General features: G+C 72.8%; 44 protein-coding genes (1 of these 44 running past the window's edge). 10 read left to right on the top strand and 34 right to left on the bottom strand.

Features of this window, described 5'->3' with window-relative positions; all coding sequences use genetic code 11:
- On the top strand, positions 1–2933 hold the 3' portion of the coding sequence (locus ABZW17_RS22045; protein WP_354817011.1) for an amino acid adenylation domain-containing protein. It extends 82 nt beyond the left edge of the window; only the last 2933 of its 3015 coding nucleotides appear in the window; the start codon falls outside the window, past its left edge; it ends in the stop codon at positions 2931–2933.
- Positions 2930–4111, top strand: coding sequence for a cytochrome P450 (locus ABZW17_RS22040; protein ID WP_354817008.1), 1182 nt, complete (start codon positions 2930–2932; stop codon positions 4109–4111). The genes ABZW17_RS22045 and ABZW17_RS22040 overlap by 4 nt, the downstream gene beginning before the upstream one ends.
- A gap of 1 nt (position 4112) precedes the next feature.
- Here ABZW17_RS22040 and ABZW17_RS22035 read toward each other — a convergent pair whose 3' ends face one another.
- The 7 genes from ABZW17_RS22035 to ABZW17_RS22005 all read right to left on the bottom strand — a co-directional run bounded on the left by ABZW17_RS22035 (position 4113) and on the right by ABZW17_RS22005 (position 12302).
- On the bottom strand, positions 4113–4982 hold the full coding sequence (locus ABZW17_RS22035; RefSeq protein WP_354817005.1) for a GNAT family N-acetyltransferase: 870 nt from the start codon (positions 4980–4982) through the stop codon (positions 4113–4115).
- On the bottom strand, positions 4979–6286 hold the full coding sequence (locus ABZW17_RS22030; RefSeq protein WP_354817002.1) for an MFS transporter: 1308 nt from the start codon (positions 6284–6286) through the stop codon (positions 4979–4981). The genes ABZW17_RS22035 and ABZW17_RS22030 overlap by 4 nt, the downstream gene beginning before the upstream one ends.
- Before the next feature lie 41 nt (positions 6287–6327).
- Positions 6328–7386 (bottom strand): amino acid--tRNA ligase-related protein, encoded by a 1059-nt coding sequence (locus tag ABZW17_RS22025; RefSeq protein ID WP_354816999.1) that lies wholly within the window; start codon positions 7384–7386, stop codon positions 6328–6330.
- Positions 7387–7403: 17 nt separating this feature from the next.
- Positions 7404–8786: an FAD-binding oxidoreductase gene (locus ABZW17_RS22020; RefSeq protein WP_354816996.1), complete on the bottom strand. Its 1383-nt coding sequence runs from the start codon at positions 8784–8786 to the stop codon at positions 7404–7406.
- Between the two features lie 5 nt (positions 8787–8791).
- The gene (locus ABZW17_RS22015) at positions 8792–9715 is read right to left on the bottom strand and encodes a hypothetical protein (RefSeq protein WP_354816993.1); all 924 of its coding nucleotides are present in this window, start codon (positions 9713–9715) and stop codon (positions 8792–8794) included.
- Between the two features lie 66 nt (positions 9716–9781).
- A complete protein-coding gene (locus tag ABZW17_RS22010; protein WP_354816990.1) occupies positions 9782–10975 on the bottom strand; it encodes an MFS transporter in 1194 nt (397 codons plus the stop codon).
- A gap of 10 nt (positions 10976–10985) precedes the next feature.
- Positions 10986–12302, bottom strand: a complete 1317-nt coding sequence (locus ABZW17_RS22005; protein ID WP_354816987.1) for a peptide ligase PGM1-related protein — start codon at positions 12300–12302, stop codon at positions 10986–10988.
- A 169-nt stretch (positions 12303–12471) separates the two neighbouring features.
- Between ABZW17_RS22005 and ABZW17_RS22000 the strand changes: the two genes are divergently transcribed.
- Entirely contained in the window at positions 12472–13779 is a 1308-nt protein-coding gene (locus ABZW17_RS22000; RefSeq protein WP_354816984.1) for a peptide ligase PGM1-related protein, read from the top strand.
- Positions 13780–13816: 37 nt separating this feature from the next.
- Positions 13817–14161, top strand: a complete 345-nt coding sequence (locus tag ABZW17_RS21995; protein WP_354816981.1) for a hypothetical protein — start codon at positions 13817–13819, stop codon at positions 14159–14161.
- Here ABZW17_RS21995 and asnB read toward each other — a convergent pair.
- From asnB to ABZW17_RS21970, 5 genes are read right to left on the bottom strand one after another with little or no spacing between them, the layout of a single operon-like run.
- Entirely contained in the window at positions 14142–15881 is a 1740-nt protein-coding gene (gene asnB, locus ABZW17_RS21990) for an asparagine synthase (glutamine-hydrolyzing) (protein WP_354816978.1), read from the bottom strand. The genes ABZW17_RS21995 and asnB overlap by 20 nt on opposite strands.
- A gap of 16 nt (positions 15882–15897) precedes the next feature.
- Complete coding sequence (locus ABZW17_RS21985; protein ID WP_354816975.1) at positions 15898–17001, bottom strand: DUF1611 domain-containing protein; 1104 nt, start codon at positions 16999–17001, stop codon at positions 15898–15900.
- 10 nt (positions 17002–17011) lie between these two features.
- Positions 17012–18262 (bottom strand): MFS transporter, encoded by a 1251-nt coding sequence (locus ABZW17_RS21980; RefSeq protein ID WP_354816972.1) that lies wholly within the window; start codon positions 18260–18262, stop codon positions 17012–17014.
- On the bottom strand, positions 18259–20406 hold the full coding sequence (locus ABZW17_RS21975) for a prolyl oligopeptidase family serine peptidase (protein WP_354816969.1): 2148 nt from the start codon (positions 20404–20406) through the stop codon (positions 18259–18261). Before ABZW17_RS21975 ends, ABZW17_RS21980 begins: the two co-directional genes overlap by 4 nt.
- On the bottom strand, positions 20403–21083 hold the full coding sequence (locus tag ABZW17_RS21970) for a hypothetical protein (protein ID WP_354816966.1): 681 nt from the start codon (positions 21081–21083) through the stop codon (positions 20403–20405). Before ABZW17_RS21970 ends, ABZW17_RS21975 begins: the two co-directional genes overlap by 4 nt.
- A 598-nt stretch (positions 21084–21681) precedes the next feature.
- On the opposite strand from ABZW17_RS21970, the gene ABZW17_RS21965 reads away from it, so the two are divergent.
- The 3 genes from ABZW17_RS21965 (at position 21682) to ABZW17_RS21955 (ending at position 23743) form a co-directional block, all read left to right on the top strand.
- Positions 21682–22359, top strand: coding sequence for a sensor histidine kinase (locus ABZW17_RS21965; RefSeq protein ID WP_354816963.1), 678 nt, complete (start codon positions 21682–21684; stop codon positions 22357–22359).
- Between the two features lie 3 nt (positions 22360–22362).
- On the top strand, positions 22363–23013 hold the full coding sequence (locus ABZW17_RS21960) for a response regulator transcription factor (protein ID WP_354816960.1): 651 nt from the start codon (positions 22363–22365) through the stop codon (positions 23011–23013).
- 103 nt (positions 23014–23116) lie between these two features.
- Positions 23117–23743 (top strand): response regulator transcription factor, encoded by a 627-nt coding sequence (locus tag ABZW17_RS21955; RefSeq protein ID WP_354816957.1) that lies wholly within the window; start codon positions 23117–23119, stop codon positions 23741–23743.
- A 6-nt stretch (positions 23744–23749) separates the two neighbouring features.
- On the opposite strand, the gene ABZW17_RS21950 is transcribed toward ABZW17_RS21955, so the two are convergent.
- The 15 genes from ABZW17_RS21950 to ABZW17_RS21880 form a co-directional block, all read right to left on the bottom strand.
- Positions 23750–25072, bottom strand: a complete 1323-nt coding sequence (locus tag ABZW17_RS21950; RefSeq protein ID WP_354816954.1) for a hypothetical protein — start codon at positions 25070–25072, stop codon at positions 23750–23752.
- Positions 25073–25162: 90 nt separating this feature from the next.
- Entirely contained in the window at positions 25163–29236 is a 4074-nt protein-coding gene (locus tag ABZW17_RS21945; RefSeq protein WP_354816951.1) for a translocation protein TolB, read from the bottom strand.
- Positions 29237–29265: 29 nt separating this feature from the next.
- Positions 29266–30243 (bottom strand): zinc ribbon domain-containing protein, encoded by a 978-nt coding sequence (locus ABZW17_RS21940; protein WP_354816948.1) that lies wholly within the window; start codon positions 30241–30243, stop codon positions 29266–29268.
- A gap of 3 nt (positions 30244–30246) precedes the next feature.
- Positions 30247–30786 carry a phage tail protein gene (locus ABZW17_RS21935; protein WP_354816945.1) on the bottom strand — a complete coding sequence of 180 codons (540 nt, stop codon included), beginning with the start codon at positions 30784–30786 and terminating at the stop codon, positions 30247–30249.
- A 220-nt stretch (positions 30787–31006) separates the two neighbouring features.
- A complete protein-coding gene (locus tag ABZW17_RS21930; protein ID WP_354816943.1) occupies positions 31007–32968 on the bottom strand; it encodes a putative baseplate assembly protein in 1962 nt (653 codons plus the stop codon).
- Entirely contained in the window at positions 32968–33387 is a 420-nt protein-coding gene (locus ABZW17_RS21925; RefSeq protein WP_354817235.1) for a GPW/gp25 family protein, read from the bottom strand. Before ABZW17_RS21925 ends, ABZW17_RS21930 begins: the two co-directional genes overlap by 1 nt.
- A 7-nt stretch (positions 33388–33394) precedes the next feature.
- The gene (locus tag ABZW17_RS21920; protein ID WP_103352784.1) at positions 33395–33676 is read right to left on the bottom strand and encodes a PAAR domain-containing protein; all 282 of its coding nucleotides are present in this window, start codon (positions 33674–33676) and stop codon (positions 33395–33397) included.
- Between the two features lie 13 nt (positions 33677–33689).
- A complete protein-coding gene (locus ABZW17_RS21915; protein WP_354816940.1) occupies positions 33690–35510 on the bottom strand; it encodes a VgrG-related protein in 1821 nt (606 codons plus the stop codon).
- Positions 35503–36273 carry a LysM peptidoglycan-binding domain-containing protein gene (locus ABZW17_RS21910; protein WP_354816937.1) on the bottom strand — a complete coding sequence of 257 codons (771 nt, stop codon included), beginning with the start codon at positions 36271–36273 and terminating at the stop codon, positions 35503–35505. The genes ABZW17_RS21915 and ABZW17_RS21910 overlap by 8 nt, the downstream gene beginning before the upstream one ends.
- Before the next feature lie 2 nt (positions 36274–36275).
- Positions 36276–36722: a phage tail protein gene (locus tag ABZW17_RS21905; RefSeq protein ID WP_354816934.1), complete on the bottom strand. Its 447-nt coding sequence runs from the start codon at positions 36720–36722 to the stop codon at positions 36276–36278.
- An 11-nt stretch (positions 36723–36733) separates the two neighbouring features.
- The gene (locus ABZW17_RS21900) at positions 36734–39619 is read right to left on the bottom strand and encodes a hypothetical protein (RefSeq protein WP_354816931.1); all 2886 of its coding nucleotides are present in this window, start codon (positions 39617–39619) and stop codon (positions 36734–36736) included.
- Positions 39620–39626: 7 nt separating this feature from the next.
- On the bottom strand, positions 39627–39785 hold the full coding sequence (locus ABZW17_RS21895) for a DUF6760 family protein (protein WP_003098516.1): 159 nt from the start codon (positions 39783–39785) through the stop codon (positions 39627–39629).
- Positions 39782–40222, bottom strand: coding sequence for a hypothetical protein (locus ABZW17_RS21890; RefSeq protein WP_354816928.1), 441 nt, complete (start codon positions 40220–40222; stop codon positions 39782–39784). The genes ABZW17_RS21895 and ABZW17_RS21890 overlap by 4 nt, the downstream gene beginning before the upstream one ends.
- Positions 40223–40226: 4 nt before the next feature.
- The gene (locus ABZW17_RS21885) at positions 40227–40670 is read right to left on the bottom strand and encodes a phage tail protein (RefSeq protein WP_354816925.1); all 444 of its coding nucleotides are present in this window, start codon (positions 40668–40670) and stop codon (positions 40227–40229) included.
- 15 nt (positions 40671–40685) lie between these two features.
- Positions 40686–42230, bottom strand: a complete 1545-nt coding sequence (locus ABZW17_RS21880; RefSeq protein WP_354816922.1) for a phage tail sheath family protein — start codon at positions 42228–42230, stop codon at positions 40686–40688.
- Positions 42231–42420: 190 nt separating this feature from the next.
- Between ABZW17_RS21880 and ABZW17_RS21875 the strand changes: the two genes are divergently transcribed.
- Complete coding sequence (locus ABZW17_RS21875; RefSeq protein WP_354816919.1) at positions 42421–45780, top strand: hypothetical protein; 3360 nt, start codon at positions 42421–42423, stop codon at positions 45778–45780.
- Here ABZW17_RS21875 and ABZW17_RS21870 read toward each other — a convergent pair.
- The 5 genes from ABZW17_RS21870 to ABZW17_RS21850 all read right to left on the bottom strand — a co-directional run bounded on the left by ABZW17_RS21870 (position 45777) and on the right by ABZW17_RS21850 (position 53217).
- Positions 45777–46523, bottom strand: a complete 747-nt coding sequence (locus ABZW17_RS21870) for a DUF4157 domain-containing protein (protein WP_354816916.1) — start codon at positions 46521–46523, stop codon at positions 45777–45779. The genes ABZW17_RS21875 and ABZW17_RS21870 overlap by 4 nt on opposite strands.
- 103 nt (positions 46524–46626) lie before the next feature.
- Positions 46627–48603, bottom strand: a complete 1977-nt coding sequence (locus ABZW17_RS21865) for an ATP-binding protein (RefSeq protein WP_354816913.1) — start codon at positions 48601–48603, stop codon at positions 46627–46629.
- Positions 48600–49259: a DUF4255 domain-containing protein gene (locus ABZW17_RS21860; RefSeq protein WP_354816910.1), complete on the bottom strand. Its 660-nt coding sequence runs from the start codon at positions 49257–49259 to the stop codon at positions 48600–48602. Before ABZW17_RS21860 ends, ABZW17_RS21865 begins: the two co-directional genes overlap by 4 nt.
- 115 nt (positions 49260–49374) lie before the next feature.
- Complete coding sequence (locus tag ABZW17_RS21855; protein ID WP_354816907.1) at positions 49375–51624, bottom strand: ATP-binding protein; 2250 nt, start codon at positions 51622–51624, stop codon at positions 49375–49377.
- A 102-nt stretch (positions 51625–51726) separates the two neighbouring features.
- Complete coding sequence (locus tag ABZW17_RS21850; RefSeq protein ID WP_354816904.1) at positions 51727–53217, bottom strand: right-handed parallel beta-helix repeat-containing protein; 1491 nt, start codon at positions 53215–53217, stop codon at positions 51727–51729.
- A 571-nt stretch (positions 53218–53788) separates the two neighbouring features.
- On the opposite strand from ABZW17_RS21850, the gene ABZW17_RS21845 reads away from it, so the two are divergent.
- Positions 53789–54583, top strand: a complete 795-nt coding sequence (locus tag ABZW17_RS21845) for a hypothetical protein (RefSeq protein ID WP_354816901.1) — start codon at positions 53789–53791, stop codon at positions 54581–54583.
- Positions 54584–54640: 57 nt separating this feature from the next.
- Here the strand turns inward: ABZW17_RS21845 and ABZW17_RS21840 are convergent, their stop codons facing one another.
- Together ABZW17_RS21840 and ABZW17_RS21835 are read right to left on the bottom strand one after the other, a co-directional pair.
- The gene (locus tag ABZW17_RS21840; RefSeq protein WP_354816898.1) at positions 54641–55135 is read right to left on the bottom strand and encodes a hypothetical protein; all 495 of its coding nucleotides are present in this window, start codon (positions 55133–55135) and stop codon (positions 54641–54643) included.
- A 16-nt stretch (positions 55136–55151) separates the two neighbouring features.
- Positions 55152–56579: an amidohydrolase family protein gene (locus ABZW17_RS21835; protein ID WP_354816895.1), complete on the bottom strand. Its 1428-nt coding sequence runs from the start codon at positions 56577–56579 to the stop codon at positions 55152–55154.
- Between the two features lie 193 nt (positions 56580–56772).
- Between ABZW17_RS21835 and ABZW17_RS21830 the strand changes: the two genes are divergently transcribed.
- A complete protein-coding gene (locus ABZW17_RS21830; protein WP_354816892.1) occupies positions 56773–57588 on the top strand; it encodes an IclR family transcriptional regulator C-terminal domain-containing protein in 816 nt (271 codons plus the stop codon).
- The last annotated feature ends 83 nt before the right edge of the window (positions 57589–57671 follow it).

Below are 57671 nucleotides of genomic sequence, written 5' to 3'. Positions count from 1 at the left end.
TCGCCCTGGTTTCCGGGCGCCGCACCGTCGGCTACGGCGAGCTGGACCGCACGGCCGACGCCTGGGCGGCGAGCCTCGGCACCGGAGCGGGCGACCTGGTCCCGATCACCCTGCCGCGCGGTGTGGAGCTGGTGACCGCGTTGCTGGCGGTGCTGAAGACCGGCGCGGCCTACGCCCTGCTGGACCCGGCGTGGCCGGCGGACCGCCTGCGCGAGGCCGTCGGGCAGCTGGACCCGCCGCTGCTGGTGACCCGGCCCGGCGGGGTCGAGCTGCCCGGGCTGCCGTCGTGGACACCGCCGTCCGGCCCGGTCGCCGAGGCGCCTGCGTTCCGGCCCGCCGCCGTCGACGGCTCGGCGCCGTGCTGCGTCTTCTTCACCTCCGGCACCACGGGAACGCCGAAGGGGGTGCTGGTCCCGCACCGGGCGACGGCCCGGCTTTTCCGGCCGGGCACGTTCGCGCGGTTTTCCCCCGCCACCGTGATGCCGCTGGCCGCGCCGGCGCCCTGGGACGCGTTCTCCCTCGAACTGTGGTCGGCGCTGTTCAACGGCGGGACGAGCGTGATCGTCGACGAGCCGTTCCTGTCGGCGGCCTCGCTGCAGGACGGGATCAGCCGCCACGGCGTCGACACGGTCTGGCTCACCAGCAGCCTGTTCTCCATGATCGTCGACGAATCACCCGAGGCGTTCCGCGGCCTGAGCCAGCTCATGATCGGCGGGGAACGGCTCTCCCCCGGGCACGTGGCCCGGTTCCTGCGCCGGCATCCCGCGATCACGCTGCTCAACGGCTACGGGCCGGTCGAAAGCACGGTCTTCGCCACCACCCACCGCATCACCCCGGCCGACTGCGACCGGCCCGGCGGGATCCCGCTCGGCCGGCCGGTCCCGGGCACCGAGGTCCACGTGCTCGACGGCGTGCGCCCCTGCGCGGCCGGCGAGCCCGGCGAAATCTGCCTCGCGGGCGACGGGCTGGCCCTGCGGTACCTCGGCCGTCCCGAACTCACCGACGCGAAGTTCATCACCGTCCGGATCGGGGACCGGACGCGGCGGCTGTACCGGACCGGCGACCTGGGCGCGTGGGACACCGCCGGCCTGCTGCATTTCCACGGCCGCGCCGACCGGCAGGTCAAGATCCGCGGCCACCGCGTCGAACCGGCCGAGGTGGAACGCCAGCTCGAGCGGCTGCTGCCGGCCGTGCGCGCCTGCCGCGTCCTGGCCCGCCGCGACGACGGCGGCAGCGTCCGGGAGCTGCTGGCGTTCTGCACCCCCGCCGTCCCGGACGGGGCGATGGCGACGCTGCGGGCCGCCCTGCTGCCCCACCACCGGCCCGCGGCGCTGATCGCCGTCGACGTCTTTCCCGTGACGTCCCAAGGCAAACTCGACGAACGGGCCTTGCTGGCCATGGCCGGAGAACCGGCCGAGGTGGCACCCGCGGACGAGCACGAAGATCCACTCGTCCGCCTGGTGGCGGAGACGTTCGGCGCGGTTCTCGGCCGGCCGGGCGTGCCCGCCGACGTCCCGTTCACCGACCTGGGCGGCGGCTCGCTCGACGCCGGCCGGGTGTGCGCGCGGCTGACCGGACGGCTCGGCCGCGCGGTCCCGGTGTCCCGGCTCTACCAGCACCCGACGGCCCTCGCGCTCGCCGGCCGGCTCCGCTCGTCCCGGCCGCCCACGCCGCCCCGACCGGCCGAGGCGGACGCCGGGACACCGCTGACGCCGATGCAGCTGGTGTTCCTGACCCGGCAGCTGCGGGACCCCGGCGACCGGACCTCGCACTGCCTGCTCACCTGGGTCGTCGAAGGCGAACTCGACCACGCGGCGCTCGAAGCGGCCATCGCCGAGGTCCACCGGCGCCACGAGCCGCTGCGCGCCGCGTACCTGCCCGACCCGCACCCGGCCGCGCACGTCGTCGACATCGAGCCGCCGCCAGTGGAGTACCTGCCTCGCCAGCCCGGGGTCGAGGCGGCCGTCGAAGCCCTGCGTGAACTGCTTTCCGAGCCCCTCGACCCGACCGCCGGTGACGTCTGGCGGACCGCGCTGGCCGAAGTGGACGGCGGTTCGGTCGCCGTGTTCGGCTGCCTGGTCCACCACATCGCCTTCGACGGCCGGTCGGAGTCGGTGCTCGCCCGCGACCTGGCGGCCGGCTACGAGGCCGCGCGCGGCTCGGCAACCGCCACCCCGGACCCGGTGACCTTGGCGGACGCGTACCGCGCCTACGCCGCACGCCTCGAAGGCTCCGCGGCGCACCACGCCTCCCTCCGCGAGGAATTCTCCGGCGCGCCCGACCTGCGGTGGCCGGCCGGCGCCACCGAACCCGCCGCCGGCTGCATGGTGGAGATCCCGCTGTCGGCCGCGGTCGTCGCCGGGGTGGACGCAGTGGCCGCCACGGCCGGTGTCAGCCGGTTCGCCGTCCTGCTGACCTGCTACGCCACCAGCCTGGCCGAGGTCACCGGGCAGGACGACTTCGTCGTGGGCGTGCCGGTGGTCCAGCGCGACGCGCCGGTCCTGGAACGCGCCATCGGGTGTCACATCACGATGCTCGCCCTGCGCCTGCGCGGCATCACGCCGGACGCGGTCCGCGCGGTCGGGCGGCTCGCGGAACGGGCCTTCGCCGCCCAGGACGTCCCGTTCCCGGAGCTGCTGCGGGTCGCCGGCGTCCAGCCGGGCGAGCGGCACCCGCTGTTCCAGACGGTGTTCGCGCTGCAGGACAACCCGGCTCCGGAGCTCCGGCTGAGCGGGCTGAGGACGACGTTCCTGCGTCAGCCTTACCTCGACCTTCCGCTGGAACTGCACACCGAACTGTGGCCCGCGCCCGGCGGCGGCCTGCTGGTGACGGTCCACTTCCGGCCCGAAGCGGTCCCGGAAGTCACCGCGCAGGAAATCGCCAAGCGCTTCGCCGACCGCACGCACACCCTCCGCTCAGGACAGGCGCGATGACGACGCTCACGGCACACCCCGACGCCCTCGCTGACCCGCGGACCCACGCCGCGGGCGACGCCCCCGCGATCTGGCGGTGGATGCGCGAGCACGCCCCGGTGCACTGGCACGAACCCGGTCACCTGCCCGGGTTCTGGTCGCTGACCCGCTACGACGACGTCCGCGCCGCCTACCGCGACCCGCGGACGTTCAGTTCGCGCCACGGGGTGCTGCTGCGGCCGGCCGAGCTGGGCCAGGACCCCGGTGGCGGGATGACGCTGGCCCTCACCGATCCCCCGCGGCACAAACAGCTGCGGGCCGTCGTCGCCGACTGGTTCACCGCGCGTTCGGTCCGCGGCCTGGAAGAGGCGATGCGGCGGGCCGTCAAGGACGTCCTCGCCCGGGCGCTCGAACGCGGCGAATGCGATGTGGTGCACGACATCGCGGGCCGGCTGTCCATCTCCGTCATCGGCCATCTGATGGGCGTGCCCGAGGAGGACCACGAAGCACTTTTCCGGTGGACGAACGAGGCGTTCGCGGCGCACATTTCCCTGGCCGCGCACCAGGAGCTGATGCGGTACTTCATCGCGCTGATGGACCGGCGGATGACGGACCCGGGCGACGACCTGGTGAGCATGCTCATCGGCGGGACGATCGACGACCGGCTGCTCACCGAAGAGGAGATCCTGCTCAACTGCGAAAACCTGGTCGGCGCCACGGAAAACGGCCGCCTCGCCCTGGCGGGCGGCGTCCTCGCCCTGCTCCGGTACCCCGGCCAATGGGCCAAGCTGGTGGCCGACCCGGGATTGCTGCCCACCGCGGTCGAAGAGATCCTGCGGTGGACGTCGAGCGCGACGCACAGCATGCGCACCGCGACGGCCCCGGTCGAGCTGGGCGGGCACCGCATCGAGGCCGGTGACCGGGTGGTGCTGTGGGTGCCGTCGGCCAACCGCGACGAGACGGTCTTCGCGCACCCCGACCGGTTCGACGTGGCCCGCAAACCCAACCGCCACCTGGCTTTCGGCGGCGGCGAGCACTTCTGCCTCGGCGCGGTGCTGGCGCGTGCGCAGATGCGGATCCTGTTCGGCGAGTTCCTCGGCACGGTGGCGGAGTTCGAGCTGACCGGCCCGGTGCGGCCGGTGGCGTCGATCAACGTGGGCGGCCCGGAGACCCTGCCGATCCGGCTCACCGGGAAGTAGGTCAGAGGAACTGGCCGCCGGCCAGGTAAGGCGCCGGTTCCGGCATGCCCCGCAACGCGAGGTACCCCTCCTGGCCGATGTCCAGCCGCGCGGCCAGCCCGACGTCGACCGCCCACTCGTTGGCCGTCGTGATGCAGTTGACCAGGGTCTCGCCCGACGACGACGCCAGGCTCTCCCACAGCAGCTTCTCCGCCGTCTCCTGGTCGGCGGCCGCCAGGAGCGCCGGGCGGCCGCTGCCGTCGACGTACACGTACCCGCGCGTCCCGCAAACCACCAGGCGGTTGTTGTCCAGCAGGTACCGGTGGTCCGGGCCGTGCCCGGCGCCGCGGCGCTGTTCGTCCAGCTCGTCCATCCAGCCGAAGTCGCTTTCGCTGCCCTCGTGCAGTCCGGTGATCGCCGGGAGCGTCGCCCGGTCCACCGTGCCGACCATGCGCATCTGCGGGTACAGCGAGAACCCGGCCAGCCGGTAGCGGCGGGTCGCCCCCGGGTGCACGGTCGAGGAGAACAGGCCGGCGCGGTCGCCCGCGTGCGCCAGCGTCGCGTCGATCAGCCGCTTGCCGATGCCCTGCCCCTGGTGGCTCGGCAGCACGCCGTAGGTGGCGAGGTACCACACGCGGCCGCGGTTCTGGGAAATCGCGAACCCGACGATTTCGTCGCCGTCGGTGGCGACCCAGCAGCCTTCCGGATCCACTTCGAGGAAGTAGCGCATCCGGTCGATCCACTTCTTCGTGCCCGCCTCCGACCGCGGTTCCGGTTCGGGTTCGCTGACCCGGCGGTCACGCGCGTCCGCTTCGAGGAAGACGGCATCGGAAGTGCGTTCGGCTTTCGGCAGATCTCCGACCCGCAGCAATCGCACCGCTGGCTGGTTCACGCGTGCAGCTCCTCATTCCGGTCGGCCGGCCGGTCGGGGAAATCCCGGACCGTGCGGATCGGTCCCCACAACAGGATCAGCGAGCAGCATACCAGCGCGCCGGTCATGATCCACATCGTCGGGCGCAGCCCGATCCGGTCACCGAGGAAACCACCCAGAATCGCGCCGACCGGGATCGTGCTGTATTTGATGAAAGTCGTCGTCGCCACCACCCGGCCGAGCAGCCGCGGCGGACAGTACGCCTGCCGGAAACTGTCCAGGGAGATGTTTCCGGCCACCAGGCTGCCGTCCACCGCGAGCAGTCCGACGAAGAAGAAAAGAACCCGCAGATCGGGACCGGCCAACGGCATCAGCAATCCGAACGGGGTGGCGGCGAACCTCCCGATCAGGAATCCGCGCGCGCTCCCGAACCGGCGCACCAGCGGCCGGACGACGAACGCGCCGAGGATCCCGCCGACCCCGCCCGCGGCCACCAGCAGGCCCACGACACCGGGGCTCACCCCGACCGTCCGGATGAGGAACGCGACGTAGATCGACTGGTAGCCGTCCAGCGCGAGGTTCGCCATGGCGCCGTACAGCACGATCGGCCTGAAGTAGGCGTCCTTGAGGACGAAGTGCAGGCCCTCCCGCATTTCCGTGCGGAGCCCGGCGCGCCGCCGGCCGCGGGTGTCTTCGGGCACCGGCTTGCGGATCCGCGTCATGCAGAACGCCGACAGCAGGTAGGCGCCCGCGTTGACCAGCACCCCGGTCGCCGCGCCGAACGCCTGGGCGATGAGCCCGCCGGCGCTCGGCCCGACCATCAGCATCGCCGACTCGCTGCCCTGCAGCTTCGCGTTGCCCTCCATCAGGTCGCGTTCGCCGACCAGCAGCGGGAAGTAGGCGTGGTAGGCGGTGACGAAGAAGACCGTGGCCCCGCCGGTCACCAGCGCCACGACGAGCAGCTGGCCGATCGTCAGGGCCCCCGCGTACCACGCCAGCGGCACGCTGAGCAGCACCGCCGCCGACAGCAACCCGCAGGTGATGAGCACCGGCCGCTTCGGCAGCCGGTCGACCCAGGCACCCGCGGGCAGCCCGATGAGCAGCCACGGCAGCCACACCGCGGCGGCCAGGAAACCGAGCATCAGCGGGCTCGAATCCAGCACCGTCACGGCCACCAGCGGCAGCGCCAGCCCGGTCGCGTTGCTCGCGAAGACGCTGGTGGTCTCCCCCGCCCAGAAGAACCGGAAATCCCGGTGCGCGAACAGGCTCCGGCGTTCCGTGCCGCCGTCCCCCGGTTCCCCCGCCCGGTCGGCCGTTTCATGCATGAACAGACACCTTAGCCGGGAAACACCCGGTTCGCCGCGGATCAGGGACGGTCGATGCTGGCCGGCCACTTCGCCGGCTCGTCGACCCGGGAAACGAGCGGGATGTCCCGGATGTCGCCGTGCTTGAGCACCCACAACAGGAAACGCTCGACACCCATGCCGAACCCGGCGGTGCGCAACGGCTTTTCGTACTTCATCTGCACGTACCAGGAATACTCGTTTTCCGGCACGTCGTGCATGGCCAGCGCTTTCCGCACCTGTTCGCCGCTCGCGTGCCGTTCCCCGGAACCGACGACCTCGCCGATGCCGAACAGCAGATCGGCGTTGCGCGCGCTGCGGTGCCGGTCGTCTTCGAAGGCCTGGTAGAACGGCACCACGAGGTGGTCGAAATGCGTCACCCAGGTGAATTCGCCGACCCGCCGCATCAGTTCCCGCTCACCGGACCGGGTGAGGTTCCGCCCGGCGTCGCCGGTGACGACGTACTCCGGGTCGTTGCCCAGCACGCGGACCGCTTCGTCGAACGTGACGCGCGCGAACCGGTCGTGGCCCACCATGCGTTCGAGGTGCGAGACGTCGCCGCGGCCGGCCGCCAGCCGGCCCCCGTGCCGGTCGAGGATCGCCGCCGCCAGCGCCTTGACGTACCCCTCGACGTAGTCGACGAGGTCCTCCAGGCCACCGGGGATTTCCGCTTCGCTGTGGGTGAACTGGCCCAGGTGCGTCGGATCGGGGACCTCCCGGCGGAACGACGGCATGATCGTGTACCCGCCGCGCGCGGTCAGCTGGCAGCCGTACTCGAGCAGGAACTGCATGGAGTCCGGCAGGTAGGTGTCGACGCCGTTGACCGTCACCGGGACGGGGTTCGTGTCGCTGCCGAGCCCGGACGGGCAGGTGATCGTCCGGGTGGTCAGCGGCAGGTACAGCGCCTTGAGCCCGCGGGAACCCGCGTACTCGACGGTGGCGGTGAGGATCGTGTCGTGCAGGTCGGTGACGAGCCGGTACCACGGTGAGCGCACGGCTTCGAGGAACGCGCCGTAGGTGTTGCCGTAGGTGCCCGGAGGCGTCAGGGCGGTGTCCGTGATCGACAGAGACAAGGCAGGCACTCCTGTCGTGTGGTTCCTCATACCGGCTGCTGGCTGCGCGGGCGGATGTTCTGGTTCGCGCGGAAGACGTTGCCCGGGTCGTAGCGGGCCTTGACCTCGGCCAGCTTCGCGTAGCGGACGTCGCCGTAGACTTCGCGCACTTTGCCGTCGGGCTCGTCCTGGACGTAGTTGACGTAGGCGCCGCCGCGGCCGGGTTCGGCGACGCGGGCGAGCGATTCCCTTGCCCAGCCGATGTTTTCGGCGTCGTGGGCGGGATCGAGCCAGTGCGCCGACACCGTGCAGATGTACGGCGCGTCCCGGCCGGGGAAGGCGGACTCGGCGTCGGGGACGTCGAGGACGGCCCCGCGCAGGTGTTCGAAGTCGATGGCGGACAGCGGCGACCGGATGTCCGCGCACGCGGCGGCCAGGCCGGCGGCCGGCAGGTCGTCCAGGTAGCAGGACTTCGTGTAGTACCGGTGGCCGTGCGGTTCGCTGTGGTCGCCGAGGGCCTGCAACTGCGCGTAGGAGAGCACGCGCTCGCGGGACGCGGCCGGGCGCAGGGGTTCGAACAGGCCTGCGTTCGCGGCCGGGCCGTCGGCCGGGTCCCCGAGCCACACCGACGTGAGCGCGAGGACGGGGGTGCGCCGCAGGCCGGCCGGGAGCCGGTCGTCGTCGCCGGCGATCTTCAGGCACCCGACGGCGTGCTGCTCCGGCCCCTGCGCTTCGGCGAACCGCGCGTACTGGCCGAGCGCCGTCACGACGTCGTCCAGCGGGTAGAGGCCGACCCGGTGGTGAACCGGTCCCACCGGCCGCAGCCGCAGCGTGAAGCGCGTGACGACGCCGAAGTTGCCGCCCCCGCCGCGCAACGCCCACAGCAGGTCCGGGTGCTGCGCGGTCTCGACCACGCGGCCGTCGGCCAGGACCACCTCGGCCGCAAGGATGTGGTCGCAGGTGAGGCCCCACTTGCGGGCGAGCCAGCCGTAGCCGCCGCCGAGGGCCAGCCCGGCGAGCCCGGTGTGCGAGACGACCCCGGCGGGGCACGCCAGTCCGTGGGGCGTGGTGGCGGCGTCGACGTCACGCAGCAGCGCTCCCCCCTGCGCGTGCGCCACGCGGTCCCCGGGTTCGACGACGACCTGCCGCATGAGCGAGAGGTCGATCAGCACGGCGCCGTCCGCGACCGCGGTGCCGGCGACGTTGTGGCCGCCGCCGCGGACGGTCACCGGCAGGCCGGCCGCCGCCGCGAAACGCAGCGCCGCGCCCACGTCCGCCGTGCGGGTGCACCGGACGATCACCGCGGGTTCGCGCAGGTGCATCGCGTTCCAGATGCGGCGCACGGCGTCGTAGGAAGGATCTTCGGGCGTCAGGACCGGGCCGGCGCAGTCCGCGCGCAGGCCGGCCACCCCGGGGGTGCGTCCCGCCACGGCCGTCACCCGACCGGCCGGGTTCCGGCGACGCGGCCGTTGACGCGGTGGCCGGCTTCGTGGATCCCGGTCATGATCCCGATGACCCGCTCGGTGAGGTGCCGCCGGTGGTCTTCCGGGGCCGGGTACCAGCCGGGGCAGTTGTTGAACTCGATGATCCGGTGGCCGTCGGGGGTCGGCAGGAAGTCCAGCCCCGCCATGGTGACCCCCATGACGCGGGCCGCGCGCGTGCTGACCTCGACCAGCTCCGGCGGCGGCGTGACCATGTGCACGGTGGCGCCCTGCTTGGCGTTGCTCTTCCAGCCCGTCGCGCGGGGCACCCGCCGCATGTTCAGCGGGGCCTCGTCGCCGACGACCGTCACCCGCAGATCGCCGTCGGGGTGGGGGTAGTACGGCTGGCAGACCAGCCGTTCGTACTTCGCCAGCAGGCCCTCGACCAGGGCGCGGTCCTCGCCGAGGTCCCGCACGCGCTCGACGTCCGCGCCGCCGAGGCCGAACGACGGCTTGACCACGACCTCGCCCCAGTCGGCCAGCGCGGCGGCGACTTCGGCGAAGGTGCGGCAGCAGCGGGTCGGGGCGATGGGCAGCCCGGCGGCGCCGAGCCGCTGCAGCGCGAGAAGCTTGCTCTCGGCGTTGAGGTAGACGTCGGCGGGGTCGAGGACGGTGACACCCGGGACCTGGCACAGCAGCCCGTAGCGCTCGTGGTCGGACTGCGCCTGCCCGTACCGGATCTGCGCCCGCGAGATGATCAGGTCGAACGCCGTCGCCGGTTCGCCGTCGATCGTCGTCTCGACCGCGCTGGCGGCCAGGCGGCAGGACACGTCGTCGAGGAAGAACACGCTCGTGTCGTGCCCGAGGTCCCGCCCGGTGCGGGCGAGCTCGGGAGAATCGGGATCCTCCTGATCCCACGCCACGATTCCGATGCGCATCGACTGCCCCCTTGACCAGGTAGCGCACGTCTGGCAATTACTTGCCAAGATTGTGACCTCAGTTTGTCACGATGGCGGACTGGTTGGCAAGCGAACCGGGCGACGCTCGGCGACGGCGCTGATCGCGACGATGACCACGGTGATCGCGCCGCCGCAGCCGATCGCCACGGCGGGCGAAAGCGTGCGCAACGCGAGCGCCGACGCGGCGGCGACCACGCTGTAGCCGATGCCGGTGGCCGCGTACATGATCGAGTAGCCGGCGGCGTGCGCGGCCGCGGGCAGCCGTTCCCGCAGCGACAGGTTCCGCGTCACCAGCACCGCGGCCTGGAACAGCCCGCCGAGCGCGAGCGTCGCGCCGATGCCCGCGACACCGGGCAGGACCGCCACCGCGCTGAGCGCGGCCGTCGTGACCACCAGGCAGACCAGGCTCTGGCGGGACGCGCTGCCGGGCCACCGCCGCCGGCCGTAGACCACCCCGCCGGCCACGCTGCTCACCCAGAACACCACCAGCAACGGCCCGACCGTGGCGACGCTCAGGCCGCGGGACTCGATCAGCGCGGGCAGGACGAGCTCGATCGTGGACACCATGGCCATCGACGCGGCGGCGGTGAGGTAGACCGGCCACGGCGCGGCGAGCGTCTTCGCCGTCACGCGCGCCGCCGGGCCGCCGCCGTCGTCCGGGGCGCCCTCCGGCAGCCGGACGACGACCAGCACGAGCGCGAGCAGGTTCAGCGTCCCGGCGACCGCCATCGGCGCACCCGGCCCGGCGCCGACGGCCAGGAATGCCACCACCGCCGGCGCGCCCGCCCAGATCAGGCCGTTGAGCATCACCTCGGCGCTGAGCACCTTCGCGACGTCGTCCTCCGGCACCAGCCGGGTCAGCAGGGCCCGCAGCCCGCCGGGCGACGCGGCGGGCGCGAAACCCGCGACGAAGGTGAGAACCACGACGACCGGCGTCGGCAGGGACGGGCCGAAAGCCAGCCCCCAGTAACAGCCCGCGGCGACGCCGAAGGCGAGCAGCAGGTGCACCTTCGTCCGCTCGGCTCGCAGCCACAACCCGAGCACGGGCGCGCCGATCACCTCGGCCAGCACCCAGACCGCGGCCAGCGTGGCCCCGAAGGCGTAACCGCCGGGCAGGCCGCGGGCCAGGAACACCAGCGCCAGCGGGGCCATCGCGATCGGCAGCCGGGCCGCCACCGCGGTGGCAGCCCAGCCGAGCACCGGCCCGGTCGCGATGCTCCGGTACCCGGTCGTGCTCACCCCGCGGCGCTCAGTGCGGGAAGAGCTCGGCAACGGCCTGCTCCATCCGCTCGGCTTCGGCGAGGTCCCGCCCGACCAGGCACGCTTCTCCCCCGGTGCCGTCGGCGTGGGTGCCGTAGACCGGGACGATCACCCCGGTGCGCGTCGCGGGGTCGTAGGCGAGCCCGGCCGCGGCGAGTTCGCGCCGGGCGACGTCGAAGGCGGGGAACGCGCATTCGCGTTGCTCGACCAGGCAGCGGTCGGTCAGGTAGTCGCGGCCGACGACCCGCTCCCCGATCGCGAACAGGTGCGTCGAGCCGCCGTACCGGCCGTTGAACTCGTTGAACAGCACCCGGCCGTCCGGGGTCAGGATGGCGTCGACGTTGACCAGGCCGCGGTACCCCATCGCCCGCATCGTCGCGGCCAGTGCCTCCAGGTGCACCAGGAACGCGCCGAACGCCTCGGTGCCGGAGTCGGGCGGCGGCACCGGGATGATCACGCCGTCGCAGACGGGGTTCATCCGGATCCGGCCGTACCCGAAGATCCGCACGGACTCCTCGGTGATGGCCGCCTCGCCCCAGATCGGCACCGAGCCGGCCGCGTACTCCTCGAACACCGCGCGCCGGCGCTGCCCGCCGGTGTACCACGGCCAGCGCCGCGTCAGGTGCTCGGCGAGGGCGGCGCGATCGGCGACGACTTCGTGGTGGGCCGCGCCGATCGCCTCGACGCCCGCCGCGCTCAGCACCTCGTTGCCCAGGCCGCCGCTGCTCACGTCCTGCTTGGCGATCGCGGCCCGGCCGGTGCGCAGCAGGTCCCCCACGAACTCCACCGCTTCGGCGGGCGTCTCGGTGACGATGCCGTCCGGGATCGGCAGGCTCGTGCCGGCCGCGATCGCGCGGAAGGTGACCTTGCTGTTGAGCAGTTCGTTGCCGCCCTGGTCCATGAACCCGAACCCGGGCGTGCCCTTGTCGATGCCGAGCTGCCGGATCAGCCGGTTGACGTACCCGTCGAGGTAGAACGGCTCGGCCCGGTCGATGCCCCGGTCGCGGACGATCCCGCGCAGCCGTTCGACGAAGGCTTCGTCCTCGAACCGGTCGCGGGTCAGCACGTCGCCGCCGCGGCCCGGCGGGGGCACGACGATCTCCAGCGATCCGGGGCCGAGCTCGGCGAGCGCCGTGGCGTAGGCGAGGAAGTCCGGGTCGGGCTCGACCGCGAGCACGAGGACGTCCCCGGGTTCCGCGCCCCAGATCATGCGCTGTCCCTGGCTGCCGGCGTGCCGCAGCGCGTCCGCCGGGATGTTCGCCAGTTCCGCTTCGTTGCCCCAGTTGCCGATCACCAGCCTGGCCATGGCCGACCCCCTGTTTGCCGTGCCGCCGAACCCGTCGCGCTGCTCGACCCTGCCACAGGTTGCCAGCATTGGCAATTGGCGGGCCACCGCGCACTGAACGAAACTTGCCATCGGGTTGCCAACGAGGCAATCTGGATCCCGCACCCTCGAGCCGCACCGGAGGAAAGCCGTGTCGAAACTCCTCGTCGGCAACTGGTCCCACGAAGCCGAGCTGGCCCACCTGCCCGACCCCGAACGCACGCACATCGGGAGCCAGGGGCAGCGGATGCTGTGGAGCGCCCGGCCCGGCGACGTCGTCCTGCTGCCCGGCGCGCCCGACGCCCGGTTCCTGTCCTACGTCACCGGCCTGCTCGGCTTCCCGGCCGACGCGCTGCACGTGGTGGTCCCGCCCCCGGGGCACCTCGGCCCCGTACTGACGCGGGACCGCTTGACCGGCGCCGAATTCCTGGCCGGGCTGACCGAAATCGTCCGCGACCGCGGTGTCGACCGCGTCGAGGCGTTCTACTTCGACGGCTACGTCAACCGGCTGGTCCGGCAGCTCGGGCTGGAGAAGGGCACGCCCGGGTTCGGGTTCCTGGAGCAGGGCGGGCACGAGCTGCTCAACAGCAAGGTGGCCTTCCGCGCGGTGGCGGCCGGGATCGGGCTGCCGGTCCCGGCCGGTGTGGTGACCGACCGCCCCGCGGACGCCGTGGCGTGCCTCGCGGACCTCTTCGCCGCGGGACGGCCGGCGATCGTGAAGAAGGACGTCCACGTCGCCGGGATGGGCAACGAGGTCCTCACCCCGGTCGACGGCGTCGAAGCCGTCGGCACCCGGCACCGCACGGTGCTCACCGGTCACGACGCGCTCGTGGCGCACGTGCGGGAGCGCTGGCCCTGGTACACCGACGGGGACCGCCGCCGGGTCGTGGTCGAGGAGTACGTCCCGGAATCGGCGTCACTGTGGGGCGAAGCCGAGATCACCGACGACGGCGCCGAGGTCTACGGCCACGGCGAGGTCCGGATGAAGCCGGTGATCGACGGCGTGGTCATCCCGGCGACGCACCGCGGCCCGGACGACCCCTTCCTGACTGCCCTCGGGACGCTCGCCGGCGTCATGGGCGCGATGGGGTACCGCGGCCTGGTCAACATCGACGCGATGCTGACCCCGGACGGCCGCCTGCTCTTCAACGAGTTCAACGCCCGCTTCGGCGGCTCCACGCACCTGTTCCGGATCGGGCAGCGGGTGGTGGGCGGCCGCTACCTCGAGGACCGCTGCCTGGTCGAACGCCGCACCTGCGCCGTTCCCGCCTTCGACGAAGCACTGGCCGAACTCACCCGGCGGGGGCTCGCCTACGACCCGGCCACCCGGACCGGCGTGGTGATCCCGGTGTACGGCACCGATCCCGGCGGGACCGGCGGCGAGGCGTGCCTCGTCGCCGAGGACGCCGGCGCCGCCCGCGCGCTGGAACAGGAGCTGACGGCCGCGTTCCCGGGCTGACCCGGGTCCGTCCCGACGACCGAACCGGAGGTTCGCCGTGTACTGCACCGCCATCGCCGACCTGGCCGCCCTCGGCCGGCGGCTGCCCGACTACCTGCGGGTGACGTGCACGGACCGGACCGTGCTCGTCGACGTCCCGGAAGCCGAGTTCCGGATCCGGATCACCCGCGCCGGGGCGGACCGGATCGCGAAGTTCTCCGCCATCTTCCGCGAGGACGCCCCGGCGGGCGGCACCTGGTGGGCCGAGTGGACGGCCACCCTGCCCACCGGTGCCCTCGCCGCCGAAGTGAGCGAAGCGCTGGCCGCGCACATCACCCGGCAGCGCCGGCGCTTCACGCGGTTGCTGCTGGAGGCCACGCCGGTCAGCGGACCGGGCCGGTGACGCCCTCGACGTGGTGCCGGTGCCACAGCGCGAAGCAGATCAGCACCCACAGCCGGCGCCAGTCGAAGTCCGCGCCACGCCGGTAGTCGCGCAGCATGGTCAGGGCCGCGTCCCGGCGGACGTAGGCGCCGATCTGCGCTTCGCCGAGCACGGTTTCCGCGAAGTCGTACAGCTCGTCGCGGAGCCAGAACCGGATCGGCACCGGGAACCCGAGCTTGGCCCGGCCGGCGACGGCGGGCGGGACGAGCTCCGCGACAGCTTCCCGCAACGCGAGCTTCGTCGTGTCCGGACCGATCTTTTCGGCCGGGGTCAACGGGGCCGCCGCGGCCAGGACGCGCCGGTCGAGGAAGGGCACCCGCAGTTCGAGGCCGTGGGCCATCGTCATCCGGTCGGCCTTGGTGAGGATGTCCCCCGGCAGCCAGAGCCCGAGGTCCACCGACTGGCGGACCGCCACCGGGTCCAGGCCCGCCGCGACCGCCCGCCGGCGCAGCGGCCCGGCCACGTCCTCGGCCGATCCCCCGGTCAGCGGCGTGATCGACGCCAGGTCCGCGGGCGCGTAAACCTGGTCCGCGCCCAGGTAACCCGGTCCGGTTCCGCGGTAGACGTGGTAGCCGCCGAACAGCTCGTCCGCGCCTTCGCCGGAGAGCACGACCTTCACCTGCTTGCGGGCTTCCCGGGCCAGGAACCACAACGCGACCGCGGCGGCGTCGGCGAACGGCTCGTCGAACCGGGCCAGGATGCCCGGCAGGTGCGCGGCGAACTCGTCCGCGCCGATGACGTACGGGTTCGCCTTCAGCCCGAGCGCGTCCGCGGTGGCGAGCGCGTGCTCGATCTCGCTGTAGCCGTCGCGGCCGAACCCCACCGTGAACGTCTGCAGGTCGCCGCGGTGGGCCGCGGCGAGCGCGCACACGGCCGCCGAGTCGACGCCACCGGACAGGAACGAACCCAGCGGGACGTCGCTGCGCAGGTGCGCGGCCACCGAGTCCGCCAGTGCGTCGCGGATGCGCCGCACCCGGTCCGGCTCGGCGCGGGTTTCCGGGCGCAGCACGGGTTCGGCGTACCGCCGCACCCGGAGGCCGCCGTCCGCGCCGAAGGCCAGGTGGTGGCCCGGCGGCAGCACGCGGATCGACGGCGACAGCGTGCCGGGGCCGGGCACGAACTGCAGCGTCAGGTACCGGCGGACGGCGGCGGTGTCGACCGGGCCGTGCGCGCCCGGCCGGGTGAACGCCTTCTTCTCCGACGCGAACCGCAGCAGCCCGCCGTCCGGCTGGTACAGGAACGGCTTGATGCCGAACGGATCCCGGGCGGCGAACAGCGTGCGGTCGCGGGTGTCCCAGACGGCGAAGGCGAACATCCCGCGCAGCCGGTCCAGGCACGCCGGCCCGTGCGCGGCGAACAGCTCCAGCAGCACTTCGGTGTCACAGGCGGACTTGAGCGTCACCCCGGCGTCCGCCAGTTCCCGGGCGAGCGCGGGCGCGTTGTAGATCTCGCCGTTGAAGACGATCCGGTAGCGGCCGGACGCCGAGGTCATCGGCTGGTGCCCGGCCGGCGAGGGGTCGACGATCGCCAGCCGGCGGAAGCCGAGCACCACGCCCTCGCCGGTGTAACGGCCTTCGTCGTCCGGGCCGCGGTGGGCGAGCAGCCGGGTCGCCTCCCGCACCCACGTCTCCTCGGCCGCCGCCAGCGGTGCCGGACCGGCCACCCCGCTGAAACCGCACATGTCCCCTCCCGTTTCGTCAGGTCGCGGAGCCGACCAGGCCGGCGCGCACGGCCGGCAGCAGCTCCCCGACGCCGTAGCGCAGCACGTCCGTGGCGGGCAGGCCGGTTTCGCCGGTCAGGCGCCGCAACGCGGCCCGGGCCTCGTCGTCGCCGAGCCCGGCGGTCACCACCGACAGCCCGACCACCTTCGGCGCGCCTTCCGGATCGGCCCACCGGGCCGCTTCTTCGTTGATTTCGATCGCCCGCCGCAGCGACGGCAGCGCGACCTGGGGCAGCAGCCCGAGCGCGGTGCGCCGCAGGTCGTGGCACAGCACCATGGCGTCGGGCCGGGTGCCGTGCAGCAGCCCGAGCGTCACGGCCGAGTAGCGGGGGTGGTTCAGCGCGCCCTGGCCTTCCACCAGCACGACGTCGTGCGCCTCGGTGGCGCGGAAGACGGCGTCCTCGACGGTGCTGTTGAGGAAGTCGGCCAGCAGGCCGTCGACGGCCACCCCGCCGCCGGAGATCATCATCCCGACCTGGCCGGTAGCGAGGAAGGCGGCGTCGGTCCCGCCGTCGCGCAGCGCCCGCTCCAGCTCGAGCATCGTCGTCATCTTCCCGCTGGAGCAGTCGGTGCCCACGGCCAGCACCGTGCGGCTGCCGGGCCGGTGCGCCCGCAGGTGCACGACCGGCCGTCCGTCGGCGTCGAACGGCGTGAAGTACTTGTCCTCCGGGGCCTTGCGCAGGTCGTGGACCACCGCGCCGGTGCGCCGCGCCACGGCCGCCAGGTCCGGGTCCGCGGAGATCAGGAAGTGCATCCCGTTGACGACGTGCACCCCGGCTTCGAGCGCGAGCCGGACCTGCTCCCGCCAGTACGGCGCCAGCGCCGCGCCCACCGGCTCGTCGGCGAGCAGCACGGCGTCGGGCCGGTGGGCGGCCAGCGCGGCGGGCACGTCCGGCACGACCGGGATGCCCAGCTCCCCGGGGAAACCGGCGACGGTGGCCGCGTCCCGGCCCGCGGTGGCCCGGTCGATCACCGCCACGATGCGCCCGGGCCGGTACCGCAGCAACGCCGTCAGGGTCTTCGACGGCTCGGGCAGGATTTCGTCGTCGGCGAGCACGGCGATGCGGCTCAGGTCGTCCATTTTCGGCTCCTCACACAGCTTCCGCGCGCACCGGCTGGTGCACGCCCGGACCGCCGCGGCCGGCGACCCGGCGCACGGCGAGACCCACGACCGCGAAGCCGGCGCCGATCCCGGCCCAGCCCCAGAACCCGTGGGAGAGGGCGACGGTGGTGCACAGGATCGGCCCCGCGAGCACCCCGATGCCCGACGTCATTTCGAACACGCCCTGGTACTGGCCGTGGGCCCGCGGGTCGGCCAGGTCGTAGCTCAGCGTCCAGCTGCTCGCCGACGTCCACATCTCGCCGAGGGTCAGCGCGACCGCGCCGGCGACCAGGAGCGCCACCGTCCACCCGCCCCCGGTGCCCCCGGCCAGCCCGAACACCGCGCAGCTCGCGGCCAGGGCGAACCCGCCGGCCCGCATCACGCGGGTGGCGCCGCGGACCGTGGCCGCCCCGGCCGACGCCCGCACCTGCAGCGCGATCACCATGGCGGTGTTGACGAACAGCAGCGCCGAGACCAGCGGTCTCGGCGCGTCGGTGTGCGCGGTGACCCACAGCGGGAGGCCCACGGTGAGCACGCTGTCGCGGACCTCCATCAGCCCGCACAGCAGGCCGACCGCCACGTACCGGCGGTCCCGCAGGGCGAGCCGCCCGGTCCGCGCCCGGCTCCGGACGGGCACCCGCGGGCCGGGCACCGCCCGCACGAGCAGGGCGGCGACCGCGATCACGACGGCGTTGCCGAGCATCACCACCAGGTACGCCGGCCGGGTGTCGAGGTACAGCGGGACGGCCGCGGCCACCGTGCCCAGCGAGATCCCGATGTTCTGCACGGACCGCTGGTAGGCGCGGAACTTCGCGCGCGCGTCGACGAGGTCGGCGATCAGCGCGCTTTCGCCGATCTGCCGCCCGGTGCGCAGGGACGCCACGAGCAGGTGCACGACGGCGAAGCCGGCGAGGTCGGCCACCAGCGCGTAGGCGGCCACGGCGCCGGCCAGGGCCAGCCCGAGCCGGACCGCGACCGGGCGGGCGCCGTACCGGTCCGCCAGCGGGCCGACCACCACGGCCAGCGCCATCGACGTCAGGGCGGCCGCGCTCTGCACGGTCCCGACGGCGCTCGGGGCCAGCCCGACGACCCGGACGAAGAACACGGCGTTGCACGCCATCGCGGCGCCCTGGCCGGCCGACTGGGCGAGGGTCGCGCCGAGCAGGTACCCGCCGCCGGAGCCGGCGAGTTCGCGCCGGAGCGCGGCCAACCGGGCGCGCGGCGCCGGCTCGTCGGTCACGCGGGCGTCCCCCGCACGCCTTCGGCCGCCTGGATGCTCCGGGTCGCGGCGTCGATCGCGAAGGCGGTGAGCTGCGCGGCCGCCCGGGCGACGTGCGCGGCCCCGGACGGCCCGTGGTGGCCGCCGTCCCCGAGTTCGGTGCGGAGCAGGATCACGTTGCCGTGCGTGTCGGCCTGCCGCAGCGCCGCGGTCCAGCGGGCGGGTTCGTGCACCAGCACCCGCGGGTCGTTGGCGTAGGCGGTCACCAGCAGCGGCGGCCGCGGGCGGTCGGAGACGTTCTCGTAGGCGACGTACTCCCGCATGCTCCGGTGGATCGCCGGATCCCGCGGGTCGCCCCACTCCTCCCACTCGTTGATCGTCAGCGGCAGCTTCTCGTCCAGCATCGCGTTGAGCAGGTCGACGGCCGGGGCCTCGGCGATGATCCCCGCCCACCTGCCCGGCTCGTCGGTGTAGGCCTGCCCGACCGCGACCCCGCCGGCGCAACTGCCGCTGGCGACCACCCCGGCCGGGTGCGCCCAGCCGGTCGCCACCAGGTGGTCGCGGACGGCGACCAGGTCGTGGAACGACGCCGGCGTGGCGGCCATGCTCCCGTCGAACCAGCCGCACCGGCCCAGCTCGCCGCCGCCGCGCACGTGCGCGATGGCGTACACGAACCCGCGGTCCAGCAGGCTGAGCACATCCTGGGAGAACGACGGCTCCCACGGCCGTTCGTAGGCCCCGTAACAGGAAACGACGGCGGGGTTGGCGCCGTCGGGCCGCACGTCGGCCCGGTGCGCGAGGGTCACCGGCACGACCGCGCCGCCGGAGGCCCCGGCGAAGACCTTCGTGGTGCGGAACCGCGCGGGATCGAGCCCGGGCACCGCCACCGGCGGCAGCAGCTCGTGCGCGCCGGTGCGCAGGGACAGGCGGCGGTGCCGCGGTGGCGCGGAAAGCGTGTGCTCGGCGAGTTCGATCTCGTCGGCGTCGTAGGCGGTCCGCTGGTCCATCTGCACCCGCAGGGCGTCACGCCGGCCCTCGAACAGCAAGCAGCCGCCGGGGCTGTCCGGGGTGACGTCGAGGGTGCCGCCGTCCGGGCCCAGCAGGGTGAACACGGTCGTCCCGCGCCGGTACCCGCTGAGCAGCAGCCCGGCGGCGAAGACGTCGAGCCGCTGCCAGGCCGTGTCCGGCTGCCGCGGCAGGATTTCCTGCCACCGCTGGGAATCCAGCCCGGCGAGCGGCAGCGCGACGAGCCGCCGTTCCTCCCGTCCCTCGGCGACCAGCGCGACCAGCCGGTCCTGGCCCGCGGTGCGCTGGTGGTCGGCGAAGTACACCTGCCCGTGGCGGCGCGGCATGACCGGGCGCGGCGCGGCGGTCAGATCTCCGGTGGGCAGCAGGAGTTCTTCGGTGGTGGTGCGGCTCTGGTTGGTGACGACCAGCCAGTCGCGGGTGCGGGTGGCGCGGACGGTCGTCGTGAAGTGCTCGTCCCGCTCGTCCCACAGCACCGCGTCCGGGGCGCCGGGATCGGCGGTGACGTCGTGCGCGAGCACCCGGTACGGGCGCATCGCGGCGTCGTGGACGACGTAGCAGAACTTCGCCGAAGCCGCGTCCCACACACCGGTGTAGTACGTCTCCGGCCGCGTGCGCGGCAGATCCGCGCCGGTGGTCAGGTCGCGGAAGCGGAGTTCGTAGGACTCGTAGCCGACGTGGTCGACCGAGTACGCCAGCAGGCGGCCGTCCGGGCTGGGCTCGAAGACCCCGATCCGGGTGAAGTCGTGGCCGCGGGCCAGGTCTCCGAGGTCCAGCACCACTTCCGGCTCGCCGGTCCCGCGCACGTCCCGGCGCAGGTACCGGGTGTAGCGCCCGCCCTCGTCGGGTGGCCGGGTGGTGTACTCGTGGTCCCCGATCCGCCACGAGAAGGACCGGCCGGCCGCCGTGCGCTGTCCCGCTTCGGCCACCAGGTCCCCGACGAGCGGGTCGAGTCCCGCCGCGTAGCTGTCGAAGTACTCGCGTTCGGCCTCCAGGTACGCGCGCAGGCGGGGGTCCGCGTGGTCGCGCATCCAGCCGAAGGCGTCGACGACGGTCTCGCCGTGCAGCGTCCGTTCGGTCGGCTGCACCGGGGCGGCCGGCGGGGTGCGCGGGGGCGTGCCGGAACCGGTGGTGCTCACAGTGCCTCCCTCGGGGCGGGGCTCGCCGTGGTGGTCAGGCCGAACCGGCGCCACCACGAGGTTTCCCCGCGGGCGCCGGGCCGGCTGAACGAGATGTGGACGTGGTCGGTGTGCGGGTGCGGCCCGGTGTACGGGCGCCAGCCCCGGTCCGCCGCGTACGCACCCCAGATCCGGGAATCCCAGATCAGGTACATGACGCCGAACCGGCGGGCCGCCGCGAACGGGTTGCCGTGCCGGTCGGCCGCCAGCAGCCACGACAGCAGCGCGTCGGCGAGTTCGCCCTGGGTGTCGCGGCAGACCCGCCAGTCCCAGGCCCGGCCTTCCTTGTGCTCGCTGCGGCCGGCGAGGTGCGGGGCCCGGACGATGCCGAGGCTGCCGGTGCCCGGAACCGCCGCGAGGACGAGGTCGCGGAAGGCGAGCACGCCCGGCTGGGGTACCGGCGAAGAGCCGGTCTGCGGGTCGTAGGCGGCGGGCTCGTCGATCCCGGGCCCGAACTCGCGCAGCGCCGCGGCCAGTCCTTCGGCGGTGCCGGCTCCCCGGCCCGGCCCGGGCCACGTGGTGGCGGTGACAGTGCTGGTGGCGCTGATGGCGCTGATGGCTACCTCCCCTGGCGGCGGGACCGGGCCGCGGCGCCCGGCGAGGCACCCGTTCCCCCCTCGGTTTCGCTTGCCGGACACGGAACTCGCCGCAGCCTCGCCGTCTCCTGCGGGCCGGAGCGGACGCGATCGGTCCGCCGGCCGGGCACAGCCGGGGGTCGGCGGTGATCACCCGGCGCCCCCCTCAGTGCCGGAACCCTGCCCCGCCAGGATGGCAATAGTTGGCAATCTTTGTCAAATGGTGACTTCTGCCCCGCAGGTGTCGCGCAAACCGCCTTCACACGACTCGGCACCCACACGGCGGTGTCCCCGTTCGGCCGCCCGTCGCCCCAGATCTGCTCCGTCCGCCCTGCGACTTCGCGAACGTGCAGCGTCCGGGCTTTGTCGAAGTTCGACCGGATCGACGCGCAGTTGATGAATCGTTTTTGGCCGAACGCCGCCACGAGGCGTACGAGGTCTTGACCCGGACGCACACCGTTACGCCGGGATCCGCATCGAAACCGGACCGTTACCGAAACCGGGGGTCCGGGATGAAACGTCGGAGCCGGGCATACCGACTAGTACAGCGGGTGACCATCCCGCTACGCGAAACGGAGCAGCCGGCTGGGCTACCCGCACGAGAGCTGGTTCGCCGGGATGCGGCCCGGGGGTCAGACCACATTGTGGGGACGGGGAGAAGATGCGCCGGACATTCGTCGTCGCCGACATCGTTCGTCCTGCCGGGTACGACGACCGGCTCAAACGGGTGCTCACCGACCTGCACGACGGCCTGGGGCCGACGCTCACCGCCGCGGTGCTCGGCATGCGCGCCGCCCGCGACCTGATCGCCCGCGACCGCGCGGGCGCCGAGCGCCTGCTGGCCCGGCTCGAAGACGAGCTCCACGGCGCGATCACCGACCTGCGGCGCATCGTGGCCGACGCCCGCCCGCCCGCGCTCGACGACGCCGGCCTCGTCCTGGCCGTGCGCCGGTACGCCACCACGCTCACCGACCGGGTGCCCGCCGAACACGGCCCGCTACGGGTCGAGGTCGAGGTGCGCGGCGAACTGCCGACGCTGTCGGCGGAAGTCGAGGTCACCGCGTACCGGATCATCCGCGAGGCGCTGGTGAACGTGGCCCGCCATTCCGGGGCGCGGCAGTGCACGGTGCACCTCTGGCCGCTGGACGGCGACCTGCACGTGGAGATCGTCGACGACGGCGTGGGCACGGACGGGGAAGCGCTGCCCGCGGTCGGCGGGACCGGGCTGCGGTCGATGCGGGAACGCGCCGGCGACCTCGGCGGCGGCTGCCGGGTCGAGCCGGTTTCCTCCGGTGGCACGCGGATCGCCGCGTGGCTCCCGATCGCCGCCGGGGAGTGAGCGATGTTCGGCACCCTGCGCGTGCTGGTGGTGGACGACCACCCGGTGTTCCGGGCCGCGCTCTGCGCGATGCTCGACGCCACCGACGGGATGGCGGTGGCCGGCGAGGCCGCCGACGGCCTGACCGCGGTCGCCGACGCGGGCCGCCTGGAACCCGACGTCGTGCTGATGGACCTGAACCTCCCCGATCTCGACGGCGTCGAGGCGACGCGGCGGATCGTGAGCGCGAGCCCGCACACCGGCGTGCTCATGCTGACGATGTTCGAGAACGAGGCCGCGGTGTTCGCCGCGATGCGCGCCGGCGCCCGCGGCTACCTGCTCAAGGGGGCGCGCAACGAGCAGATCATCCGCGCGGTCCGGGTGATCGGCGACGGCGAGGCCATCTTCAGCCCGGCGATCGCCACCCGGGTGCTGTCCCTGCTGGGCACGGCGATCCCGCGCGACGAGTCGTTCCCGCGGCTCACGTTGCGGGAGAAGGAGATCCTGCGGCTCGTCGCCAAGGGCATGGGCAACGCGTCGATCGCCGAAGAGCTGGTGCTGAGCCAGAAGACCGTGCGCAACCACGTGTCCCACATCTTCCGCAAGCTCCGGGTCACCGACCGCACCCAGGCCATCGCGAAGGCCCGGGAAGCGGGCATTGCCCGATCGGACTAAGGAAAGCGGGACAGGTCGGGACTCCCTGTCCCTGTTCGGCGGGCGCCCGCGGCCCGATCCTTGGGGTGGGGGAACCGACGTCGTTCGAGGGAGGGCTTCGCCGATGATCACCGACCAGGTCCCGGTGCTGCTGCACGCCACCGACACCATCACCCACGCGGGAGTCACCGCCGCGCTGCGGTCACGTCCCGAAATCCGCCTGGCCGAGGGCGATCCCGGTGAGCCGGCCGTCGTGCTGGTCATCGTGGAGCGGCTCAACGACGAGGCCCGGCAGCTGCTGCGCAGCCTCCAGTGCGCCAACCACGCGGGCATCGTCCTGGTCGCCGGGGAGGTGGAGGACTCGGAGCTGCTCGACGTCGTGGGGACCGGCGTGTCGGCGATCATCCGCCGCGCCGACGCCACCCCGGACACGCTGGTGCGGCTCGTCAAGGCCGCCGCCGTCGGCGAAGGGGCGCTGCCGCCCGACCTGCTCGGCCGCCTGCTGTCCCGGGTGTCCCGGCTGCAGCGGGACGTGCTGCACCCGAACGGCTGGGACCTCGCCGGGATGTCCCAGCGGGAAACCCGGGTGCTGAAGCTGGTCGCCGACGGGTTCGAGACCAAGGAGATCGCCGACCAGCTGAGCTATTCCGAGCGGACGGTGAAGTCGATCCTGCACGACATCACCAACCGCTTCCAGCTCCGCAACCGCGCCCACGCGGTGGCGTTCGCCATGCGCGAAGGGCTGATCTAGCACGGTTCACTCGATCCGGCCGGAGAAGGACACCGACGGCGTGCAGTGCCCCCGGTCCCCCGGGTTCTGGCAGCTGACCGCGAGCACGATCTTCTCCCCCGGCTGGAACCGCCAGGCCTGCAGCCAGTGGTGGTCGAGGTCGCGGAAGTTCGCCAGGCCGACCTCCAGCAGGACGTTCTTGGTGCCGTTGGCATCCCGCAGCAGGCGCAGGGTTCCGGTGTCACCACGGGGGTTCTGCAGCACGAGGTCGGTGATCACCAGAGTCTTGGCCGGATCGGGCAGGGTGTAGGGGAATTCGGCGAACCGGTTGACGTTCGAGTCGATGTTCGCGTCGGCGGCCACCCGGAAGTCCGTCGGTGTCCCGTCGGCGGTGGTGTTCGCCGTGCGGGACGGCGGGGCCCCGGGACCGGAGCCGGGCGCGGGGTTGTCGCCCGGCGGCGTCAGGCCGACGGCCTTCATCGCCTGTTCGGAGTTCTGCTTGGCCTGGTCGGCGTTCTTCTTCGCCTGGTCCGCCCCGGCCCCGGCGTCCTGCGCGGCCTTCACGATCTCCTGGTTCTGTTCCGCGGCCGCCTCCCGGGCGGCCGACTTCACCGCCGGCCGCAGCACGGTGAACCACAGCGTCACCAGGGCCAGCAGGAGGACGAGCAGCGCGGCGAGGGCGGGCAGCAGCCACTTGGGCAGCAGTTGCCGCTGCACCATGGTGCCTTCGGTCTTGAGGGGCTCGGCCCCTTCGGCGGTGACGAAGACCTGGAAGCGGTGCCGGACGGGCTGCCCGCGCAGGAAGCGCTTCCTTGGCCGGGTCCGCATCCGGATGAACGCGGCCGTCCCCGGCTTGAGCTCGGCCCGGTCGCGTTCGAGCCGGAAGTCCAGCTCGTCCTCGGGGTCGAGCGGGCTGAGCTCGACCGCCACCGGCCGGTTGCCCCGGTTGTCCACGGCGACTTCGAAGTCGGCCTTGGACGCGCCTTCCACCTTGGCCGGCACGATCTCGGCGGTCACCTCGGTGAAGGCGCCGAGCTCGACGGTGCCCTCCTCGACGACCGAGCCGGCGGGGTCCTCGCTCGAGAACACCCGCACCCCGAACGGAATCGTCCCGGCGGGCACGTCGGACGAGCGCGGCGGCGCGAACCGGACGGTGACCGTCCCGGTCTCCCCCGGCATCAGGTTGATCGTCGCGGGTTCCGCGGTGGCCCAGCCGCTCGCGTCCCCCACCACGTCGACGGTGAACTGGTCGACGACCTGCCCGGCGTTCCGGACGGTCACCGAGCAGCTCGTCTCCTGGCCCGGTTCCGCGACCAGGCCGGCCTCGGACAGCGTCGCCGTTGCTCCCATGCCCGGAAGTCTCCGCGCCCGGCCCGGGTTGCGGCACCAGCGGACGGGTGTGCGGCCGTGCGCCTGTGGTTGCCCGTACGGGCAGCGGTTTCAGCCGCGGGTGATGAACGGGGGTTGTTCCGTGCGCAGCACCACCAGGATCGGGTTCGACTGCGCCGTCCCGAACTTCGGCCCGCTCACCGACGTCACCGACAGCGTGCGCGGCCCGATCAGGTCGTGGTGGAACACCAGGAACTGCGCCCGGAACGTCCCGTCCACGCCCACCGTCACCAGACCCGGCGTCGCCGAAATGCCCTCCGACCAGGTCAGCCGGACCGTCGCCCCCGGCGGGAAGCCGGTGCCCGCCACGCCCGGCACGAAGCCGAGCGCGCCGATCGCCGGATCCACCGTGACCACCGGCTGGCGCACCACCACCCGCGCGCTCGCGGTGTTGTCGCGCGCGTCGGTGTCCGGGCCGCTCGTGCCGACCGTGCCGGACACGGGCGCGTCGACGGCCGCCTTGGCCGCCAGCGAAATCCGGACCTCGACGGTCTGGCCGGGCGTGAGCGTCCCGAGCGCGCAGCTGCCGCCGCCCGGCGTGCACCCCGTCGGCACCGACGTCACCGGCAGCTGCGCCGGCAGCGCCGTGACCAGGCGGACATCCGGCATCGGCGCCCCGGATCCGTTGTGCACCAGGAAGGTCAGGCCGACGTCGTCGCCCCCGGTGAACAGCGGCACGGCCGACACCGCCAGCCCGACCGACAAGGACCCCGGCGTGACCGGCGGCACCGGCTTCTCGGCGACCTTGACGACCGCCGTGGCGGTGTTGTCGCGCGCGTCGGCGTCCTGGCCGGCCGTGGTGACCGTGCCCGTCGCGGCCTGCGTCCCGGCGACCACGCCGGCGGCGCTGAACCGCACCCGCGCGGTTTCGCCCGGCGCCAGGGTGCCGAGCACGCAGGCGAGGTCCGCGGTGCAGGTGCCCTTGGTGGTGATCGGGGCCTGCGGCTGCAGACCCGCCGTCAGCCGGACGAACAGCCCGACCCCGGGCGAGGCGGCGATCCCGTGGTTGGTGACGACGAACTCGAACGTCGTCAGCCCGCCGAACGGGATCGCGGCCGGCACGGCGGTGGCGGTCACCGCGACGTCCGCGATCCGCTGGAACGCCGGTTCCGCGGCGCCGCCGGGCCCGCGGATCAGCGGCGCGGGCGGACCGCCGGCGGCCGGCACGACCAGGATGCCCGGCTGGGACTCCCCGGGGGTGCTGTCGAAGGCGACCAGTGCGCCGTCCGGCGACCAGGCCGGGTCGTCGACGGACCCGGCGTCTCCCACCAGCACCCGCGCCGGCCCGCCGTCCGCGGGCGCGACGCAGATCTGCCGCCGGTCGTTCTGGAACGCCAGCGCGGTGCCGTCCGGGGAGACGTCGGCCGAGCCCTGCCGTCCGGTGCCGCACGGCGGCCCGAACGACGGCGAGAGGTTCCGCTGGGTCCCCGCGGTGACGCTGTCCGTGCCGAAGGTCAGCGAGGCCTGCCACAGTTCCTGGCGGAACTCCCCGCCGGGGTCGACCGCCATCACGGCCGTTTCGGTGGCGGTGCCGTTCCGCCCGGTCGCCGTGCACGTCACGGTGGTGGCGCCGACCGGGAACAGGCTGCCGGACGACGGCGTGCAGAACGGCGTGATCGGGGTTTCGCGGTCGGCGTCGACCGCGGTCGCGGAGTACTCGATCACCGTCGGCGCGGTGCCGGTCACCGTCTTGTCGTGCACGGTGATCAGCGGCAGCCGCGGGTCCTTCACCCGCACGGTGATGTTCTCGGTGTAGCCGGGCCGCGCGGTGGGTTCGCCGTCCAGGCGGAAGTCCACCTCGCAGTGCAGGAGCGAACCGATCGGCGCGGTGGGCGAAACGGTGGCGGTTTCGACGAAGTTCGCCTTGGTGCCGCCGGGGACCTGCTGCGTCCCCTCGGGGCTGAAGGTCATCGTCAGGCCGGTGTCGCAGTACGGCACCGGCTGCACCTTCACCTTGAGGTCGGTAATGCCGCGGATGATCGCCTCGCTGACCTGGCCGGCGTCGCTGCTCGCGGTCAGCACGCCGTCGGTGGCCTTCGTGACCGCGGTGGCCTGGCCGCGCCCGTCGAGCGACCCGTCCGTCTCCGCGTCGAAACTCTCGCCCGAGCCGCTGCTCGTGATGGCGGGCACCGCGACCACGCGGATCTTCGCGGCCTTCAGCGCGTCGACGACGGCCGCGGTGGTCGGGAACGTGCCGCGCTCGTCGTCCGCCGGCGACTCGTGGCTGGCGGCGTCGCCGACCAGCACGACGATCCGGTTGCCCGTGTCGCGGAAGGTGACCGCGCCGGTGGCCAGCTTCCGCAGGGCGAGGTACCAGTCTTCGGCGGTGTCGTCGCCGCCGGTCGCGGTGATCCGGCCGAAGGCGTCGGTGAGCAGCTGGCGCTGGCCGGCGTTCTCGACCGGGGTGAGCGGCTGCTGCACGAAGAACGACCGCGGCGGGTTCGGCGCCGGACCCTCGCTCGGGTGGTCGTCGACGAGGTCACCGTACGCGGCGACGCCGAAGTGCGCCGACGGCTGCACCTTCAGCACCTCGTCGATGACGTGGCCGAGGTTCGTCTTGACGTCGCCGATGACGCCGCCCATCGAGCCCGTCTGGTCCACCAGCAGCACGATGTCCGGGTCCGGCGGCACCCGGTCGGTCTCCACCGTCTTGGGGACCGAGCCGGAGGAGCCCTGCCCGACCGGCATGTCCACCACCGCGGGGTCCACTCTGGACGGTCCGGGCGGTGCCGTCCGGGCGGCCGCCCGGGTCAGCGTGATCTTCGTGCCGTCCGCGGACCACACCGGCTGCGAGTCACGGGCCCGCAGGTACGGCGGAATCGGGATTTCGCCGAGGACGCGGCCGTCCGCGACGCGCGCGATCCGCACGGTGTCGACGCGGCTTTCGTTGCGGATCGCCGACCGGGTGAAGGCGATCATGCTCGCGTCCGGCGACCACGCGGGGTGCTGCTCGCCCTTGGGCCCGTCCGCCGGGCCGGTCAGCGGGCGGGGCGCGCTGCCGTCGGCGTTCGCCACGACGATCTCGTTGTCCGGAGACTCGCCGACGCCGGTCTCGGTGTAAGCCAGCTGCGAGCCGTCGGCGGAGAACGCGGGGTCGGACTCGTCGGCGTCCGGGCGGTTCGTGAGGTCGCGGCGGTCGCCGCCGGCCGCGTCGGCCGACCAGATGTCGGTGGTGTCACCCGAGCGCAGCTCGGTGAACACGGGCCGGCCACTGGTACGGAACGTCGGCTCCGATTCGCCGGTGCCGGGCTGCGCCGAGATGACCGAGACCTTGCCGCCGGCGATTTCCTTCACGTCGCCGAGCGGATCCTGCGCGCGGGTGGTGAACGCCAGCCGCGCGCCGTCCGCGGACCAGGCCGGCTCGGCCGAGTCGCCGGGATCGGGCACCGCGCGGGTGACCGCGCCGCCGGTCTCGGCCATCAGGACGACGTCGCCGGCCGGGTGGAACCGCGTGGTGGTGAAGGCGATCCGGCCCGGGCCCCAGGCCGGCTGGGTGTCGGCGGCGGGGTCGGCGGTCAGCCGCACCGGCGCGCCGCCGGCGACCGGGACGGTGTAGATGTCCCCGGCCGGGTCGTCGCGGGTGCTGCTGAACGCGAGGCGGGTGCCGTCGGGTGACCAGCTCGGCGAGTCGTCGGCGGCCGGCCCGGACGTCACCTGGTGCAGACCGCGGCCGTCCACGCCGATGACGAACAGGTCCCGGCTGCCGGTGCGGTCGGAGGCGAAGGCGACCGTCCGGCCGTCCGGCGACAGCGCCGGGTGGACGTCGACGGCGTCGTCGTTCGTCAGCCGCACCGCGGCCCGGGCGCCGTCGGCCAGGTACCAGAGTTCGCCGTCGCGTTCGGCCCCGCCGGGGGCCGCGGCACGGTGGCTCACCCAGACGAGGCCGCCGGTGCCCGCGGACGCGTCGGAGTCGACGCTGCCGACCGCGGCCGGCAGCGCGGGCGCGACGCCTTCCGCGTCCGCCTGGTACAGGCCGGTCGTGGCGGCGCTGACGTACCCGACGCGGTAGGGCGCCGGCCCCGGTGCGGGTGCCTGCGCCGCGGTCGGTGCCTGCGCCCCGGTGAGCGCCCAGCCGCCGAGCAGCGCGACGACCGCGACACCCGCCACCGCTCGGTTCGCGCGCATGGTCGGTTCCTCCCCGAAGACTTCGTGCCTCAGCCGGCCTCGAACAGCTCGATCTCGGAGATCGCGACATCCGTGCCGTTCAGCGAGCGGTGCAGCCCGACGACGTGCAGCTCGACGCTGGTCGCGCCTTCGCTGTTCTCGATCGGGACTTCCTGGGCGTCCGGCGTGTCGGCCAGCGCCATGTCGTAGGTCTTGCCGGTGGAGAACACCAGGTGCAGCTTCTGCGGCCGGTGCTCGGCCTGGAAGTTCGCGGCGTCGCCGGAGTAGACGATCGCCTTCCGCAGGTCCGCCGGGTGGTCGAAGGTGAACACCAGCGCCTGTTCCCGGTCGGCCGGGGCCGCCCAGAAGGTGTTCTTGGCGTTGTCGGAGACCAAGGGGGCCGCGTGCCCGGTGGTCTGGGCGGTCGCGGTCACCTTGATCGGGTGGACCGGGTTCAGCTTGGCCTCGAAGACGCCGGTGACCTGGCTCCACAGCCCGGTGGCCACGGTGTTGATCGCGCCGCGGAACGGCTGGTACAGCGCGTAGACCAGCGCCGAGAGCACCAGCGCCACGGCGACGGCCCGGCGGACCACCTTGCCGACGGTCCGGCGCGCGGACCCGGCCCGGCCGGTCCGGCGGCGGACGCCGTCCTTGCCCGGCCGCTCCCCCGCCCGGTGCTGCTTCGGTTTCCGGCCGAACACCCGGCGCCACCACGACGTCTCGACGGCCACGGATTCGGCCAGCGAGGCACCGCAGCGGCTGCAGAAGTTCCGCGTGGGCGCGTTGCCCTTGCCGCAGCGGCCGCAGATCAGGTCGCCGGGGTTGAGCACCTCTTCTTCGACGGTCTGCTGCACCGGCTGCCGCACCGGGGCGACCGGTTCGGCAGGCTGCACGACCTGCTGCTGCACCACGGGGTGCGGCCGCACGGCGACCGGTTGCTCGTCGTCCCACTTCAGGTAGCGGCCGCATTCGCCGCAGAACTCGACGTCGGCGGGCCCCTGGTGCCCGCACTCGGTGTAGATGACCATCCGCTAGCCCTCCAGGACTTCCACCGCGACCCGCACGTGGGCGGGTACCGCGTCCACGACCGTCGCCGTCAGCCGCCGCACGTCGACCCGCGCCGGCTCGGGCACCCGCACCCGCACCTGCACCCAGGGCGGCCCCGGGTCCGGCAGCGGCGCACCGGGCCGGGGCGATTCGACGACCCCGCCGCTGTCGGTCACCTCGACGGCGCCCCCGGTGAGCAGCCGCACGTGTTCGGCGAGCCCGCGCCGCGTCCCGCGCCAGCGGTGCAGCTCGACCGAGCTCGTCACCAGCTGCCGCAGTTGGGCGGGGCTCCAGCTTTCGTCGACGCGCAGCGCGACCCAGTTCGCCAGCCAGCCGACGAAGTCCTCGGGCGCCAGGCCCGGGTCCAGGTAGCCGGCGAAGTTGTCCAGTGTGGACAGAACGGGGGCGATGACTTCGTCGAGGGCACCGGTGAAGCCTTGGACGAACCGGTCGTCGGCGTAGACCGCGGGCAGCTGCTCGCCGATCGGGTGCGGGCTCGGCAGCCCGCGGACACCCGCCCTCATGCGCCCGCCTCCCGCCCGGCCACGCGAGATACGCCCTCGATCACGCGAGATCGGCAGTTCCGCTCGCGGATCACCCGCGCGGAAAGGGCATCTCGCGTGACCGAAGGGGCATCACGCGTGATTGCGGCGGCATCACGTGTGATCAGGCCGGCATCACGGGCGGCCGCGGGGAGCTGCTCGCCGATCGGGTGCGGGCTCGGCAACCCGGGGATGCCCGCCCTCATGCGCCCGCCTCCCGCACCCGGACCTGGTGCCCGAACGAGAACGCGAGCGCGTTCGGCGGCAGGTCGAGCCGGTCCACCTGGTCACCGCGCTCGCGGGTGATCGGGTTGGCCGCGAACAGCCGCACGTCCTCCACCAGCTCGACGCCGGGAAGGCGTTGCAGCACCGCGAACACCTCTCCCGACTGCACCGGGCGGCCGAACGGCCAGCCTTCGCCGTCCGGGCCGCCGCTGAGCGGGTTGAAGTAGTCATACAACGCCTGGGTCGCGCGCGCCCCGAGGGTGCCCGCGGTCGTCCGGCGCCGGGCGCGCAGCCGCGCGACCACCGTGACCCCTTGGTAGAACGGCGGTTCCACGGACACCAGCGCGCCGACGCAGCGCCGCTCGTCGAGGGAGCGCTCGATCCGGGCGCGCATGCCCGGGTCCAGCATCAGGGTCGCGAACGCCAGTTCGCCGGTGTCGGGCACCGCGGGCACCACCAGGACCCGGATCGCGCCGGTCTCCCGGCCGTCGGGGCCGTGCGCCGGGATGCAGCGGACGCGGGCCGCTTCCGGTGCCGCTTCGCGGGCCAGCTGTTCGTAGTCCTCGGCCGTCACGGCGCGGTCGCGGGTGCGCAGCAGCAGCGGCCCGCGCACCTGCGCGTCGCGCACCGATTCGCCGTCCACGCCGCCGATCGCCGGCCGCCGGTTCACCACGCTGCTGACGAACGGGATCGGGTCCCGCTGCACTTCGAGGACCTCGCGGGCGACGTTGCCGCGCCGCCCGCCGCCGGACCGGTATTCGGGTACGCGGATCGCGGCCGACTTGGCCGGGAAGGCGCCGTAGTACCGGAGGCCGCCCTCGGGCTGGCGCACGGCCGGGCCGAACGCGATCTCCCCGCCGACCCGGTCGAGCATGACGTGCCGGTCGGCCGGGCCGGAGTCGGCGAACGAGCGCACCTCGGTCCACTGCTGCCAGCCGTCCGGCCCCGAGACCTCGACGACCAGCTCGCCGTCGCCGGCGACCACCGGGGGCCGGCCGAGCGGGAACCGCTGGCCCGGCGTGCCGTCCGAGGTGCCGACGACTTCGTTGCGGATCACCTCGGCGTGCACCGCGGCCGCCGTCCCGCCGATGGTCGAAGCCTCGACGGTGTGCAGGCGCGGCGGCCGCTGGTAGAACGGCTGGTTCGGCTTGGCCTCGGCCAGCCGGCACCGCAGCCAGCCGGCCCGGCGGCGGGCGAGCACCGACATGGTGTGCCCGGGCGGGACGTGCACCACGATGTCCCCGGCCCGGTTGAACGCGCCGGTGCTGTCCCGGTCGACCTCGCAGGCCGCCCAGCCGGTGCCGTCCCACGCCTCCCACAGCCACGGCGGGTCGCGCGGGTCGACGCCCTGGCCTTCGACCTCGCAGTTCATCCGCAGCAGCACCGCGCAGCCGGGCACGGCGTCCGACAGCCCGAAGCAGACCGCGTCACCCGGCGCGGGGGTTTCGCCGAAGACCGCCGGCCCGCCGCCGACCAGCAGCTCGTCGGTGCGGTCGACCGGCGGCAGGGCGGTGTCGGCCGTGCTGGTCACCAGGTGCTCGAGCGAGCACGGCACGATGGTCAGCGTGCGCTCGACGGTGAACACCACCGGGTCCTCGACCTCGTTGCGGGCGCTGGCGACCTGCTTGCCGGCGGAGACGACCACCGGGACGTCTCGGGCGGCCGAGAGCCAGAACGTCACGTCGGCGTGCGCGGCGGCGGGCGGGAACAGCCGGACCCCGATCAGGTCGAGGAACCGCAGGTAGTGCAGGTCGGGCACCCGGTTGAGCCGGTAGAGCAGCTGGTCGACCATCTGCGCGAAGGTCTCGATCAGCGTGACACCGGGGTCCGAGACGTTGTGGTCAGTCCACTCCGGACAGTTGCGCTGGACCAGGAACTTGGCCTCGTCGACCAGGTCCTGGAAGGTGCGGTCGTCCAGGTTCGGCTTGGGCAGCGCCATCACGCACCGTCCTCTGTGGACCCGTGGGGCGGGATGACGTAGAACGGGAAGACCAGGTTGCGCGGGTCGTTCGTGCCGCGCAGGGTGTAGCGGATGTCGATCAGCAGGGTCCCCCGGTCGGCCTCGGCGAAGCTGACCACGACGTCGGTGAGCGTGATGCGCGGTTCCCAGCGTTCCAGCGACGTCCGCACCTCGTAGGCGATCTGGCCCGCGGTGGCGGCGTCGGCGGGCGCGAACACGAGGTCGTGCACCGCGCAGCCGAACTCCGGGCGCATCGGCCGTTCGCCCGGCGCGGTCGCGAGGATCAGCCGGATGCTTTCGACGATCTCGCGCTCGCCGCCGACCAGCGCGATCGAACCGGTCGCGTCGGTGTGCACCGGGAACGCCAGTCCCCGGCCGAGGAAGTCGTTCGACGTCACGGCCACGTCAGCCTCCGATCAGGACGGTCGGGCAGCCCATGACGATCGGCGCGCCGCAGGCGGCCAGGTCGCCCATGCGGGCCGCCGGCATGCCGCCGATCAGCACGGTCGGGCACCCCGGCGGCGCGATCGGCGTCGGCGGGTGCACCGCGGGCGGCGGGAACGAGCAGGTGTGCAGCGTGCCGACGTTCGCGGCGGGCAGCCCGCCGATGAGCACGGTCGGCACGCCGGGGCCCGCGATGACGCCCGGGTGCCCGGTCGGATCGCCGACCCTCGCGGCTGGTGGCATGCGCACTCCCCCGTCAGTTGATCTTGACCACGCTGCCGCGCACGGTGACGACACCGCTCGCGGTCAGCTCCGTCTGGCCCTGGCCGGCGACCGAAACGGTGGCGCCTTCGACCTTCACCCCGGCGGTGCCGTTCAGCTTCAGCTGCGCGCCCGCCTCGACGCTGGCTTCGGCCTGGGCCTTCACGGTGACCTTCTGGCCCTTGAGCTCCAGCGGCCCGGTGCCGGCGTCGATGCTGACGCCGTTCTGCGCCTTGACCGTGACGCTCTTGCCGCTGGTCACCTCGATGACCTGGTTCTTCTGGTCGATCTTGACCACGAACTTCGCGTCGCCGGAGGACAGGATGATGCCGTCGTCCTCGGCGAACTCCAGCTTGTGCCCCTTCCGCGAGACGAACCCGCGCAGGGACGCCTGCCCGCTTGTGCCGTCGACGGGTTCCTTGGTGAACTTCGGCGCGGTGTCCTTGCCGTTGTAAAGCCCGCCGAGCACGTAGGGCGCCTCGAAGTCGCCGTGCTCGAAGCCGACGAGGACCTCGTCGCCGACTTCGGGCAGCACCATCGTGCCGCGGTCCTTGCCCGCGCCGGGCTGGACCGTGCGGGCCCAGGTGCTGGTGAACTCCTTGTCCAGCCACGGGAACGTGAGCTTGACGCGGCCGAGCTTCGCCGGGTCCCGCAGGTCGGACACCTGCGCGGGAACGAGCCCCGGCCACGCCGAACCGTGCGCGCCGCCCGCGACCAGGCCGTAGAGCGAGCGTTCCTGGCGGCCGGACACGGTGAACTCGGTGGTGTAGCCGACTTCGGCGTTGAACAGGTGCCGGGTGCTGGTCAGCGTGTACTTGCCGGCGAACGGCTGACCGACGCCGGCGAGGGTGACCGCGGTGCCCGCGCGCAGCTTCGGGTTGCCCTTCGCGACGCCGTCGAGTTCGGTGCAGGCGCCGCCGAGCTTGTCGGCCAGCGCCTTCGCGGTCGCGTCGGCCTCGCCCTGGGCGCGGCGCGGCGAGGCGGCGTCGAGGAACGGCGGGCTGGCGAACTTTCCGGCGAGCGCCACCGGGTCCAGCCCCGGCACGTCCGTGCCGGCGGGTTTCGGGATCGCGGTGGCGGTGATCGCCTGCTTGTTCTCGTAGTCCCAGCCGGTGGCCCGCACCTCGGGGACCTGCTCGGCGGCGGTGACGCTGGCGCGCAGGCTGACCAGCGTCCCGTGCGCCTCCAGGACGAGCGGGTCGGCGGTCGCCTTGGTGCTGGTCGAGGGCGCCCCGGACGGTTTCTCGGGGAGTTCGAAGTTCAGCTTCCCCTCGCGCACGGCGATCTGCGCGCCGACCGCGTCGGCCAGCCGGGTCAGGAACTCCCAGTCGCTGACGTTGTCCTGGCTGAGCTGGGTGTTCGGCCGGCCGCCGAAGCCGCGGACGTTGTCGATCTTGCCGGTGGGCAGGTCCGCGCGCCGGGCGACCTTCCGCACGACGTCGGCGACGGTCATGTTCGGGTACGCCGCGACCCGGCGGCCGCGGAAGAGCCGGTGCGCCTGGTCGTACCCGCGGACCTCGGTGAACGTGCCGTGCCGGTCCAGGTCGACCGCGACGGCGGTGACCTCGCCCGAGAGCAATTCCTGCGGGCCGCCGGGGTCGGACGTCTGCACCTTCAGCTTGATCTTCGCCCCGACCTTGAACTTGCCCTTCTCCAGCACGACGTAGCCGGGGTCGCGGAAGCGCAGCACGAAGGTGTCCGGCAGGTTCCGGCTGTCGTCCACGTAGGCGTAGGCGAGCATCACCTTGACGTCGTCGGGCAGCGCGGTGCCCTCGACCTCGACCATGAGGGTGTTCGTGAAGGTCTCGTTAGCCATCGAGCTCCTCCAGCGCGGGCACCAGCAGCCGGGTGCCGGGCCGCAGCCGCATCGGGTCGTCGATGTCGTTGGCGTCGGCGATTTCGCGCCACTTCCCGGCGTCGCCGTAGGCGCGGAACGCCACCGACGCCAGCGAGTCCCCGGCGACGAGCACGTGGGTGTCCCGGGCCGCGAGCGCGCCGGACGTCGGGTTCTGGCCGCCGAGCTCGCCCGAGATCTCCTCCAGGTTCACCGTGCAGACCGCGCGCACCGGCGTCCCCGACGGCGTGAACAGCGTGTACTTGGCGGTGACGGACGAGACGAAGGCGGGGAACCCGGTCATGCCGCCCCACTTGAAGATGACCCACGGCGGCGACGGCTTCCGGCTGGTGCGGCTGTCCTCGGTGGCCACGCAGCAGGTGAACAGCTGCTCGACCTTCTTGACGACGGCGTCGTCCATCTTGTCGGTGGCGTCGAGGAACATCTCCAGCGCGAGCTTGGCCGGGTCCGAGCCCTTGAACTGCGGGGGCGCACTTTTCTTGGCGTTCGGCTGCGCGTCGCGGCCCCACTTGGCGTTCTTGCTCAGCGAGAGTTCCTTGGGGTTGAACTGGAACTTGATGTCGAACAGCTTGTCGCCGGGCGGCTGCCCGGTCCCCCCGGACTGCGGCGGTTTCCGGACCTCCAGCAACGCGCGCTGCAGGTTGTTCGGCGCCGGTTCGCCGGAGCCGTAGGCGGCCGGGGGCGCCGAGCCGGCCGACGTGAAGGTGACGGGTGAGGAGGACATGGCTAGGCCTTCTTCGCCGGGCTGAGGAAGCCGTGGTGGGCCAGTTCGAGGGTCTCGGTGGCGACCTTGGGCGAGTCGGGCGAGAGCTGCGGGCCGCTCCACCGCACCGGGACGACGCCTTCCAGGGCCCAGCTGGCGATGACCTTGCCTTCGAGGGTGCGCGCCTCGATGGTGGCGGTCTTGCGTTCGATGCCGCCGGCCAGGCTGGCGAACCACTTGGTGATCTGCGAGCTGGCTTCGGTGACCGGGCGCGAGAGCTTGATGTTCGAGTACTTGATCCGGGTCGGCAGCTGCCAGACCATGCCGTTGTTGCCGCCCTCTTCCCGCTGTTCCATGACGAACTCGCAGCCGAGCCCGTCGCAGCTGGAGAACGCACCGAGGTTCCCGAGGTTCTTGTCGTCCAGCTTGACGACATAACAGACGGCGACGGCCTCTTCGGTGTCCGGCATCGGCATCTCCTTCAGTGCGGGCGATCGGTGAGCGCGCCCCGGCGTTCACGGTCGAGACGGAGTTCGGTCTTGAGCCGCCGCAGCAGCGGATCGAAGAGCTGCCTGACGAGCTCATCGGTTTCCGGCGGCGCGGCGGCGGGTTGCGTCTGGACGGCGGCGGCTTCAGGCGGCGGTGGTGGAGCCACGATCGGGGCCGGTTCGTCGCTGGTGCGCTGGATCGGCGGCGGGACGTGGGGTTCGGGCGGGAGCTCCTCGGCCACGCGAGCCACCGGCAGCGTGAGTTGCTCGGGCGCCCACGTGATCGGCTGGGGTGCGGCGGTCTCGACAGCCCGGTTCAGGGGCAGGGCCGGAGTTGCGGTCGGGCTGTGGCCCTGGAGGCGTGGGAGGTCCTCTGGCCCTCGTGCGAGCGGAGGCGGCGCCAGTGGGGGCAGGGCGGTCTCGATGGTCCGGCTCAGCGGCAGGGAGTCGTCGGCTGCTCGGGCGATCAGGGGTGCGAACGGCGAGCTCTCGGTGGTTCGGCTCACCGGCAGGGGTGGTTCTTGGGGAGTTCGAGCCACCGGGAGGGTGGGGGGCTCGGCCACCCCGTTCACCGGTGGGGGTGGGTCTTGTGGTGATCGGGTCAGTGGTGAGGTGCTGGTGGCCTGCAGTGTTTGCGTCACCGGCTGGGTGAGCGGGAGGGTGTGCTCCTGCGCCTTCTCGACGGCCCGGTTCACGGTAAGCGGGGTCCCCTCCATCGGCTGAGGCACCGAAGGCGCGAGGCCTTCGATGGCTCGGTTCACCGAAAGTGGCCGGCTTTGTGCCGATTGAGCCACCGGAAGGGGTGAGGGCTTGGTTGCCTGGTTCACCGGTAGTGGTTGGCCTTGCGGCGATTGAGCGGTCGGAAGGGAGGCCGCATCGAGGGTTCGGCTCACCGGAAGGGGCGATACCTGAGCCACCAAGAGCGCGGGCGCATCGACCCGGTTCACCGGAAGAGGTGATCCCACCGGCAGCACGGCCGCATCGACGGCCCGACTCACCGAAAGCGGCGACCCGTGCGGCGATTGAGCCACAGGACGGCCGGAAGGCTCGGCGACCCGGCTCACTGGCAGCGCGGACTGAGCCACCGGAAGCGCGGAAGGCTCGGTGGCCCGACCCACCGGCAGCGCGGGCTGAGCCACCAGGAGGCTCGAAGGCTCAGCGACCCGACTCACCGGCTGGGAGGGCTGAGCCACCGGAAGGTCCGGGCCGTCGACGGCCCGGCTGACCGGCAGCGCGGGCCGAGCCACCGGAACGCCGGAAGGCTCGGTGGCCCGACTCACCGGCAGCGCGGGCCTAGCCACCGGAACGCCGGAAAACTCGGCGACCCGGCCAACTGGCAGCGCGGACTGAGCCACCGCAAGGTCCGGGCCGTCGACGGCCCGGCTGACCGGAAGCGAGGGATCCGCGAGCGTCGAGGTCTCGGTCACCCGGCTCACCGGGAGCGCCGCAGCCGCGATCGCCGGGGCGGACAGCTCCTCGGCCCGGCTCACCGGGAGGAGCGGAGTCTCGGTCGCCGAAGCGGGCGGGTCCTCAGCGCGCGTCGCCGGAGCCGGTGGGTCTTCGACGGCGCGGGCCACCGGCAGGACCGGTGGCGGGGAAACGCTCGTCGAGCCGCCCGGTGTGCCGGGCGGCTCCGCCGGTTCGAGCGGGCTGAACGTGTTGACCGGCGACGATCGGCCCGGCGGCAGTCCCGCGTCGACGGCCCGTTGCACCACCGGCCCGGCGTCGTCCGCGAGTCGCGACACCGGGAGCGGTGCCGGTGCCGGTTCCGGCAGGATCGGCGCACCCAGCCCGAGCCGCCGCGGCGCAGGCGGCTGAACCACCGGCAACACCGGCCGAGCGACCTCGACGACCGACGGCTCTGTCCGCCGGCCCACCGGCAACTCCGGCCGAGCCGCTTCGACGGCCGGCAGCACCGGGGCAGGCGTGCTCTCCGCGATCGCCTGGACCGTCCGCACGGGCGGGACGACCGTGGCAGCGGCCGACGTCAGCGGACGCACGGCCTCCCGCGACACGACAACCGGCAGCACCAGCGAAGGCCCGGGCGCAACCTCCGCCGCACCAGCGCCCGCCGACGAGACCACCGGCATCGACGGAACCTCACCCGCCGACGCAACCGCAGCGGGCCCGGCGGCCACCGAAGGAACCACAGCCATCGACCCCAGCGGCGAAACCCCATCCCCCAGCGGCACCGAAGCCTCCGCGGTACCCGGTCCCTCCGGCGAACTCCCGGTTCCGGCCGAATCCGCAGCCGCCGACGAGACTTCGCTCCTCGACAGAACCACCGCCGACGAAACCCCACTGCCCACCGGATCCGCAGCAACCCCAGGCCCCGACGGAACCGCAGCAACCGGCAAGTCTCCGCTTCCTGCCGTCTCCGGCCGAATCCCCCTCGACGGAACCGCCGAAACCCCGCTCCCCGACATAAAAGCCGCCGAAGAACCCGCGCCCTCCGGCCAAACGTCACTCTCCGCCGAATCCGCACCCACCAAGGAATCCCCGGTCACCGAAGGCGATTCGCCCCCCGGCAAAGCCGCCCGCTGCACCGAGGCACCCCACAGCCGCCCCAGTCCGGTTCGCTTCCGGACCTCCCGCTGCACCACCGGCATCGCCGGGGCCGGCGTCTCCGCCGCCCGGGGCCGGGCCAGGTCGGCGATCACGCCCGCCGGCTCGTCCGGGCCGATCCGGTGGCCGAGCGGCTCGAGGTACGCCGGGCTCTGCCAGGACGTCAGCGAACCGCTGAACCGCTGCACCGGGTTGACCAGCGGGTGCTCGGCCAGGACCGGCCGGATCGGCGGCACGGTCCGCCACTCCGCGCGCGCGACCGGCAGCGGCGGAGGCACCGGGGCGGGTGCCGGATCCTTCCTGCGAAACCACATGGCCGCGTCACCGTCCCTGGCTCATCCGGGTGTTGATCCGGGCGATCTCGGCGACGTAGGTCAACCGGTCGGGGTGTTCGAGGTCGAGGATGTCGTCGAGGGACCAGTGCAGGTGGTAGGCGACGTACGCGACTTCCTCGTGCAGCCGGTCGGCCGCGTACGTCACGATTCCCCCAGGCGGCCGCCGGCGACGTCGACGACGAAGCTGTGGCCGCACTCCGGGCACGCCACGCCCGCCCTGGTGTGCCCTTCGCTGTTGATCCGGCGGTACATGTCCTGCAGGAACGCCAGGTCGGAGGCGAACAGGTTCTCGACGATCCCGGCGTGCACGTCGGTGATGTCGCCGATCCGGGTGACGACCCGGGCCAGCAGCACCACCGTCAGGAACGCCGAGTTCTCGCGGACGCGGTCGTCCCGCAGCGGGACCAGCTCGTCGCGCGCGGTGGCCAGGCGCATCACCCCGGAGTGGTGCACCCGGCCGTCGTCGTCGACGTACCCGCGCGGGAGCTCGAACGCGAACTCCGTCCTCAGCTTCGGCCGGGGTTCCTCCGCCGCCGCGGCGGGGGCCTCCTCGACCGGGGCCGATGCCATCACCCTGCGCATGGGCTCACTCGACTTCCATCTGCTCGTAGGTGATCACGAGCTTCTCGGTGAGCACGCTGGTGTCGCCGGCCTTGAGCGAGCCGATCTCCAGGCTCTTCGGCCACGCGTTGGTCAGCTTGTAGCGCTTGAGCGCCGTGCCCTCGTAGTCGTAGACGATGATGGCGCCGCCCTTGCGCGCGGAGGCCATCTTGCCGAAGTGGGCGTCCTTGACCCACTTCTCGAAGCTGTTGTCCTCGGTGAGGCCGCGGGTCAGCGTGACCTCACCCGCCTTGGGCCGGCCCGGCAGCTTCTTGATGACGTACTTGCCGTCCACGGTGTTCTGCTTGAGCTCGATGACGTCCTGCTCCATCTTCAGGCCGGAGACCTCGGAGATCTGCTTGATCTGGACGCCGTCGATCTCGAGCCCGAAGGAGTGGCCGACCGCCTTGTCGAGATCGGGAAGTGCCATGGTGGAGTCCCTTCACTACTCGTTGACGAGGCTGGTGCCGCCGGACATCTGGGCCAGCCGGAAGATCACGAACTCCGCCGGTTTCACCGGGGCGATGCCCACTTCGCAGATCACCTGGCCGAGGTCGATGCCCTCGGCCGGGTTGGTCTCCCGGTCGCACTTGACGAAGAAGGCCTCGTCCGGGGTGAGCCCGAACAACGCGCCCTTGCGCCACTCCATGACCAGGAACGCGCTGATCGTGCGCCGGATCCGCGCCCACAGCGCGTCGTCGTTGGGCTCGAACACGACCCACTGCGTGCCGACGAGGATCGACTCCTCGAGGTAGTTGAACAGCCGCCGGACGTTGAGGTAGCGCCACGCCGCGTCGCTCGACAGGGTCCGCGCGCCCCAGACCCGGATGCCCTTGCCCGAGAACGAGCGCACGCAGTTGATGCCGATCGGGTTGAGCAGTTCCTGTTCCGCCTTGGTCAGGTGGGTTTCGAGGGCGAGCGCGCCGCGGACGACCTCGTTGGCCGGTGCCTTGTGGACGCCGCGGGTGGCGTCGGTGCGGGCCCACACCCCGGCCATGTGGCCGCTCGGCGGGATGAACGTGTTGGTCCCGGTGGCCGGGTCGAGCACCTGGACCCAGGGGTAGTAGAGCGCCGCGTACTTCGAGTCATAGCCGGCCACGTCCTGGCGCCAGTTGCGGACCTCCTGGGGGTTGAGCGACGGTGGCGGGTCGATGATCGCCATCCGGTTGCCCATCAGCTCGCAGTGGGCGATCATCGCCAGCTGCACGGCCTTGACGCCGTCGAGGTCGAGCAGCTCGCGCTGGTAGGCGGCCATCAGGTCCGGCGCCGCGACCATGGTGATCTCGTCGATCGCCTCCAGGCCGCCGAAACCGGTGCGGTCGGCGACGTCGCCGACGTAGTCGTCGGCCGCGACCCGGCGCGGCACCGGCGGCGCCTGCGGCGGTTCGGTGAGCACCGCGGTGCCCTTGTCGGGCTTGGTGACCGTGCCGCCGGTGGCGACCTCCTCGACGGTGACGAAGCTGGACTTCTCCCGCACCGCCGTGACGACGTTCTCCTTGGTGCGCTTGGTCGTCACGTTGTGCGTTTCGACGACCTTGCCGTCCTGCTTGACGAGCACGGTGAACCGGTCGTCGGCGGGGTTGTCCCCGGACGGCTCGGCGACCTCGACGGTGATCTCGCCGGCCGGTTTGCCCTCCGGCAGTTCCTTCGCGACGAACCGGTAGCCGCCGAGCACGGCCTGGCGGGCCGAGATCTGCTTCGGCGCGGAGCCGTTGTCGTGGGCGCGCGCGCCGCCGATGCGGACGACGTAGCAGTTGGCGCCGCCGTTGAGGAAGTAGCCGTAGACCGACTGGGCCAGGTAGCAGTCCTCGAGGAAGTCGCCGAAGGTCTGGGTGAACTGGCCCCAGTTGGACACCAGCGTCGGGGTGTTGAAGGGACCGTCCGCCGCGAAGCCGACGAAGGCGGCGACGGCCGTGCCCACGCCCTCGATCGGCCGTGCGCCCGCCTCGATCTCCTCGACGTACACCCCCGGCGTGAGATAGGTGGGCATGCGTGCCTCCCTTGTCGACGCACAAGTCTTGTCATCGGCGATGCTGCTGCCCGCGCGTTCTCCGCGGAACGGCCGTGCGGCTAGGCCCGCGGGAACCGATCTCTGCCCTAAAAGGCAACTGCCCGTTCGGGCAGCGCCGCCCGCCCGTCCGGTCGTTGGCAACCGGCCAGGAAGGGCCGAAAGTGAACCCATGCCGACCGGGCGGGACAGGGCGCCGCGGGAACCGGCCACGCCGCCGGCGCGGGTCGCCCGGCCGGTGCGCCGGGCCACCCCGCCGGTCCTGCTGCGCCTGCAGGCGGCCGCGGGCAACGCGGCGGTGGCGGACCTGGTCGCGCTGCAGCGGCAGGGGTGCCCCGCTCCCCCGGTCGCGCCACCCGGCCTCACCCCGGCGGCCGATCCGAAGTTCCGGTCGCTGAAGCAGGACGTCGGCGCTCAGGCCCGGTCGGCGAAGGCCCATCCCCCGGCCGGTGCGGAGGTCAAGCAGGCCCAGGACGCGGCCGTGGCGCCCGCCGACGACAAGGACGCGCAGGCCAAGGCGGCCCAGGCGGACAAGATGGCGGCGGCGAAGCCGGCCGGGTTCGACAAGGCGGCCTTCGTCGCCGCGGTGAACGCCGCGATCGCCAAGCAGGCGCCGAAGAACCTCGACGAGGCCGACAAGTTCGCCGGCTCCGGCAAGGCCGACCAGGTCAAGGCCGAGGTGCTGGGCAAGGTCACCGGCGGCAAGGACGCCTCGGCCAAGGACGTCACCGACCGCACGAAGGAGGCACCGGATCCCGGCCGCGCGGTGGAAAAGCCGGTGACGCCGTTGCCGCCGGCACCCCCGGCGCCGGCGCTGGCCCCGCCGGACCCGCGCAAGGCGACGCCGGACAAGGCCCCGCCCGAGCAGACCGACCTGCGCGCCGACCAGTGCGAGACGCACGCGGCGATGGCCACCGCGGGCGTCACGGACCAGCAGCTGGCCCAGTCCAACGAACCGGAGTTCACCGGCGCGCTGGCGGCGAAGCAGGAGGGCGAGCAGCACACGGCTTCGGCGCCGGCCGCGGTCCGCGAGTCCGAGGCCGGGCAGCTGGCCGCCGTCACCGGCGCGGCCCAGGCGTCGGGTCAGGCCGCGATGGCGGGCATGACGGGCGCGCGGGCGTCCTCGGCCCAGAAGGGCCAGGGCGCGAAGTCGGCCACGAAGGCGAAGGACGAACAGGACCGGGCGCGGATCACCGGCGAGATCAAGGCGGTCTTCGACGAGACCAAGGCGAAGGTCGAGGGCGTCCTGGGCACCCTCGACGCCGAGGTGGCCAAGCGGTTCGAGACCGGCGAGGCGCAGGCCAAGGTGGCGTTCACCGCCGACCACCAGGCCCGGATGAAGCGCTACAAGGACGAGCGCTACGACGGGATCACCGGCGCGGCCCGCTGGGCGTACGACCTCTTCGCCGACCTGCCGGCCGAGGCGAACAACCTCTTCCTCGAGGCGAAGAAGGTCTACGAGACGAAGATGCAGGCGGTCATCGGCGACATCGCGGACTTCGTCGGCCAGAAGCTGGGCGAGGCGAAACAGCTGATCGCGGACGGCCGCGCGCGGGTGCAGCAGAAGGTCGCGTCGCAGTCGCCGGCCCTGCGCAAGATCGCCGGCGAGGCGGCCAAGGAGTTCGGCGGCCAGTTCGACGACCTCGAGAAGTCGGTCGACGAGAAGCAGGAGTCGCTGGTCGAGGACCTGGCGCAGAAGTACACCGAGGCCCGCGGCGCCATCGACGAGGAGATCAAGGCGCTGCAGGCGGAGAACAAGGGCCTGTGGAGCAAGGCGAAGGAGGCGGTCGGCGGCGCGATCGAGACGATCCTCAAGCTGAAGGACATGCTGCTGGGCGTGCTCGCGCGGGCGGCGAACGCGGTCGGGCTGATCATCGCCAAGCCGATCGAGTTCCTCGGCAACCTGGTCAACGCGGTCAAGACGGGCGTCATGAACTTCGGCGCCAACATCGTCCAGCACCTCAAGGACGGCCTGAAGGGCTGGCTGCTGGGCAACCTGGCGAGCGCGGGCATCGAGATCCCGGACGCGCTGGACGCCAGGGGCATCCTGAAGATGGTGCTGTCGATCCTGGGCCTGACCTGGGCGAGCGTGCGCGCGCGGATCCTGCGGTTCATCCCGGAGCCGGTGCTGGCCAAGCTGGAGCAGACCCTGGACGTGGTCAAGATCCTGATCACCGAGGGCGTCCCGGGCCTGTGGCGGTGGGTGGTCGCGAAGCTCGGCGACCTGAAGGAGCTGGTGCTGGGCCAGATCAAGGACTTCGTGATCGAGAAGATCGTCAAGGCGGGCATCACCTGGATCATCTCGATGCTGAACCCGGCGGCGGCGTTCATCAAAGCCTGCAAGGCGATCTACGACATCGTCCTGTTCTTCGTGGACAAGGCGGCCCAGATCAAGGAGTTCGTGGACTCGGTGCTGGACTCGGTGGAGTCCATCGCCCGCGGTGGAGCCGGCGCGGTCGCGGGGCTGATCGAGCGGACGCTGGCGAAGGCGTTGCCGATGGTGCTGGGGTTCCTGGCGAGCCTGCTGGGCCTGGGCGGGATCTCGGAGAAGATCAAGTCGATCCTGGAGAAGGTCCAGGCCCCGGTGGGCAAGGTGATCGACTCCGTCGTCGGGACGGTCGTCAAGGCCGGGAAGAAGGTCTGGTCGAAGCTCAGGCGCGGCGGTTCCGCGGTCGTCGAAGGCGTCAAGGGGCTCAAGGACGCGCTGCTGCGGAAACTGAAGGCGAAGACGCCCGTCACCATGATGGGCAACAGCCACGCGATCTACCTCGAAAACCGCGGTGGCCGCCCGACCCTGATGATGGCCAGCCACGCCGACCCGCTGATCGACAAGATCGACCGGGCCCTCGCGCACGACGCCGTGAAGAGCAAACCCGCCGTCGCCGGTCAGCTCGCCGCCATGCGGGGCACGGTCGTCGCCCACGAAACCAAGCTGGGCAACGCCCTCGCCACCAGCGCGAAGGAGGAGATCCAGAACGCGGAGGCCGAGATCTGGCAGCAGCGCCAGCTGATCGCGGCCACCCTGCAGGCGATCGGGAAGGAGATCGACCTCGACCTGCTCAAGGAATCGACCTACGTGCTGGGCGGCGAAATCCGGTCGGAGTACCGCCGGGACGGCAAGTTCCGCCCGACGTTCTACGGCGGTTTCAACGGCGCGGCGGAGGCGAAACGCGGCCGCGAACTCAGCCGTCTGATGACCTTGAAGTTCAAGGAAGCCGCGAAGTGGCGGAACGACCCGGTCTACGCGATGAGTTCGTCCTACATCTGCCCGGGCAAGGACTACACCTCACCGCACCTGGTCCCCGGCATCGGCACCACGGCGATCAACCTGGACCACCGCAGCCCGAGCGTCATCCAGCACTGGAACAGCACCGGCCGGAAGGCCGACCAGGCCGCCCGGACCGCGTTCTTCAACCAGCTCGACAACCTGCACGGCATGTGCGGCACCTGCAACAAGTCCAACGGCGCGGCCGAGAGCGGCACCGGGATCTGGAACGTCGAGCCGGGGTTCAAGGGCCCGGACGGAACCTAGGCTTCTTCTTCGCCCTCTTCCTCGCGCTGCACGAACGTCTGCGCCATCTTCTCCTCTTCGCCCTCTTCGGCCGCCGGAGCTTCCTCCCGCTGGACAGCCGCCTCTTCCGAAGCCGAAGCGTGCGCGTGCCCGCCGTCCTCGCAGCGCTGAACGCCGGCCGCCGGGGCCGGGGCCGTCATCAGGCGGTCCGCGTTCGCCACGGCTTCGCGCTCGAAGCGGTCCGAAGGATCCGACACCTTCACCCCGCCGCCGGCGTCGGTGCCGTCCACCGGGCCGCTGCGCTGCTGCACCACGTGCGTCAGCTCGTGCGCCAGCATGTGCTTGCCGCCCTCGGACCCCGGGTCGTACTTGTCGCGCTGGAACACGATGTTCGAGCCCACCGTGTACGCCTGCGCGTTCACCGACTTCGCCGAATCGTGCGCCGCCCCGTCGGTGTGCACCCGGACGTCGGAGAAGTCCGCGCCGAAGCGGCCTTCCATGTCTTCGCGGGTCGCCGCGTCCAGCGGCGCTCCGCCGCCCGAGCCGACGACGTCGTGGACCGGCGAGCGCTCCTCCTCGATCAGGGATCCGGTGCCCGCGTTGCCGACCGCGCGCTGCAGGCCCAGCACGCCCGCCGGGCCGAGGACGTCCGTGCGGCCCGCCGCGGCCGCCCGGCCCAGCAGGTCCGTGTCGTCGCGCTCGAGCCGGTCGCCGCGGGGTCGCAGGGTCGGTTCGAGGTCGTGGTCGTGACTGTGCCCGCGCATGTCCGCTCCCTCCGCCACGGTTCCAGCTTGCCGCGTCCGGGCGCCGCGCACCAGACTGGCGTGCGCGTCCGGAAGGGCGGCGAACGCTGCCCGAAGGGGCAGCTCAGCCGTCGGTCACCATCGCCAGGTACGGCCCGAACTCGCGGTCCAGGCAGAGCCGGCCCAGCTTGCGGTACTCCCGCGCCACCGCGCCGACCAGGTCGCTCATCGCCACCGGGCGGCCCGCCTCGGCGGCCAGGTACGCGCCGGTGACCGCGGCCGACCGGATGTGGCCGCCGGCCAGTTCGAAGGCCTCGGCGAGGAACGCGAGGTCCAGGTCCGAGCCGCGCGGCAGCCGGGCGCCCAGGCAGCGGTCCCACAGGCGGTGGCGGAGTTCGACGTCCGGCAGCGGGAAGTCCACGATCACGTCCAGCCGGCGGGTGAACGCCTCGTCGAGGTTGGCCCGCAGGTTGGTCGCCAGCACCGCGATGCCGTCGAAGGTCTCCATCCGCTGCAGCAGGTACGCGCTTTCGATGTTGGCGTACCGGTCGTGCGCGTCGCGGACCTCGGACCGCTTGCCGAAGATCGCGTCCGCCTCGTCGAACAGCAGGACGCCGTTGACGCCGGAGGCTTCGGTGAAGATCCGTTCGAGGTTCTTCTCCGTTTCGCCGACGTACTTGTCGACCACCGTCGCCAGGTTCACCGTGTAGAGGTCCAGCCCCAGCGACGCGGCGATGACCTCGGCGGACATCGTCTTGCCGGTTCCCGAGTCCCCGGCGAACAGCCCGGTCACGCCCCGCCCGCGGCCGCCGCCGGGCCGCATCCGCCACTCGTCGAGCACCTGGTCGCGGTAGCGGGCCCTGGCCGCCAGTTCGTCCAAAAGGGACAGTACGCCGGCCGGGAGCACCAGGTCGGGCCAGCCGACCGCCGGCTCGATCCGCCGCGCCAGCCGTTGCAGGCCGGCGGCGTTCTGGCTCCGCGCGCCCGCCCGGACGTGGGAGGTGCGGACCAGGCCGTCGTCGGCCAGCGCGGTCACCGACGCCGCCTTCGCGGCGCGGGCGATCTGCCCGGGCCCGAGCACGAAGTGCGCGGTCGCCTCCCCCGGGTCGACGTCCGGGGCGAGCCGGCCGTCGAGGCGGCTGCGCCACAGGTGCGCGCGGTCCGCGCCGGACAGCGGCAGCGCGTCGAGCTGCAACGGCGGCGTGCCGCTCCAGCGCGGGTCCCAGGTGCCGGTGCCGTGCACCAGGAGCGGGATCGCCGGGTGCGCGAGCTCGTCCAGCCGCGGGTCCTCGACCGGACCCAGCACGATCCCGGCGCCGCGCAGCAACGCCTCGCGCCGCAGGGACGCGGTCAGCTCGGCGTCGGCCTGCCAGCGGGCCGCGTCCACCACCAGCGCCGGCCGGCCGGCCGCGGCCAGCGCGCCGACGCCGAGGTCTTCGGCGCCCCCACCGGGGTGTTCCTTGAGGTAGACCAGGCCGACGCCGCCCTCGATCGCGCGGGCCAGCCGGTCGCGGCCCGGGACTTCGACGAGCTCGGTGCCCAGGTGCGCGCAGCCGGCGAGCTCGGGGGCGAGGCGGTCGTCGCCGAGGAGGTGGTTCACCACGCGGTCGGGGACGCGCAGCGTGCGCGAGAGGAACGGCCGTTCGTCGTCCTGCACGGTGAGCAGGCCGCAGCTCATCAGCGGGGAGCCGGCGTCGAGCCGGGCGCGGCCGGCGGCCGAGGCTTCGGGGATCCCGCACAGGCGCAGGGCCAGCCCGGCGGTCGCGCGGCGGCGGGTCACGTCGTCGTTGAGGTAGCCGTAGAACTGCTCGAACCGGCTGTCGAGGTCGGGGGCGAGCGCGACCAGCAGCAGTTCGACGTCGACCCCGGTGAGGTCCGCGCGGTCGGCGAGCGGGCGCAGCCGCCCGTCCGGGACGGAGTCGGTGAACGGCGCGAACGGCTCGCGGTGGCCTTCCAGCAGCGCGTCGATCGTCTCGTTCGACAGGTACAGGCCGCGGAAGGGATCGTCGGGGTTCGGGTCGGCCGCGCGCCGGACGTCGACCGCGTCGCGGATGCGCTGTTCGAGCCGCGCCAGCCGGCCGAACAGGTACTCCAGGCTCACCGGGGGTTCCGGTGGGTCCGCGCCATCGCGACCCGGCGCTGCCCGCCGACCACCCCGGTGTCGGACACCCGGTGCCCGACGAGCTCGCCGTCGCCGGTGTCGAGCTTGAGGCCCTCCTTCGCGGGCGGCCCCGCCGGGTACACGCGCCCGGTGTGGATCGGCGCGGAGACGACGACGTCCAGGGAGGGTTTGAGCTCGCCGCCGAGCGCGGTCCAGACGTCGGCGAACGCGCGGTCCTCCGGCGGCGGCAGCGCGACCGTCATCGGCACCGGCAGCCCGGTTTCGGCCAGCGACCCGGTGAGCACCTCCGCCGGCACGGCCTCGTAGCGCAGCAGGCCGAGCAGCAGGTCCGACAGCACGCGGTGTTCGTCTTCCGGCCGCTGGGTCCACGCGGTGACCAGGTAGGACAGCTTGACGTGCTTGGGCGGCAGGTGCCGCGCGGCGACCTCGCCGCGCTGGTCGTACTCGTTGAGCAGCCCCCGCGACCGGCGGCGCATGTCTTCGCGCACGTCGTAGAGGTAGACGTTCACGGTGGGGGCGTTGCGCCGGGCCGCCCAGTCCTTGGTGGGCGCGTCGAAGGCGACGTCGACCTCGCTGCCGCGCAGGGCCTCGTCCTTCACCAGCCGCCGCAGCGCCTCGTCGACCTCGTGGATCACCGGCGGACCTCCTCGCACTGGCGGTCCTCCCACGATGATCGGGCCGTGCCGCACCGGCCAGCCGCGCAGCGGCAAACCTTCGGGTACGCCCGGCTGCCCGTATGGGCAGTCGCGGTCAGCTCAGCCGGGTGAAGGTGAAGGTGGCCTCGCGGCCGCGGTCATCGCTCCAGTCGCCTGCGTACTGCAGCTGGGGCTCGGCCGAGGCGAGCTCTCCTCGGAAGGTCTGGTGGCCGTCGGCGTCGGAGTCGGTGGCGGAGAAGCCGGTGGCACCGGGAGCGGCCCGGGCGACGAAGTTGCTGCTGCCCACCGCGCCGTCGGCCGTCCACTGGCCGCCGTAGCAGGGCGCCGGGCCGCCGCACCGGCTTTCGCCGAGCCGGTGCAAGGTGATCGTCGCCGTCTCCGGATCGTTCCAATACCTGCCGTTGACCCGTTTCTGGGAAAAGATGATCCGCCATTGCCCGGTCAGGTCGCGAGTGGCGGCGGGGCGGGGGTCCGGGGCCGTGGTGCCGTCGCCGGAAGCACCGAACTTCCCGCCGGGGCCGGAGCCGGACGGCGGTGACGGCCGCGTTGCCGGCCCGGCCGACGGAAGGACCGGAGGCGGCGCGGGCGGCGGTGGAGCCGGTGGCGCGCTCGGTGGCGCCCCGGCCGACGGCCGAACGCTCGTTTCCGGCGGAGTCATCGGCGCGGCAAGCCCGGACAACGAGCTCGGCGCACCACTGGCCGAGGCGGGCGGGCCGCCGGAAGCGGGCAGCCCCAACAGCACACCGCCCAGGAGCAGAATTCCGGCGACGGCCTTGCGCAGCACGCCCGGGTGCTCCTGCGCGAGCCTCATCGCCGAACTGTCGAGGAACGGAACCCGGAGCATCAGCTGGGAGACGGTTTCCGCACTCCGGCCGAGCACGCCGGGCGCGCGGGTGACCAGCCCGTCGCGCACGGCCGCCGCCCGGTCGGCGAGCCGCCGGTCGCCGTGTTCCCTCGCCGAGCCGATCACCGCCGTGAGGAGCTCGGCGGCCTCCGCCGCCCGCTCGCTGTCGGCCCGGCGGGCGGCCAGTGCGTAGGTGAAGTACGCGATGTCGGTGCGGGAGCGAACGCGCCGGGCCGCGCGGAGCCCGAGCCCGAGCACCTCGTCGCCGCGGTGCCACCACGGGGTCGGCAGGAGCTTCACCGACACGGTCCGCGCGAGCACCAGGGCGTCCCACGGCCGGTCCTCCGCCAGCAGCCGGCGCAGGGTGCGTTCGAGGACGTCCAGTTCCGCCGCGATCTCCTCGGGCCCGGCTGCTTCGCAGGCCCAGGCGGTGATGCGGGCGAGCAGGGGCCGCGGCTCGGCCGGCGTCACCGCCTCGGCGACGTGCGGGCGCACCCGGTAGCGGCCCGATTCGTGCTCGACCAAGCCCGCCGCTTCGAGCTTGCGCAGGCCGGCGGTGACCGGCAGCCGGCCTCCCCAGGACGCGTCGGGGAAGACCAGCAGCTCCTTCACCGTCGTCACCGCGGGCTCGCCGAGCCGGGTGAGGGCCCGGGCGACGATCATGGCGTAGGCGTCCGGATCGGCCACCTCGGGCGCGATTCCCTGGACTCCGGCGGCGCGCAGGGCGGCGGCGAATTGCGTCAGCATGCCGGGGTGGCCGCCGAAACTGTCGTGGATGCGCCGGGCGCGGCGTTTTTCCGCGGCCGAAAGCGGGGCGCCGAGCTCGTTTTCCCACAATTCGAGACCGTCGGCGAAGTTCAGCCCGGCCAGCGGAAGCGTTTTGATCACCGGGGCCGAATCGGTGCGCCGGGAAGCGAGGACGAACACGCTGCCCGGCATCGCTTCGAGCAGCCACCGGATTTCCCCGGGCGGCCATTCGACGCCGTCCAGCACGACCAGCGCCCGGATCCCGCCGAGCAGGCGCCGCGGGGAAACCGGCCCTTCGACGTCGTAGCACGCCAGCGCGAGCTCGTGCAGCACGGCGTCGGGAGTCGCGCCGGGGGCGAGCACCTGCCGCAGCACCCCCTCGCACTCGGGGACCGCGCCGGCGGACAGCACCCCGGCAGCGGTCGCGTGCTGCAGCAACACGGTTTTCCCGACGCCCGCGGGGCCGCTGACGAGCACGTGCCGCCCGGCGGCGAGCTGCGCGCGCAGTTCCGCCAGTTCGCGCTCACGTCCCAGGCACGCGGCTCGCTGCGCCCACGGCAGCGACCGGCGGCGGGCACCGCCGGTCGTTTCCCGGCGCTCGTCGATCGTGTCGAGCAGCTGGTGCAGCTTCGGCCCGCCCAGCACGTTCACCTGGTGGAGGTGGCCGGCCTGGATCACGATTCCGTGCGGGTTTTCGGCGGTGTTCGCGACCGTCACGTGGTCGGCCGGGTCGCCGGATTCCGTGGGCTCCACTCAGCGTGCTCCTCCTCCGGCCGAGGAGTGCAGAGTAACAGTTTTCGAAATGACCCGGCGGCGCCCCCGCGGTGTCACTCTTTTGTCCGGGAAACGGCGGGTTCAGCAGCGCGGCATGACGTCGTCGAAAGTGGCGCAATTGTCCTGGTACCAGGGTGTCGCCTGCCACTGGTCCGCGGTCAGGATCCGGGACGTGTCCCCGGCCACGAACTTCCAGGGGCCGTAGTAGGCGTTGCTGAACCAGTAGTTGCCCTGGTCGTGGGTGATCGCGTCCTGGACCAGCGTGCCCTTGTACGGGGACCAGCTCGGGTACGTTCCGTAGTTGGACAGCAGGGCCATCTTGCCGCAGACCCCGTTCGTGCAGCCGGCGACCGCCGGGTCGAAGCGGAACGTGTTGTCGTGCACCTCGACCAGCTGGGTCTTCCAGCGGCAGTCGTCGTAGAGCGGCGAGGAGTCGATGCCCGGTGCGGCGCACTGCGTGCGGTCGGCGACGAGCTTGGTGCAGGTGTTGATCGAGGTGTTGGCCGGGCTGTTGCAGAACCGGTCGGCGTTCTCCCACGCGGTGATGCCGGACCAGTTGTCCTCGAAGACGTTGTCGTAGATGTCGATCAGGTGCGTGCGGGCCGGCACCCGGGGCTCGCCGCCCGACTCGGACAGGTAGACGCTCGCCACCGGGAAGTTGTCGCCGCGGTCGGCGCGGCGCTTGCCCGCGACCAGGCTGTTGCGGCGCAGGACGTTGTCGCGGAACACGAGGTTGTAGCTGATCTCGTAGAACAGCGCCTCGGCGTCGTTGTCCTCGATCAGGTTGTTCTCGATCAGGAAGTCGTTGTTGTCGGTGTCGGCCCAGAGCCCGGCGCCGTGGTTGTGGTGGATCCAGTTGCCGCGGACGTCGGCCTTGTCGACCACCCAGAACTTGATCCCGCCGCTGCACCCGCACCCGGGGTTGCGCGTTTCCCAGTCGTCGGTGTTGTTGCCGGCGATTTCGTTTCCTTCGACGACCAGCGCGGTGATCGAACTGTCCGACCGGTAGGCGTTCATGCCGTACTGCCCGTTGTTGCGCAGGCAGCTGTGCCGCACCTCCTGCCGGGCGCCGGCCATGATTCCCGCGCCTTTGTTGTTCTGCACGGTGGTGTTTTCGATGATCCAGTGGTCGCCGGAATCGTGGTTCACCACGCCCTGGTCCTGCGGGGCGACGAAGTTCTGGATGGTGAGCCCGCGGATGACGACGTCCTTCGCCTGCTGGGTGAAGGCCGCGCGGTTGATGCCCTGCCCGTCGAGCACCGCGCCCGGGGCGCCGAGGTAGACGTCGCCGTCCTTGGGGATGACCTGCCCGAACGGGTCGGCGGCCAGCAGGTGCGTGCCCGGGGGCAGCCAGAACGTCGTGCCCGGCGGCGAGTCCTGCGACTTGTGGTAGAGGTCGCCGGGCACCGCGGCGTCGATGGTGACCGCACCCGCGGGCGCGGTCGTGTTGGCCACCGGCTGGTGGTCGCACACCGGCCCGGGGGTGACCGCGGCGTCGGCCGCCGCCGGACCGGGTGCGACGACGAACGCGGCCAGCAGAACCGCGGCAAGAATCGGCCTCATGTGCGACATGCCGTGAAACCTACGCAACTTCTCCGCGGAATGCCTTGGGCCGATCGTGTCAATTCACAAGATTTTTCCGGCGTACCAGGTCACCGAAAAAGTGGTGATTACTCCACGACTCTGAATACCGTGGGAACAATCCATGGACGGTTCTGTTATCGTGGCCGGGCGCCGGTTGCCGGCCGGAATTCCCCGCCGGCGGGCGGCTCGGGCGGCCGAGCCGGTGCCGCCGTCCGCCGGAGCCCGCCGTCCGCCGCTTGGCGGGCGCCCGGGCCGCCCGTGCGGCGGCCCGGCGGCCCCGTGACCCGCGCCCCCCGATTCTTCGCGCTAAACGGAGAACTACCTGAGCGAGTGATTTCCCGCCATTCACAATGGCCGTCGCGATGGCGGCGGCCTAAGCTTGTCCGACCCCGTTCCTGATCTGTCCTCCACACGGCGGTTCTCGCGCACCGATCGGGTCTTTGCGCAGGTCAAGGCCCTGCCGAGGGCGGTAGCGTCCCTACCGGACAGAGCTTCTGCCCCGACGTCCGGACCCCGAACGAAACCGGAGTCGCACTCAGGAAGGGAATCCCGAGAAATCATGTCCACATTGCGACGACTGGCGGTCGCCGGCGCTTTCGCGCTGCCGCTTTCCCTCGTCATCGCCGGCCCGGCGACCGCTCACCCGCTCGGCTGGCCGAACGACTCGTGGAGCGCCGAAAGTTCCAGCAGCTGGGCGGGCATCGGTGGTGCGGGCACGACCGACACCGACGAAGGCGGCACCTGGTGGGGTCACCACTGGTCCGGCTCGGACTCCGCGGTGGCCGGCATCGGCGGCGCCGCCGTCACGCACACCGAGGAGTCCGGTGACCACGGCTGGAACCAGCCGTGGCACCACGCCTCGCACGAGAGCTGGTACGGCGACGACGACAACGGCGACTGCGACGACTACGAGGGGGATGACTACCACCACCACGACAGCCACCCCGTGGCCCACCACGTCGTGAGCCACCCCGACCCGGTCGAGGAGGCGCCGGCCGTCCACAACCGCCCGGTGCACCACGACGGCGACGACGGTTACGACCACGACGCCGGCTACGGTGCGGAAATGCACTCGGCCGGGATCGACGGCGCGACCTCGGGGCACGTGTGGAGCCACGCGGGTGAGCACTACGCCACCTACGACGCGGAGAAGCTGACGGCGGGCCCGTACGGCGCTTCGTCCGAGGGTGCGCACTCGGTGGCCGTGCCGGACTACGCGGGTCACCACTCGTGGTACGACGCGGCGGGCATCGGCGGTGCCGAGGCACACTCGGTCACCGCGGTGGCCGGCACCACGGACGGCGCGTGGGCCGACCACGACGCGGACGACGACTCCGACTACGACCAGGGCTGACGTCCGGGCCGGAGCCGAAGCTGAGCGAGCCGGACCGCGGAAGGCGGTCCGGCTCGCTCAGCTCGTGGCCAGCAGGTGCCGCACCGCGGCCGACCTGGCCGCGTCGAGGAACCGCAGGCCCATGAAGTTGTCGCCGGGCGTGAAGCCGGGCAGCGCCCAGATCGCTTCGTACGGCAGCCCGACGCGCCGGTAGCGCCGCAGGCTGTAGACGTTGCTGAACAGGCACTTGCCAGGGTCCGGCTGCCAGAGGCGGCGCGCGAAACCGGGGTTGCGGAACCCGTGCCCCACCTCCGCGGTGGCCTGGACGTGCTTGCGGCCGGTGAACAGCACGACGTCGCCGGTGGTGACGGTGTCCATCCGGCGGTCGTACTTGTCCTTGGCGCCCCAGAACCGGGCCCGGCCGCCCGGGTGCAGGGCGGTCAGGCGAGCGAGGTCCGCGGGGTCGAGCAGGTCGGCGAACTCGCCGAAGGCGACCGTCCGCTCGAGGGACCGCGTTCCGTACCGGCGGGCGTCGGCGGTGCCGTAGGCGGGCTGGACGAAGACCTGGACCACGGGCCGCAACGGTAGCTCAGCCGCCGTGGGTGCGGTCGCTCTGGTAGTCGGTGTAGGTGTACGGGTTGTCGAGGACCTTCGTCTCCGGGACGTCCGGGTTCATCCCCTGCCGCCACGCCTCCTCCCCCAGCTGCGCGCGCAGGTGCTCGACGGTGTCCTCGACGCGCCGCCGCACCGCGGCCAGGTCCACGCCGACCAGCTTGCCGTCGCGTTTGACCACCCGGCCGCCGACCAGCACGGTGTGCACGTCGCCGCGCTGGGCCTGGAAGGCGACGTGGCCGTAGGGGTTGAGCACCGGGAACGACGCCGGGGAGTCGTCGTTCTTCAGCAGCACGATGTCGGCCTTCTTGCCGGCTTCGAGGCTGCCCAGGTCCGAGCGGCCCAGCGCGGCGGCGCCGCCGCGGGTGGCCCACTCGACGACCTGGTCCGCCCGCAGGGCCGCGTGCGTCACCGTGTCGCCCTTGGCGTGGGCCTCCAGGTGCTCGCGGGACCGGTCGGCGCCGAGGGTGGCGCGCATGGCCGAGAACAGGTCGCCGCTCCACCACACCGACGTGTCCATCGACAACGACACCGGGATGCCGTACTTGCGCAGCGCCCAGGTGGGCGGGTAGCCCTGGCCGGCGCTCTGCTCGCTTTCGGTCGAGACCGACACGGAACCGCCGGTCGCGGCGATCCGGTGGTAGGAGTCCGCCGACAGCGACGCGCCGTGGACGTAGACCGTCTCCGGGGTCATGAACCCGTGGTCGTGCATCAGCCGGATGCCGTCGTCGCCGGTGGCGCCCCAGACGCCGGCGTGCGTGGTCACCGGGACGCCGAGCTCGCGGGCCACCTCGAAGGCCGGCTTCTCGGGGAACGCCGGGTCGCCGGTGACGTCGAAGGCGAGCTGGAAGCCGAGGTCGCCGCCGGTGCGGCGCGCGACGAAGTCGCGGAATTCGGGCGTGCCGGTCCAGTGGGCCGGGGCGTCCTGGATGTTGCCGTAGGCCAGCACGAACCGGCCGGGGACCGCTTCGAGGGCGTCGGCGGCGGCGTCGGCGTGCTGGGTCGTCTGCAGGCCGTGGGACCAGTCGACGGTGGTGGTGACGCCGGCTTCCAGGGCCTCGAGCGCGCCGAGCAGGTTGCCGGCGTAGATGTCTTCGGGGCGGAACACCTTGCCCCACTCGAGGTAGTACCAGACGAAGTACTGGGTCAGCGTCCAGTCGGCGCCGTAGCCGCGCATGGCGGTCTGCCACAGGTGGCGGTGGGTGTCGATCATCCCGGGCAGGACGAGGCCGCCGGTGGCGTCGATCTCGGTCGTGCCGGGCGGGACGTCGAGCGCGGGCCCGATCGCGGTGATCCGGTCGCCTTCGACGAGGACGTCCGCACCGGGCAGGACGCGGCGGGCGTCGTCGAGGGTCAGGACCGTGCCACCCCGCAGGACGACCGGACCGTCGGTGGACTGGGTCATCGCGGCCTCCGTACACTCGTCCGCTCTACGGACACTCAGTGGGCGCAGTCACCCTTGCCCAGTGCCGCGCCGGTGTCAATCCCCCGGGCTACGCTGCTGGGGCAACCGGGGCTTCGCTCCGGGCCGGCGGGCTTCGTACACCCGGAACCCCCGAAAGATCCGCGGGCAGGACCATCGAAACGGGAGGTGGCGCATGCCACGCGAGGGAACCGGTCCCGACTTCATCGAAGCGCTGGCGCGCGGGCTCGAGGTGATCACGGCGTTCGGGCCGCAGCGGCCGGAGATGACGCTCGCCGAGGTGGCCGGCGCCACCGGGCTGGCCCGCCCGACCGCCCGCCGGATCCTGCTCACCCTGGAAGAGCTCGGCTACGTCCGCGCCGACGGGCGTGGCTACGCCCTGACCCCGCGCGTGCTCGACCTCGGCGTCGCCTACGTGCGTTCGATGGGCCTGTGGGACGTGGCCCGGCCGCACCTGGAGCGCCTGGTCGCCCGCACCGGCGAGTCGTGTTCGATCGCCCAGCTCGACGGGTCGGACATCGTGTACGTCGCCCGGGTCGCGGTGCCCAAGATCGTGGGCCTGAGCGTGCAGATCGGCACCCGGTTCCCCGCCCTGCCGACCTCGCTGGGCAAGGTCCAGCTGGCCGCGCTGGCGCCGGCGGAGCTGGAGGCCGTGCTGGCGCAGCCGACCCGGTCGGGGCTGGTGCCGCGCTGGCGGCCGGACCGCGCCGAGCGGGACGCCGAACTGCGCGAGGTCCGCGCCCGCGGCTGGGCGCTCACCGACGAGCAGCTCGCGCTGGGCATCCGGTCGGTGGCGGCGCCGCTGCGCGACGGGTCCGGGCGGGTGATCGCCGGGGTCAACGTCAACTGTCACGCCGCCGAGACGCCGGTCGAGAAGCTGCTCGAGCACCACCTGCCGCTGCTGCTGCAGACCGCCGGCGAGATCAGCGCCGACTTCGCCCGCCTCGACGCCGTCCCCCACGTGGTGGGGGGGGGGTTGGGGGGGGGTTGAGGGCCCAAGCAAACAACCCCCCCGCGGGGCCCGGGCATAGCGGACGCGGGCGGGGGGCCGCAACGGCGGCCCAAAGGGGCAAG

The organism is Amycolatopsis sp. NPDC004625 (genome assembly GCF_040609695.1).
GTDB lineage: Bacteria > Actinomycetota > Actinomycetes > Mycobacteriales > Pseudonocardiaceae > Amycolatopsis.
This window is presented reverse-complemented; position numbering and strand designations above follow the sequence as displayed.

What these genes read in the sequence shown, in the direction of transcription:
- asnB (WP_354816978.1), bottom strand. Translation starts at nt 15,881, where the DNA reads ATGTGCGGTTTCAGCGGGGTGGCCGGTCCGGCACCGCTGGCGGCGGCC.
- ABZW17_RS21835 (WP_354816895.1), bottom strand. Translation starts at nt 56,579, where the DNA reads ATGACCCAGTCCACCGACGGTCCGGTCGTCCTGCGGGGTGGCACGGTC.
- ABZW17_RS21850 (WP_354816904.1), bottom strand. Translation starts at nt 53,217, where the DNA reads ATGTCGCACATGAGGCCGATTCTTGCCGCGGTTCTGCTGGCCGCGTTC.
- ABZW17_RS21935 (WP_354816945.1), bottom strand. Translation starts at nt 30,786, where the DNA reads ATGAGGGCGGGTGTCCGCGGGCTGCCGAGCCCGCACCCGATCGGCGAG.
- ABZW17_RS21945 (WP_354816951.1), bottom strand. Translation starts at nt 29,236, where the DNA reads ATGCGCGCGAACCGAGCGGTGGCGGGTGTCGCGGTCGTCGCGCTGCTC.
- ABZW17_RS21960 (WP_354816960.1), top strand. Translation starts at nt 22,363, where the DNA reads ATGTTCGGCACCCTGCGCGTGCTGGTGGTGGACGACCACCCGGTGTTC.
- ABZW17_RS21940 (WP_354816948.1), bottom strand. Translation starts at nt 30,243, where the DNA reads ATGGTCATCTACACCGAGTGCGGGCACCAGGGGCCCGCCGACGTCGAG.
- ABZW17_RS21930 (WP_354816943.1), bottom strand. Translation starts at nt 32,968, where the DNA reads ATGGCGCTGCCCAAGCCGAACCTGGACGACCGCACCTTCCAGGACCTG.
- ABZW17_RS21955 (WP_354816957.1), top strand. Translation starts at nt 23,117, where the DNA reads ATGATCACCGACCAGGTCCCGGTGCTGCTGCACGCCACCGACACCATC.
- ABZW17_RS21915 (WP_354816940.1), bottom strand. Translation starts at nt 35,510, where the DNA reads ATGGCTAACGAGACCTTCACGAACACCCTCATGGTCGAGGTCGAGGGC.
- ABZW17_RS21875 (WP_354816919.1), top strand. Translation starts at nt 42,421, where the DNA reads ATGCCGACCGGGCGGGACAGGGCGCCGCGGGAACCGGCCACGCCGCCG.
- ABZW17_RS21885 (WP_354816925.1), bottom strand. Translation starts at nt 40,670, where the DNA reads ATGGCACTTCCCGATCTCGACAAGGCGGTCGGCCACTCCTTCGGGCTC.
- ABZW17_RS22030 (WP_354817002.1), bottom strand. Translation starts at nt 6,286, where the DNA reads ATGCATGAAACGGCCGACCGGGCGGGGGAACCGGGGGACGGCGGCACG.
- ABZW17_RS21870 (WP_354816916.1), bottom strand. Translation starts at nt 46,523, where the DNA reads ATGCGCGGGCACAGTCACGACCACGACCTCGAACCGACCCTGCGACCC.
- ABZW17_RS21985 (WP_354816975.1), bottom strand. Translation starts at nt 17,001, where the DNA reads ATGGACGACCTGAGCCGCATCGCCGTGCTCGCCGACGACGAAATCCTG.
- ABZW17_RS21900 (WP_354816931.1), bottom strand. Translation starts at nt 39,619, where the DNA reads ATGTGGTTTCGCAGGAAGGATCCGGCACCCGCCCCGGTGCCTCCGCCG.
- ABZW17_RS22005 (WP_354816987.1), bottom strand. Translation starts at nt 12,302, where the DNA reads ATGGCCAGGCTGGTGATCGGCAACTGGGGCAACGAAGCGGAACTGGCG.
- ABZW17_RS21830 (WP_354816892.1), top strand. Translation starts at nt 56,773, where the DNA reads ATGCCACGCGAGGGAACCGGTCCCGACTTCATCGAAGCGCTGGCGCGC.
- ABZW17_RS21950 (WP_354816954.1), bottom strand. Translation starts at nt 25,072, where the DNA reads ATGGGAGCAACGGCGACGCTGTCCGAGGCCGGCCTGGTCGCGGAACCG.
- ABZW17_RS22040 (WP_354817008.1), top strand. Translation starts at nt 2,930, where the DNA reads ATGACGACGCTCACGGCACACCCCGACGCCCTCGCTGACCCGCGGACC.
- ABZW17_RS21965 (WP_354816963.1), top strand. Translation starts at nt 21,682, where the DNA reads ATGCGCCGGACATTCGTCGTCGCCGACATCGTTCGTCCTGCCGGGTAC.
- ABZW17_RS21905 (WP_354816934.1), bottom strand. Translation starts at nt 36,722, where the DNA reads ATGCCGGACACCGAAGAGGCCGTCGCCGTCTGTTATGTCGTCAAGCTG.
- ABZW17_RS21880 (WP_354816922.1), bottom strand. Translation starts at nt 42,230, where the DNA reads ATGCCCACCTATCTCACGCCGGGGGTGTACGTCGAGGAGATCGAGGCG.
- ABZW17_RS22015 (WP_354816993.1), bottom strand. Translation starts at nt 9,715, where the DNA reads ATGCGCATCGGAATCGTGGCGTGGGATCAGGAGGATCCCGATTCTCCC.
- ABZW17_RS21890 (WP_354816928.1), bottom strand. Translation starts at nt 40,222, where the DNA reads ATGCGCAGGGTGATGGCATCGGCCCCGGTCGAGGAGGCCCCCGCCGCG.
- ABZW17_RS21845 (WP_354816901.1), top strand. Translation starts at nt 53,789, where the DNA reads ATGTCCACATTGCGACGACTGGCGGTCGCCGGCGCTTTCGCGCTGCCG.
- ABZW17_RS21920 (WP_103352784.1), bottom strand. Translation starts at nt 33,676, where the DNA reads ATGCCACCAGCCGCGAGGGTCGGCGATCCGACCGGGCACCCGGGCGTC.
- ABZW17_RS21910 (WP_354816937.1), bottom strand. Translation starts at nt 36,273, where the DNA reads ATGTCCTCCTCACCCGTCACCTTCACGTCGGCCGGCTCGGCGCCCCCG.